Annotated in this window: 41 protein-coding genes and 1 pseudogene; 23 read left to right on the top strand and 19 right to left on the bottom strand. The window is 33.3% G+C overall.

Annotation, left to right across the window (positions count from 1 at the left end; all coding sequences use genetic code 11):
- Positions 1–296, bottom strand: a 296-nt coding sequence (locus BMX53_RS16605; RefSeq protein ID WP_449406554.1) for an ISAon1 family transposase N-terminal region protein, incomplete at its 3' end; no start/stop codon positions are given.
- A 144-nt stretch (positions 297–440) separates the two neighbouring features.
- On the opposite strand from BMX53_RS16605, the gene BMX53_RS16600 reads away from it, so the two are divergent.
- A complete protein-coding gene (locus BMX53_RS16600) occupies positions 441–1,223 on the top strand; it encodes an alpha/beta fold hydrolase (RefSeq protein WP_074747748.1) in 783 nt (260 codons plus the stop codon).
- A gap of 1 nt (position 1,224) precedes the next feature.
- Here the strand turns inward: BMX53_RS16600 and BMX53_RS16595 are convergent, their stop codons facing one another.
- From BMX53_RS16595 to BMX53_RS16585, 3 genes are all read right to left on the bottom strand, one after another.
- The gene (locus BMX53_RS16595; RefSeq protein WP_063176759.1) at positions 1,225–1,428 is read right to left on the bottom strand and encodes a hypothetical protein; all 204 of its coding nucleotides are present in this window, start codon (positions 1,426–1,428) and stop codon (positions 1,225–1,227) included.
- Positions 1,429–1,597: 169 nt separating this feature from the next.
- Entirely contained in the window at positions 1,598–2,497 is a 900-nt protein-coding gene (locus tag BMX53_RS16590) for a lytic transglycosylase domain-containing protein (protein ID WP_074747746.1), read from the bottom strand.
- A 9-nt stretch (positions 2,498–2,506) separates the two neighbouring features.
- The gene (locus BMX53_RS16585; protein WP_074747744.1) at positions 2,507–3,157 is read right to left on the bottom strand and encodes an alpha/beta hydrolase; all 651 of its coding nucleotides are present in this window, start codon (positions 3,155–3,157) and stop codon (positions 2,507–2,509) included.
- Between the two features lie 341 nt (positions 3,158–3,498).
- Here BMX53_RS16585 and BMX53_RS16580 point away from each other — a divergent pair, with 341 nt between their 5' ends.
- A complete protein-coding gene (locus BMX53_RS16580; RefSeq protein ID WP_038984643.1) occupies positions 3,499–3,780 on the top strand; it encodes a GNAT family N-acetyltransferase in 282 nt (93 codons plus the stop codon).
- 214 nt (positions 3,781–3,994) lie between these two features.
- Here the strand turns inward: BMX53_RS16580 and mtaB are convergent, their stop codons facing one another.
- Positions 3,995–5,311: a tRNA (N(6)-L-threonylcarbamoyladenosine(37)-C(2))-methylthiotransferase MtaB gene (mtaB, locus tag BMX53_RS16575; protein WP_038984644.1), complete on the bottom strand. Its 1,317-nt coding sequence runs from the start codon at positions 5,309–5,311 to the stop codon at positions 3,995–3,997.
- A gap of 89 nt (positions 5,312–5,400) precedes the next feature.
- On the opposite strand from mtaB, the gene BMX53_RS16570 reads away from it, so the two are divergent.
- The 7 genes from BMX53_RS16570 to trpB all read left to right on the top strand — a co-directional run bounded on the left by BMX53_RS16570 (position 5,401) and on the right by trpB (position 17,326).
- A complete protein-coding gene (locus BMX53_RS16570; protein WP_074747741.1) occupies positions 5,401–6,999 on the top strand; it encodes an ABC transporter substrate-binding protein in 1,599 nt (532 codons plus the stop codon).
- A gap of 1,169 nt (positions 7,000–8,168) precedes the next feature.
- Positions 8,169–8,894, top strand: a complete 726-nt coding sequence (locus BMX53_RS16565; protein ID WP_074747739.1) for a LytR/AlgR family response regulator transcription factor — start codon at positions 8,169–8,171, stop codon at positions 8,892–8,894.
- Complete coding sequence (locus BMX53_RS16560; RefSeq protein WP_074747736.1) at positions 8,891–11,848, top strand: sensor histidine kinase; 2,958 nt, start codon at positions 8,891–8,893, stop codon at positions 11,846–11,848. The genes BMX53_RS16565 and BMX53_RS16560 overlap by 4 nt, the downstream gene beginning before the upstream one ends.
- Positions 11,849–12,973, top strand: coding sequence for a metallophosphoesterase (locus BMX53_RS16555; RefSeq protein ID WP_074747733.1), 1,125 nt, complete (start codon positions 11,849–11,851; stop codon positions 12,971–12,973).
- 70 nt (positions 12,974–13,043) lie between these two features.
- A complete protein-coding gene (locus BMX53_RS16550) occupies positions 13,044–14,903 on the top strand; it encodes an ABC-F family ATP-binding cassette domain-containing protein (RefSeq protein ID WP_074747730.1) in 1,860 nt (619 codons plus the stop codon).
- Positions 14,904–15,143: 240 nt separating this feature from the next.
- Positions 15,144–15,851 carry a peptidoglycan-binding protein LysM gene (locus tag BMX53_RS16545; protein WP_244154530.1) on the top strand — a complete coding sequence of 236 codons (708 nt, stop codon included), beginning with the start codon at positions 15,144–15,146 and terminating at the stop codon, positions 15,849–15,851.
- Positions 15,852–16,144: 293 nt separating this feature from the next.
- On the top strand, positions 16,145–17,326 hold the full coding sequence (trpB, locus tag BMX53_RS16540; protein WP_074747727.1) for a tryptophan synthase subunit beta: 1,182 nt from the start codon (positions 16,145–16,147) through the stop codon (positions 17,324–17,326).
- Between the two features lie 121 nt (positions 17,327–17,447).
- On the opposite strand, the gene fumC is transcribed toward trpB, so the two are convergent.
- Positions 17,448–18,845 carry a class II fumarate hydratase gene (gene fumC, locus BMX53_RS16535; protein ID WP_074747725.1) on the bottom strand — a complete coding sequence of 466 codons (1,398 nt, stop codon included), beginning with the start codon at positions 18,843–18,845 and terminating at the stop codon, positions 17,448–17,450.
- 152 nt (positions 18,846–18,997) lie between these two features.
- Between fumC and BMX53_RS19150 the strand changes: the two genes are divergently transcribed.
- The gene (locus BMX53_RS19150) at positions 18,998–19,174 is read left to right on the top strand and encodes a hypothetical protein (protein ID WP_164071946.1); all 177 of its coding nucleotides are present in this window, start codon (positions 18,998–19,000) and stop codon (positions 19,172–19,174) included.
- A gap of 175 nt (positions 19,175–19,349) precedes the next feature.
- On the opposite strand, the gene BMX53_RS16530 is transcribed toward BMX53_RS19150, so the two are convergent.
- Together BMX53_RS16530 and arsC are read right to left on the bottom strand one after the other, a co-directional pair.
- Positions 19,350–21,833, bottom strand: a complete 2,484-nt coding sequence (locus tag BMX53_RS16530; RefSeq protein WP_038984653.1) for a TonB-dependent receptor — start codon at positions 21,831–21,833, stop codon at positions 19,350–19,352.
- A gap of 83 nt (positions 21,834–21,916) precedes the next feature.
- Positions 21,917–22,258, bottom strand: coding sequence for an arsenate reductase (glutaredoxin) (arsC, locus tag BMX53_RS16525; protein WP_063176770.1), 342 nt, complete (start codon positions 22,256–22,258; stop codon positions 21,917–21,919).
- 42 nt (positions 22,259–22,300) lie between these two features.
- Between arsC and BMX53_RS16520 the strand changes: the two genes are divergently transcribed.
- The 3 genes from BMX53_RS16520 to glsA are packed head-to-tail and all read left to right on the top strand — an operon-like array spanning position 22,301 to position 25,289.
- Complete coding sequence (locus tag BMX53_RS16520; RefSeq protein WP_074747722.1) at positions 22,301–23,206, top strand: CPBP family intramembrane glutamic endopeptidase; 906 nt, start codon at positions 22,301–22,303, stop codon at positions 23,204–23,206.
- A gap of 11 nt (positions 23,207–23,217) precedes the next feature.
- Positions 23,218–24,249, top strand: coding sequence for an AMP-binding protein (locus BMX53_RS16515; RefSeq protein WP_074747719.1), 1,032 nt, complete (start codon positions 23,218–23,220; stop codon positions 24,247–24,249).
- Between the two features lie 14 nt (positions 24,250–24,263).
- The gene (gene glsA / locus BMX53_RS16510; RefSeq protein WP_063176773.1) at positions 24,264–25,289 is read left to right on the top strand and encodes a glutaminase A; all 1,026 of its coding nucleotides are present in this window, start codon (positions 24,264–24,266) and stop codon (positions 25,287–25,289) included.
- 87 nt (positions 25,290–25,376) lie between these two features.
- On the opposite strand, the gene BMX53_RS16505 is transcribed toward glsA, so the two are convergent.
- The 7 genes from BMX53_RS16505 to BMX53_RS16475 form a co-directional block, all read right to left on the bottom strand.
- Positions 25,377–25,796 (bottom strand): nucleoside-diphosphate kinase, encoded by a 420-nt coding sequence (locus BMX53_RS16505; RefSeq protein WP_038984657.1) that lies wholly within the window; start codon positions 25,794–25,796, stop codon positions 25,377–25,379.
- An 88-nt stretch (positions 25,797–25,884) separates the two neighbouring features.
- Positions 25,885–27,081, bottom strand: a complete 1,197-nt coding sequence (gene pncB / locus BMX53_RS16500) for a nicotinate phosphoribosyltransferase (RefSeq protein WP_063176774.1) — start codon at positions 27,079–27,081, stop codon at positions 25,885–25,887.
- A gap of 7 nt (positions 27,082–27,088) precedes the next feature.
- Complete coding sequence (locus BMX53_RS16495; RefSeq protein WP_038984662.1) at positions 27,089–27,790, bottom strand: DUF2971 domain-containing protein; 702 nt, start codon at positions 27,788–27,790, stop codon at positions 27,089–27,091.
- Positions 27,791–29,620 carry an ABC transporter ATP-binding protein gene (locus BMX53_RS16490; protein WP_063176775.1) on the bottom strand — a complete coding sequence of 610 codons (1,830 nt, stop codon included), beginning with the start codon at positions 29,618–29,620 and terminating at the stop codon, positions 27,791–27,793.
- Positions 29,621–29,689: 69 nt separating this feature from the next.
- The gene (locus BMX53_RS16485) at positions 29,690–31,417 is read right to left on the bottom strand and encodes a phospho-sugar mutase (protein WP_063176776.1); all 1,728 of its coding nucleotides are present in this window, start codon (positions 31,415–31,417) and stop codon (positions 29,690–29,692) included.
- A 21-nt stretch (positions 31,418–31,438) separates the two neighbouring features.
- Positions 31,439–32,395, bottom strand: coding sequence for a glycosyltransferase family 2 protein (locus tag BMX53_RS16480; RefSeq protein WP_038984666.1), 957 nt, complete (start codon positions 32,393–32,395; stop codon positions 31,439–31,441).
- A 4-nt stretch (positions 32,396–32,399) separates the two neighbouring features.
- Complete coding sequence (locus BMX53_RS16475) at positions 32,400–32,984, bottom strand: DUF4199 domain-containing protein (protein WP_038984668.1); 585 nt, start codon at positions 32,982–32,984, stop codon at positions 32,400–32,402.
- Between the two features lie 716 nt (positions 32,985–33,700).
- Here BMX53_RS16475 and BMX53_RS18940 point away from each other — a divergent pair.
- Positions 33,701–34,150 carry a hypothetical protein gene (locus BMX53_RS18940; protein ID WP_133145908.1) on the top strand — a complete coding sequence of 150 codons (450 nt, stop codon included), beginning with the start codon at positions 33,701–33,703 and terminating at the stop codon, positions 34,148–34,150.
- A gap of 424 nt (positions 34,151–34,574) precedes the next feature.
- Here the strand turns inward: BMX53_RS18940 and BMX53_RS16465 are convergent, their stop codons facing one another.
- Positions 34,575–35,861, bottom strand: coding sequence for a S28 family serine protease (locus tag BMX53_RS16465; protein ID WP_063176780.1), 1,287 nt, complete (start codon positions 35,859–35,861; stop codon positions 34,575–34,577).
- A gap of 121 nt (positions 35,862–35,982) precedes the next feature.
- Here BMX53_RS16465 and BMX53_RS16460 point away from each other — a divergent pair, with 121 nt between their 5' ends.
- Together BMX53_RS16460 and BMX53_RS16455 are read left to right on the top strand one after the other, a co-directional pair.
- Positions 35,983–36,399, top strand: coding sequence for a DUF695 domain-containing protein (locus tag BMX53_RS16460; RefSeq protein ID WP_038986830.1), 417 nt, complete (start codon positions 35,983–35,985; stop codon positions 36,397–36,399).
- 201 nt (positions 36,400–36,600) lie between these two features.
- The gene (locus BMX53_RS16455; RefSeq protein WP_038986829.1) at positions 36,601–36,852 is read left to right on the top strand and encodes a type B 50S ribosomal protein L31; all 252 of its coding nucleotides are present in this window, start codon (positions 36,601–36,603) and stop codon (positions 36,850–36,852) included.
- A gap of 212 nt (positions 36,853–37,064) precedes the next feature.
- Here the strand turns inward: BMX53_RS16455 and BMX53_RS16450 are convergent, their stop codons facing one another.
- On the bottom strand, positions 37,065–37,448 hold the full coding sequence (locus tag BMX53_RS16450) for a hypothetical protein (protein WP_063176781.1): 384 nt from the start codon (positions 37,446–37,448) through the stop codon (positions 37,065–37,067).
- A 155-nt stretch (positions 37,449–37,603) separates the two neighbouring features.
- Between BMX53_RS16450 and BMX53_RS16445 the strand changes: the two genes are divergently transcribed.
- Entirely contained in the window at positions 37,604–38,797 is a 1,194-nt protein-coding gene (locus BMX53_RS16445) for a GlmU family protein (protein ID WP_063176782.1), read from the top strand.
- 111 nt (positions 38,798–38,908) lie between these two features.
- Here BMX53_RS16445 and BMX53_RS16440 read toward each other — a convergent pair whose 3' ends face one another.
- On the bottom strand, positions 38,909–40,786 hold the full coding sequence (locus BMX53_RS16440) for a BamA/TamA family outer membrane protein (RefSeq protein WP_063176783.1): 1,878 nt from the start codon (positions 40,784–40,786) through the stop codon (positions 38,909–38,911).
- A gap of 32 nt (positions 40,787–40,818) precedes the next feature.
- On the bottom strand, positions 40,819–41,262 hold the full coding sequence (locus BMX53_RS16435) for a DUF4268 domain-containing protein (protein WP_063176784.1): 444 nt from the start codon (positions 41,260–41,262) through the stop codon (positions 40,819–40,821).
- Positions 41,263–41,313: 51 nt separating this feature from the next.
- Here BMX53_RS16435 and BMX53_RS16430 point away from each other — a divergent pair, with 51 nt between their 5' ends.
- The 6 genes and pseudogenes from BMX53_RS16430 to BMX53_RS16405 form a co-directional block, all read left to right on the top strand.
- Positions 41,314–41,952, top strand: a complete 639-nt coding sequence (locus BMX53_RS16430; RefSeq protein ID WP_038986824.1) for an NUDIX hydrolase — start codon at positions 41,314–41,316, stop codon at positions 41,950–41,952.
- A gap of 163 nt (positions 41,953–42,115) precedes the next feature.
- On the top strand, positions 42,116–42,943 hold the full coding sequence (locus tag BMX53_RS16425; RefSeq protein ID WP_038986823.1) for a lysophospholipid acyltransferase family protein: 828 nt from the start codon (positions 42,116–42,118) through the stop codon (positions 42,941–42,943).
- A 95-nt stretch (positions 42,944–43,038) separates the two neighbouring features.
- A complete protein-coding gene (locus tag BMX53_RS16420; protein ID WP_063176785.1) occupies positions 43,039–45,414 on the top strand; it encodes a tetratricopeptide repeat protein in 2,376 nt (791 codons plus the stop codon).
- Positions 45,415–46,364: 950 nt separating this feature from the next.
- Positions 46,365–47,318 carry a helix-turn-helix domain-containing protein gene (locus BMX53_RS16415; RefSeq protein WP_038986821.1) on the top strand — a complete coding sequence of 318 codons (954 nt, stop codon included), beginning with the start codon at positions 46,365–46,367 and terminating at the stop codon, positions 47,316–47,318.
- A gap of 11 nt (positions 47,319–47,329) precedes the next feature.
- A complete protein-coding gene (locus tag BMX53_RS16410) occupies positions 47,330–48,469 on the top strand; it encodes a helix-turn-helix transcriptional regulator (RefSeq protein ID WP_074747716.1) in 1,140 nt (379 codons plus the stop codon).
- Positions 48,470–49,398: 929 nt separating this feature from the next.
- Positions 49,399–51,213: pseudogene (locus tag BMX53_RS16405) on the top strand (hypothetical protein); the annotation flags it as partial.

Below are 51,213 nucleotides of genomic sequence, written 5' to 3'. Positions count from 1 at the left end.
TTTGCTACTAGATTCCAATCACGTTGTACTAATTCACGAGTTGTTTTATCTAACCAACGACGACGTTTTACGTGTAAATAAACACTATTTCCTCGTAAAGGAAAGTCTTGTATTGTTATCTCATTATGGAAGCCATGAGCGATAAGGATACGGTCTTTTGCTTCGGAAGGAACTACATTTAGTTCCTCAAAATACAGATGCATAGTCTCTCCTTGTTTTACTGTTTTGATTAAATTAAAATGTTCTACCAAGAACTCTGGTAAGATCATCTTTACAAACTCAATATAGTTGTCCATCATTATTATTTATTATCAACAAAGATCTACTCTTTTTAATTCACACACAACTTTTAGGATTGATCCTTTATTTGCTACTATTTTATTGCTCATTCCCACTATCTTCTTTACTTTTGAAGCTAACGGCAATAAAACTTACCATAAATGATTACAGCGATTCAAGATTGTACCTTAGTCAACCAAAAGAATGTCTTTTATAAACTTTTCTCTTATCAAGGAAAGAGTAACTATACCTTAGTATTACTTCACGATTCATTGGGATGTGTTACCCTTTGGAGAGATTGGCCAGAATTATTAGCAGAACAGTTGCAGTGTGATGTTTTGGTTTATGACAGAGTTGGGTATGGACTGTCTGACAAGATGGATACGACTAAGAGAGGACAAGATTATCTAAAGCAAGAAGCTGTATTCTTAAAAGCGTTTCTAGAAGAATTAGAATTGGATAAAGTAGCCTTGTTTGGGCATAGTGATGGAGCATCCATAGCATTATTATTTGCAGCTATGTATCCTGAGCAGACTTTAGCGCTAGTAGCAGAGGCTGGTCATATATTCGTAGAGCAAGTTACTTTAGATGGAGTACAGGCAGCTAAGACAGCTTATGAGACTACAGACCTAGGAGAGCGTTTAGTCAAGTATCACGGTACTAAAGTAGATGACGTAGTTAGAGCTTGGGTTGATACATGGCTTTCACCAGAATTTAAAGATTGGACAGTAGAGGAGGAGATGAAAGGTATCGTGTCACCACTATTATTTATACAAGGTGATCAAGACGAATATGGCAGTCTAGATCAAGTAGAAAAAACAATAAGTAACGCACAGGGAATAGCAGAGAAAGTAATCTTCGCTAATATCGGACACACTCCTCATAAAGAGATAAAAGAACCAACGTTAGAAGCTATCGTTTCATTCTTTAAGGCACACATATAGTTTAGAGTGCCTTAAGAGCTTCTATTTTATCGTGAAATAGTTTTTCTATCCTTGGGTCAATACTATTTAAGTAGGCTGATTTAAGACTGTTTAAATACTTTTCTAAATCAGGTACTTTACTTCCAGGGTCAAGATTAAAAGGAGTAGCTAAGTTTTTAGCTCTTATGATTTCGAATGCAGAAGTAATGTATTGTTGTTTGTCCATAAGGTATATGTTTCTTGAGAATGTTTTCTTCTAAGGCAAATGTACATAGAAATGCATAGACATAAAAACAAAAGAGGTAGCACTTACTAGTACTACCTCTTTTGTATTCACTCAAATTACTTAATAGATCAATTCATAAGTATTGATCTAATGTGTTATCTAGAGTTAATTAGATTCCTTGAGTAGGTATTTCGATATCATATACTCTACCATTTACTTTTAAGCTAGTGTTTACTAACCAAGGATTATAAAGCTTTAATAATTTATAATTGATACCTTGCTCTTTAGCGAATAATGCTAGATCTGCAATATCGTAATCCACAGTTACTTTCTTAGTAGGAACTAATGGATATTTCTCTGCCTCAGGTACATCAAAACCATATTTTATAGGGTTAGACATAATCTCTTTTAACGCTATAATTCTAAATACATATCTAGAAGTCTCTTGGTTTAAGAATAAGTCATAATAATCATTTACATACTGACTATCCATAGCACGTGACATACCTGCCATTCCTCTGTTATAAGAAGCAGCTGCCATAGTCCAGTTTCCAAATCTATTTTTAGCATTATTGAAGTACTTACATGCAGCTTCTGTTACTTTCACTAGGTCATATCTCTCATCTACATATTCATCCTGATATAGGTTGAACTCTTTACCTGTTCCTTTCATGAATTGCCAGAATCCACTAGCTCCTGCAGATGATACAGCATTAGCTAATCCACTTTCTATTACGCATAGGTATTTAAAATCATCAGGAATACCATTTTTCTTTAAGATAGGCTCGATAATTGGGAAAAATCGATGTGCTCTTTTGATAGATGTTATTGTACTACTGTGTAGGTTAGTATTGATAATAAGTTCTCTGTCATATCGCTCTTTTACATCTATTTTGTGTAATGGAACTTCTTCACCAGCGAAGTTAGCTGATTTCGGAAGAGGATGTGAGTGTAATGCAGAAGCATCGCTATCTCCTATAGAGTTAGTCGCCGAAGTAGCAAAGATAAATGTCGATGCCACAGCTAGTATAGCAGTTAAAGCTATTACGGATCTAAGAGTCTTTTTCATTGTCGTTTTTTAAATAAGCGTTTCTAAATTGTTGTTAAACCATTTGTATTTGGTGATGATCATAGCGTGTGTTCCTCCTTCTATTGTTATAGCAGATTTGATATTTTTAAATGGAAATATCTCATCCCTAGTACCATGTATATGTACCACATTGTCCAGAGCGTAATCTTGTTTCCACTTTAGTACTTCTCTGATAGCCCAATCTAGATATTTTTTATCTCTAAGGGGTAAGTATCTATCGTATAGTTCTAATCTCTTTTTTCGCTTGGCAGAAGCAGTCTTTTTTATCCATCCAAAAATGGTATTGACCATCGATGTAGGAAGACATTTATACAAACCAGTTTTGCGGGCAAAGTGGAATAGTTTTGGGAACTCTTTATTAGAACGTACACTCGAAATAATAATTGTCTTTTTTACAGAAATTAATTTACTTATTTCTTGCGCTAGAATACCGCCAAAAGACACTCCTATCAACACTGGATTTTCGTGTTTGATTAACGGGAGGTATCTCTGTGTATATTGGTCTAAGTTCTCCTTTTTTTCTACAGGTAACCATTCTAAAAAGACTAACTCATACTTGGACTCATCAAAAAAAATGTGTTCAAATATCAAGCTAGTAGAGGACATACCAGGGAAGAAATAAAGAGGTATTTTGCTCATTATAAATATTTTAAAACAGTTTTGTAAGGTTATGTGGAAAAAAATGCCGAACTTTGCTAAATATAGAGATTATAGTAAATCTAAAAAAGAAATACTAAATAATTTATTTCTTACTCGTATTCGACGAGAGCCTAATCAACTAAGAGAGATTTTAAAGCAGGGCATATAACAGTGTAAATGACATTACATATAGGTCATATAAGCTGTTGTAGCAGTTTGTGTTTTACTATCTGATCATTTTATTCGACTACCGCTGTATGTGAGCTTTTCTTAAGAGAGAATTTTAATAGAAAGGAGTATTTACTATAATTTGTTTTGTAATCATAAAACTTGGAGATATAATGGAAATTAAAGACAATGAGTTACTGCGTCAGTTCGAGTATGAGACTGAATCAGGGTTACTTAGTGTAGAGTATTCACTACAAGAAAGAAAAATTTTTCTTACAAAACTAACAGGGTTAGAAGAAGTATTACCTACTCAGGCATCTGATTTCTTAAAAGGGATATTGGAGATGTTGAGAGAGAAAAGACTGAGAGTAGTACCTACACACCCAAAGATTGTTTCTTTCTTTAGAAAGAACCCTGTTTATAAAGAGATGCTACCTCCTGGTATCCGCATCTAATGGTTTAAGATTGCCGTAAAGACAACACCGTATCACGATAATCTAACCGTTATCGACTAGAGTATAACATATAGAGGTAAATAGCATATAAGAGAATATGCATGTAATAAACAATAGTACCTATAAGATTTACTAAGTTAATACGACCTATTATAAAAAAGCCTGTTTTGGAATATTCCGAAACAGGCTTTTTTGTATTATAGCGTTATCGCGATTATATAAATTCTAATCTTACGATACCGTCTTCATCTATTTTAGTTAATTTCACTGGGTGTAAAGTGTTTACTAACGCTGGATCCCAAGGAGTTTTTACTTTAACGTAGTTCTCAGTAAATCCGTGGATATATCCCTCTTTATTCTCACTTTCGAATAGAACAGTCTTTTCTTTACCTAATTGTGATTCGTAGAATGCACGACGTTTCTTTACAGAAAGCCCTCTTAGCATTTTACTTCTCTTATTACGCACATTCATAGGTACTACTTCATCCATATCTACAGCTTCAGTATTATCACGCTCAGAGTATGTAAATACGTGTAAGTAAGAAATGTCTAACTCGTTTAAGAAATTATAAGTATCTAAGAACTTCTCATCAGACTCACCAGGGAATCCTACGATCACGTCTACACCTATACAGCAGTCAGGCATTACCTCTCTAATCTTCTCTACACGTTCTACATATAGTTCGCGTAGGTAACGACGTTTCATTTTTTTCAGAATGTCGTTACATCCAGACTGTAGTGGAATGTGGAAGTGAGGAACGAAAGTTCTACTCTTAGAAACGAAATCAATAGTTTCATTCTTTAATAAGTTAGGCTCTATAGACGAGATACGAAGTCTCTCTATTCCCTCTACTTTATCTAACTCTTGTACTAATTCTAAGAAAGTGTGTTCGTGTTTTTTATTCCCAAACTCTCCTTTACCGTAGTCACCAATGTTAACCCCAGTTAGTACAATCTCTTTAATATCTTGAGCAGAGATTTCAGCTGCATTCTTTAATACATTATCCATTGTATCACTACGAGAAATACCACGAGCTAATGGAATAGTACAGTATGTACACTTATAGTCACATCCGTCTTGTACTTTTAAGAATGCACGAGTACGGTCACCTATAGAGTAACTACCTACATAAAAATCTGCTTCTGATATCTCACACGAGTGCACTTGTCCCATATCATTCTTAGACAAGTCATTGATATAATCTGTTATTTTAAACTTCTCAGTAGCACCTAATACTAAATCTACACCATCTACAGACGCTAGTTCTTCTGGTTTTAATTGAGCATAACAACCTACTGCTGCTACGAAAGCTTTATCGTTTTTCTTTTGAGCCTTTTTTACTATTTGTTTAAACTGTTTGTCTGCATTTTCAGTTACAGAACACGTATTGATAACATAGATATCAGCTACCTCTTCGAAATCCACTCTATCGAATCCTTCTTCAGCAAAATTTCTAGCGATAGTGGAAGTTTCTGAGAAGTTAAGCTTACATCCTAATGTATAAAAAGCTACTTTTTTTCTATTTTCCATAATGATTACTTACTAAGTAGTAACTTTGAATTATATTTACTTTTTCAATATTGAAAAGGTTTGCAAATTTACGTACAAAAATCGGTTTGATGAAATCAATAATTCATTACGTTTCAATATTTTGTGTCTGTGCACTGACGTTTTCTTGTCAGAAAAAAACAGCTAATCAAGATAAAGATTTAGTTTTTAGATATAACGAGAATGCTAATATTCAAACATTAGACCCAGCTTTCGCAAGAAATATGGCTATTATCTGGCCGTGTAATCAACTTTTTAACGGGTTAGTACAGCTAGATGACAGCTTACATATACAACCTGATATCGCTAAGCAATGGACCATCAGTCAAGATGGATTACAATACGACTTTACACTTAGACCTAATGTCTATTTTCACAAGCATACTAACTTTGGAGCTGACAGTACCAGAGCTGTGGTAGCGAGTGATTTTGAGTACAGCTTTAATAGGATATTAGACACAGATGTAGTCTCTCCTGGTGCGTGGATATTTCAGAAAGTAAAACAATTTAAAGCTGTTAATGACAGTGTATTTCGCATTGAGTTAAAAGAAGCTTTCCCAGCATTTTTAGGATTATTATCGATGAGGTATGCCTCAGTAGTACCTAGAGAAATAGTAGAAGATAAGACTATAGACTTTCGTTCGCACCCTATCGGTACAGGGCCATTCTACTTCAAGTTTTGGGAAGAGAACGTAAAGTTAGTTCTTCGCAAAAATCCTTCTTACTTTGAGAAAGATGAAAACGGAAAAGCCTTACCTTACTTAGAGGCAGTATCTATTACCTTCTTACCAGATAAGCAGAGTGGTTTCTTACAGTTTTTACAAGGTAACTTAGATTTTGTTTCTGGATTAGATCCATCTTATAAGGATGATATCATCACAGAGAATGGACAGCTAAACCCGAAGTATAGCGATAAGTTACAGATGGAGACAGGTCCTTATCTGAATACAGAATACTTAGGATTTAACCTACAATCTCCTGGAGCAGTTCAAGATGTCCGTGTCAGAAGAGCTTTAAATATGGGGTTTGATCGCAATAAGATGTTGTTATATCTACGCAGCGGTTTAGGTGATGGTAATGTAGGCGGTATTATACCGACAGGTCTAGGCGGTCACTTTAGTACAGATAAGTTATATGATCCTATAAAAGCAAAGGCTTTTATAGATGAGTATAAGACAGAGAAGAAAACAAATAAGGTAGAAGTAGTCTTATCAACTAATGCTAACTACTTAGATATAGCAGAGTATTTACAGCGTGAGTGGAAGAAGATAGGGATAGAGGTAATCGTAGATGTGACACCACCCGCTTCACTACGTCAAGGTATGGCTTCTGGTAAAGTAGCATTCTTTAGAGGAAGTTGGATAGCCGATTATCCTGATGCAGAGAATTACTTGTCTTTATTCTACTCAAAAAATAAAGCTCCTAATGGGCCTAATTATACCCGATTTGAGAACAAACAGTTTGATCGTTTATATGAACAGGCTTTTAAAGAAGTATCAGTAGAGAAACGAAATGAGTTATACCAGCAGATGGATCAGCTTATAGCAAGTGAAGTGCCTGCAATAATCTTGTTCTATGATAGAGCAGCGAGGTTCTCTCATCAAAATGTAAAAGGATTAGGAATTAACCCTATGAATAATCTATTCTTAAAGAGAGTATATAAAGAGTAACAAATATCTATACTAAGATATCCTATTAATCAGGAAACAAAACAGCCAGCTAATACAACCAGGTATTAGCTGGCTGTTTTTGTTTGGTATAGAGATAGAATGTTTTGATACACTTTAATTATTACTTGAGACATAAAGGGAATGGAAAGGATTAAATTTTATAAGAAACCAATTGTCATGTGAAGAGCGTTCTAAACCTAGAGGATTGGAGAATAAGTAGAGAATAGTTGGAGCATTCTTGGACAAATGGCCTCTTTTGCCCACTATTCTCTTGTTATTGTCCATGAATTGTCCAAGGAGTATGATTGAGGGCTTGTATTTACTGGCCTTATAGGGGATACTTAATAAAAGGTATTTATATATTTTTTATTTAAGTTGTTGTATATTAATTGTTTGACTTTTTTGTGAATAAAAAAAGTTACTGTAAGTTTTTTTATTTTTAGGTGAATTACCTCAGTTTTAGTCTCAAAAAGAAAAAAATACTTAAAAATGTGACTTATTTATGTCCTAAAAGTCTATATAGTAGGCGAAAAACAAAAAAGTGATATCAGTTTTTTGAGAAGTAGTGATGAAGAGGTGGAGTATAATGTAGAGACGGATTATTATCCGTGTCACCCAAAGTATAATGTGTTTAAACTGTTTCTATGTATTGTGGGGGCGAATAGTAATTCGCCCGTACTATTGTGGTTACACTGTGTGTGATTGTTTAATTGCTACGAAGTCAGGAGACTTCGCAGAGCAGGAGTAATAATGAAGAGGTGGAGTATAATGTAGAGACGGATTATTATCTGTGTCACTCAAAGTATAATGTGTATAGACTGTTTCTATGTATTGTGGGGGCGAATAGTAATTCGCCCGTACTATTGTGGTTACACTGTGTGTGATTGTTTAATTGCTACGAAGTTAGGAGACTTCGCAGAGCAGGAGTAATAATGAAGAGGTGGAGTATAAAGTAGAGACGGATTATTATCTGTGTCACTCAAAGTATAATTTAAGGTAATAAATGTGATTACATATATGCTCATTAAACATTGATTATACTTAAAAAAAGCACAGGAATTACAAGGAGAATAATATTGTCTATTTATATCAGTGAAGTGTTAAAAATAGGGATGTATTGTTTATTTTTGCGTTAACCACCATACTGTAGATTTAAATACCTTATTAACATGTTAAATGAATTAGTAGTCTTAGTAGTAGATGATGAGCCAAAAGTGGCTGAAGTATTAAAAACTATTATTGAGAAAAAAGTTAATTATCAAGATCGTATTATCGTTCATACTGCGGCTTCTGTACAAGAGGCTGTTAAGCAGGTACAAGCATTTCTTCCAGACATTGTGTTTTTAGATATACACATGCCAGAAGAGGATGGTTTTGAGCTGTTTAATTATGTGGATAAGAATACCTTTGAGGTAGTATTTACTACTGCGTATGATCAGTATGCTATAGAAGCTATTAATAAATATGACTGTTTGAAGTATCTGCTTAAACCGATAGGGATACAGGATGTACAAAATGTATTTGACAAGTATAAGGAATTAGAAGGGTATCAATACTTCTATAAAGTAATTAAGAATAATCAGAAGAGATATATGGTGCGCGTAGATGATATTGTGTACTGTAAGGCTGCTGATAACTACTGTGAGATCTACTTAAAAGATCAAAAATACTTAATATCTAAGACGCTTAAGAATGTAGAAGATAAGATTAAGCACAAGAACTTTATACGTGTTAATCGCTCTTATTTAGTCAACGTAGATTATATTGATTATATCGATAAGGAGACGAATATAATCCATTTTAAAGAGATCATCACGGTGAACAATGAAGAAACTGATAATGTTATAACAGTTGCTGCGTCTGTGATGAAAGACCTCAATAATCTTAATCTATGAGGTATTTACTAACTGTATTTTTATGGCTGTGTGTTTCTGTAGTATTTGGACAAGGAGTTGTCACTAAACAATATACTATAGAGAACGGGCTAATGGCTAATGATGTGCGCGCATTATGTGTAGACTCTAAAGGGGTGTTATGGATAGGGTCTCGCTCTGGGTTAGCTCAAAAAATACAAGGTGTAGTAAAACCTAATGAAGATGCTGCTAGATATAGATATACCAATATCACTGATATTATCGAGGATGATCAAAAGACAATCTGGGTAGGTAGTTATGGTCAGGGGATTTTGTATAGAGCGAAGGGAGAGGTGCGTGTTATCAGTACACAGCAAGGTTTAATCTCTAATAGAATACGAAGACTATTCGATCATGAGGGAGCTATCTATGTAGCGACTTCAGATGGGGTGTCTATTATCTCTAAAAAAGATTTATCTGTCAAGAACCCTACGTTTAAGTCAAGTAAAAATAACCCTTTTGAAGTTAGTGATTTCTTTGAGTATAAAGGAGAGGTGTATGTAGCTACTATTAATGATGGTATCTTTAAGATAGTAGGGGATAAACTAGAGTTTATAGAAAAGGTAGGACGTGTATTTGCGGCTATTAATTTAGATGGCTTAGTATTTTATGGCTGTCAAGACGGATTGATTATAAAGGATATTGCTACAAATAAAGTTGTAAAGCATTATAATATACCTGCAGTTAAGGATATTAAGAGGGCTAATAATCAACTGTATGTAGTAAGTGGTAGTGTAGATGAGAATAATGGGCATATCTATAGATGGGATGGAGTTTCGTTAAACAATATCACAGAGTATTTAGGAACTAAAAAGACAGATTACTATTCGATTAGTTACGATGAGAGAAATGACTTTTTATATTTAGGAACTAAGTCAGAAGGAGTGTTTCAGGTAGACTTATTTTCTCCTTTGAGTTTTGATTCTTCGTATGGGAGTGTTTCTGTGGTTAAGGGGCTAAATGATAGAATATTCGTATTTAGCAGTAAAGGGTTGTCTATTCAGGATAAAGATAAAGAGCTATTAACGATGCCTCTTCAAAGGTTTAAATACTTTCAGGAGCAACAGTATAAAAAATATGCTGATTATACGACTAAAGCTAACCACTTCTATGAAATAGATTATACGACACCTGCGAATAGAATTGTGTTTTATTCTGCTGTTCCTTATGGGAATTCAATGTGGGTGAGTAGTAATGTTGGAGTGTTTCAGATAGCCTATAATGGTTATTTATTGTCATATCATTCTATACATACTTATCGATTTGGGTTTTATAAAAATCGCTTTATAGAGACTAATCCTTATGGAGGAGTACGTATTTATAACGATTTGGCTAATATGGATTATCGCTACTATTTTAGAGTAGATAGTGAAGATATTCCCAGGGATGTTGTAGATATTACTTACGTTGATGATAAGATGTATTTCGCTGGAGCTTTGGATGGTCTATATGTATTAGACAACAAAGAGTTTACTTCTCTTGCTGCTAAGAATCTTTTTGCAGAGCATAGGATAAAGAAGATTACTAATGGTGATAAGAATACATTATATGTATCCACTGACTTTAATGATATCTATTTGTTAGAGGTTAAAAGTGGTAAGTATACAGTGAAAGACTTTATCTCTAATAAAGATATTGAAGGTACTAATATTACACTACTGAAGTATGTAGATGGCAAATTGTTTATCGGTACGAGCAAAGGACTTACTGTTATAGATAAGAATAATAAGTTTTATTTTAATAAAGAGCAGGGGTTCGGTAGAGGAGAGATCTTGTCTAGTACTGTAAAGGATAATTTGATGTATATCGGTACTTCAGAGGGACTTCATATTTTAGATATTACTTATTTTAAACAAAGAGTAGTACAATACCAGGTCAATATCTCTCAAATAGAGGTTAATGGACAGGAGTTAGATAAAAAAGGAGAGATATATCACAATATTAGAGAACTACACTTAAAGAGCAAGGAGAATAACTTACAAATTGGCTTTGAGGTATTAGGTACCAAATTTCCAGATAAACTAAACTTTCAATATCGCCTTAAGCTCGGTGAGACGTGGATGAATGTGAAGGAGAATAAACTGGAACTTCACTACTTAGAGCCAGGTGTATATCCAATAGATATTAAGATTATGGATTATGACAGTGGTAATGAATTAATATATCCACTGCTGTTCTTAGAGATAGAGAAACCATTTTATGCCAAGACATGGTTTATCGTATTATGTATAGGGTTATTAGCTGCTAGCTTTTATATTATCTATGTTATACGTGTTAGACAACTTAGAAAGTTGCAGCGTATGGAGAATAAGAAGTTAGAATATGAGAAGCGCTTGGCTGAAGTGCAGTTACAGTTTGTACGTAGTCAGATGAACTCTCACTTTATCTTTAATGTACTTAGTTCTATACAATATTATATTATTAAGGAGGAAGTAGATGATGCTTTATTCTATCTAGAGCGTTTCGCTAAACTTATTAGAACTACGCTAGAGATGTCTACTAAAGAACGCATCACGTTAAAAGAAGAATGTGAGTATCTTAAGATTTATGTAGATATAGAAAATATGCGTCTAGATGGACGTGTGACTTTTAAAATAGAGAAGGGTAATGTAGATTTGGCAGCTGTTAATATACCTCCATTACTTCTACAACCTTTCGTAGAGAATGCTTTAGTACATGCTTTTCCTAGTTCTATAGAGCACCCATTATTAGTCATTGCTACAGAACGACTGTCAGATAATAGTCTAGTGATCGAAATAACCGATAATGGAATTGGTGAAATGTCTATTAGAGAGAAAAAACATGAGTCAAAAGGGCTCTCAATAGTGAAAGAAAGAATGTCTCTGTTACAGCAATATTTAGATGAAGATTTAATAATAGATCATCATACTAAAGGGACAACAGTGCGATTAATATTAAGAAATGTGTTTAAGTAAATGAAGAGATATCTATTTTTAGGAATCTTTATTCTGTATATGTTAGCTAATGCCTATGTGTTTTATAACTATAGTGCTTTAGTCAGAGACAGTGATTATAGTGTGAAGGTGTTTTTCGGAGGGATGATGACGTTAATGTCTTTAAGTGTGATTATATTTTATGGTGTAGGTAAGCGATTGCCAGTATATATTGCCTCGTATTTATATAAGATTGGTACAGGATGGTTAATGCTGAGTATATATGCTTTTATGTTATGCTTATTATTTGATATAGGATGGTTGATTAATACATTGACTGTAAAGTCGGACTTATTTATCTATAATCACCATTCTTCTGCTAGAGGGTCTCTGTTAATACTGATCACTTTAGCTATCGCGTTTATAGGTCATTTTACCTATTTAAAGAAGAAGAGAAGAGAGATCGTAATTAAGGTGGATAAGAAATTGCCAAAAGAGCTTCGTTTTGTTTTACTTACCGATATGCATTTGGGGTATGCTATAGAGCATAAAGAATTGAATAGATGGGTCAAGTGTGTTAATGATGAACAGGCAGATGCTGTATTAATAGCAGGTGATGTGATAGATGTAAGCCTTATACCATTACAATATTATAAATTAGATGAGGTACTAAAACAGTTTAATAGTAAATATGGTACCTATGCATGCTTAGGTAATCACGAGTATTTAGCTGGGACAGAAGGAAGTATGAAGTTCTTAAAAGAGTCAGGCATTAAGGTGTTGAGAGATGAGGTAATGTCTATAGATGAGCTGAATATTAATATTATCGGTAGAGATGATAAGACTAATAGACACCGAAAAGAGTTATCAGAGTTGATGATGCCTTTGGATGATAATAAGGTTAGTATTTTATTAGATCACCAACCTTATGCTTTAGAACAGGCTGTGAATAATAAGATAGACTTACAGTGTTCTGGGCATACGCATAGAGGTCAGATGTGGCCTATATCGTGGATTACGGATAGACTATTTGAGAATTCGCATGGATATTTAAAGAAAGAGAATACTCATATCTATGTTAGTTCAGGTGTAGGTATATGGGGTGGTAGATATCGCATAGGGACAGTGTCAGAATATATCGTCATTAGAGTACAAGGAGTACAATAAAATAAAGTGTAATTAATAGCCTTTTTTCTTATCAAGAATAAAAGGCTATTTTTGTAAAAAATTAGAGATTGTGAACTATTTATCGGTTGAAAATATATCAAAGTCCTTTGGAGCAAGAACCTTGTTCGAGGACTTGTCATTTGGGATTAATAAAGATCAGAAGATTGCCTTCGTAGCAAAGAACGGAACAGGTAAGACTACTATACTTCGTATCTTAACAGGTGAGGACTTCCCAGATAGTGGGCAAGTAGTAATGCGCAAGGGGATTCGTATGGCTTTCTTATCTCAAGAGCCAGCGTTGCAAGATGAGTTGACTGTAGAGGAGAGTATCTTCGCTTCTGATAATGACACACTAAAAATTATAGAAGAATACGAAAAGGCTTTAGAGAATCCAGAAGATGTAGAGGCATATCAAAAAGCATTTGAAAAAATGGATGCTCATAATGCTTGGGATTTTGAGACGCAGTATAAACAGATTTTGTTTAAACTGAAATTAGAAGACTTAAAGCTGAAAGTAAAGACTTTATCAGGAGGACAGAAAAAAAGGTTAGCGCTAGCTATTATCTTGATTAATAGACCTGATTTATTGATTTTAGATGAGCCTACTAACCACTTAGATCTAGAAATGATCGAATGGTTAGAGAATTACTTTGCTAAAGAGAATATTACGTTATTTATGGTAACGCACGACCGTTTCTTCTTAGAACGTGTGTGTAATGAGATTATAGAACTAGATAATGGTAAGATTTATCAGTATAAAGGAAACTATTCTTACTACTTAGAAAAGAAAGAAGAGCGTATAGCAATAGAGAATGCTAGTATAGATAAGGCTCAGAACTTATTTGTTAAGGAGTTGTCATGGATGAGAAGACAACCTAAAGCCCGTACGACTAAGTCTAAGTCGCGTATCGATGATTTCTATGTTATTAAAGAGAAAGCGCATAGTAGAAGACGTGAGCATCAAGTAGAGTTAGAGATTAATATGGAGCGCATGGGAAGTAAGATAGTAGAACTTCACAAGCTACATAAGAAGTTTAAAGATAAAACGATCTTAAATGACTTTAGCTATAATTTTAATAAGGGGGAACGTATCGGTATTATCGGTAAGAATGGTAGTGGTAAGTCTACATTCCTAAACATACTAACTCAAGGACTACAACCTGATGCAGGAAAAGTAGTAGTAGGAGAGACTATTAAAATAGGATATTATACTCAGGGAGGTATTCATATTAAACCAGAACAGAAGGTAATTGATGTTATTAAGGAGTTCGGTGAATACATTCCGTTAGCTAAAGGTAGATCTATATCTGCAGGGCAGCTTTTAGAGCGCTTCTTATTCGATAGAAAGAAACAACATGATTATGTAGAGAAACTAAGTGGAGGAGAGCTTAAACGTCTTTATTTATGTACTGTACTTATACAGAACCCTAATTTCTTGATTCTGGATGAGCCTACGAATGATTTAGATATTGTTACTCTTAATGTATTAGAGAGTTTCTTATTAGATTATCCTGGTTGTTTAGTAGTAGTATCTCACGATAGATACTTTATGGATAAAATCGTAGATCACTTATTCGTCTTTAGAGGAGAGGGAGAAATAGAGGATTTCCCAGGGAACTATTCTGACTTTAGAACATATGAAGATAGTATCGAACCTGTGAAGGATGATGCTCCTAAAGAAAAGGTGAATTGGAAAGAGAACCAAGTGAAAAAAGGTTTAACATTTCAAGAGCAAAAAGAGTTTCAAAAAGTAGAAAGAGAAATCGCAAATCTTGAACAAAAAAAAATAGAGATAGAAGCATTGTTTTCTGAAGGAAAAGTCGGAGATGACAAGATAGAAACAAAAGCAAATGAGCTTCAAAAAATACTTCAAGAATTAGAAGAAAAAGAGGAGAAATGGTTTGAACTTTCTTCCAAAATGGAGGAATAAAAAATGCCATTTTAACAGAAATGAAAAGAGGTGTAATATTAGGCAATATTACACCTCTTTTTTCGTTCATAAGCGATATTTACTGATGTGGGCTCCTTTAATTTATGATTTTTTTATGTTTTAAGCAAGTTTATTTTTGTTAATCTGAATATTTTTAATAAACTGACTTTTAAATAGTTGCATGTGTTTTTGCTGTTAAAGTTTGAAAAGTGACATTAAAAAAATAGGAGTTTTTGAAAAATGAAGTATCTTTGTCAACAGAAATTTCAAGTGGTGACAGGGCTTGAGAAATTAGTTTTAATGAGAAAAAAATGTTCTTTTTTTATTGGTGTTGTCCTATTAACAGGAGGGGTAGTTTCAGGTTTTAAACAGTATGAAACTATGCTTTTAGAGGAGTATAAAATAGTCCCTGAAGGACCCTTATCTTATGAGTTTCCAAACAGCGATATCGCTATGGAAGAGTCAGGAGAGTTATTAGCAATACCATTTATCGGAAAGACTTATGTCGGTTTTAAACAGGCATTGGCAGTTCGCGAATCGTATGGATTATACAGAATAGTTAACTCATACGGTTATATGGGCAAATACCAGTTTGGTAAAGTAGCACTACGTTCAATAGGTGTAACAGACACGAGTAGTTTCTTACATGATCCTTTAATGCAAGAGAAAGCTTTCGATGCTTTAGTTGCAAAGAATAAATGGATCTTGAGAAAAGAGATTGAAAAATTTGATGGTAAACGTATCGGAGGTATCCAAATTACTGAATCAGGAATTTTAGCTGCAGCTCACTTAGGTGGAGCAGGATCAGTAAAGAAATTCTTAAACAGTAATGGTGCAAACGGATTCCAAGATGGATATGGAACTTCGATTCGTACATATTTAAAAAGTTTTAGCGGATACGATGTATCTGATATTACAGCAGAAAAAGATGCAGTAGTAGTACTATAACTCTTTAAGAAAGAAAAGCTTAAAGGATATCGTTTTTAAAATGATATCCTTTTTTTATTGTTTATTGAAAATAAGTTTCTACATTTGCAATTCAATAAGTAGAAAAACGAAATGAATTTAATTCTTACAAATACTTGGTGGTGGACTAAACTTACGTCGAATGTCGTGAGCAGTCCTTGCTATGTATATATGAATTAAGAGAAATAATATATAATACCTAGAAGAGGCTTGTCATACGACAAGCCTCTTTTTTTTGTGCCTAATCGAAAGTAAAAATTAAAACAAATTATACAATGAAATATCAAGTAAATCAAGACGGTTATTACGGGAATTATGGTGGAGCATTTATTCCTGAAGCATTAGCTCCAATTATTGGGCAGTTACAAAGGGAGTATATCTCTATTATAGAACAAGAGGACTTTCAGAAAGAGATGGCTCAGTTATTAGAAGATTACGTGGGGCGTCCAACTCCTTTATACTTTGCTAAAGGATTGTCTGAGAAGTATAATACTAAAGTATATTTAAAAAGAGAGGATCTATGTCATACTGGAGCGCATAAGATTAATAATACTATTGGACAGATATTATTAGCTAAGCGATTAGGAAAGAATAAAATAGTAGCTGAGACAGGGGCAGGACAACATGGTGTAGCTACTGCTACTGTGTGTGCACTTATGGGAATGGAGTGTATCGTATATATGGGGGCTTTAGACATCGAAAGACAAGCGCCAAATGTGGCTCGTATGAAAATGTTAGGAGCTGAGGTGAGACCTGCTGAATCTGGAGCTAAGACTCTGAAAGAGGCTGTAGATGAAGCTTTACTATATTGGATAGAAAATCCAGATGATACATTTTATCTAATAGGTTCGGCAGTAGGTCCACACCCTTATCCTGATATGGTAAGTAGATTTCAATCTATTATTTCTAAAGAAATCAGAAAACAGTTATTGGCAAAAGAAGGACGTGAAGAACCTGACTATGTAGTAGCTTGTGTAGGTGGAGGAAGTAATGCAGTAGGAGCATTCTATCATTTCTTAGAAGATGAACAAGTTAAACTTATTGTAGCAGAAGGTGGAGGAGAAGGAGCTGATAGTCCTAAGACAGCTGCTACATCATTTGTAGGTAAAGAAGGAGTATTACACGGTAGTAAGACTTTATTTATGCAAGATGAACAAGGTGAGCCTTTAGAAGCTTATTCTGTATCAGCAGGATTAGACTATCCAGGTTTTGGACCTTTATATGCGCATATGAAAGAGTTAGGTAGAGCTGAGTTCTTTGCGATTAAAGATGATGAAGCTATGAATGCAGGGTTAGCATTGTGTAAAGTAGAAGGTATTATCCCTGCTATTGAAAGTTCACATGCATTAGCTGTGTTAGATCAGCGCAAGTTTAAACCTAAGGATGTTGTGGTAATAAATCTGTCAGGAAGAGGAGATAAAGACCTTGATAATTACCGTAGTTACTTTAACTTCTAATTTCTAGAGTATGTATCACAGATCTATAAAGTGAAGAGGGACTTCTATAAAGTAAAAAGCCAATACATCAGATTGTTGTATTGGCTTTTTTAGTTATAAAGTAGGATGAAAAAGTTCTAATTTATTCTAGGTTTCCGATCATCAATTTAGGATCTACCCATTTGTCGAAATCTTCAGGTGTAACATACCCTAAACGCACAGCTTCTTCTTTTAGAGTTGTGCCATTAGCGTGAGCTGTTTGAGCAATCTCAGCTGATTTGTAATACCCTATTTTTGTATTTAAGGCTGTAACAAGCATTAGTGAATTATCTAATAATTCTTTTATGCGCTTATCATTAGCTTCTATTCCTTGAGCACAATGTTCGTCAAATGAAATACATGCTTCACCTAGTAATCTCGCTGACTGTAAGAAGTTAGCAGCCATAACTGGTTTAAATACGTTTAATTCAAAGTGACCTTGTGTTCCTGCAAATGAGATTGTAGTATCATTCCCAATAACTTGAGCAACTACCATTGTTAGTGCTTCACACTGTGTAGGGTTAACTTTACCTGGCATAATAGAAGAACCAGGTTCATTAGCAGGTATAATTAATTCACCTATTCCTGAACGTGGTCCGGATGCTAGTAAGCGAATATCATTGGCAATTTTATATAAAGAAACAGCTAGTTGCTTTAAAGCTCCATGAGTTTCGACAATAGCATCATGTGCAGCAAGAGCTTCGAATTTATTAGGTGCAGTTACAAATGGAAGGTTTGTGAACTTAGCAATGTATTCTGCTACTTTCACATCATATCCTTTAGGTGTATTTAATCCTGTACCTACCGCGGTACCACCTAGTGCTAATTCTGAAAGATGAGGTAAAGTATGGTTTAATGCTTTTAGTCCATAATCAAGTTGTGCTACATACCCAGATATTTCTTGTCCAAGTGTAAGAGGAGTAGCATCCATAAGGTGTGTACGTCCAATCTTAACTACGTCTTTTAGATCTTTTGCCTTTTTGTCCAAAGTGTTTCTCAATTGAGTAACACCAGGGATTGTATATTCAACAATAGCTTTATAAGCAGCTATATGCATAGCTGTAGGATAAGTATCGTTAGAAGATTGTGATTTATTTACATCATCATTTGCTTTTAAGACAGGCTCTCCTTCTCCGATTTGAAGCCCTGCTAATACCTGAGCACGATTAGCGATAACTTCATTTACATTCATATTAGATTGAGTTCCCGAACCAGTTTGCCAAATAACTAATGGAAAGTGTTCATTAAGTTTTCCTGCTAGTATTTCGTCGCATACTTGTGAGATATAATCTCTTTTCTCTGTAGATAAGACATTTAGGTCTGCATTGGTAAAAGCAGCAGCTTTTTTTAGATAAGCAAAAGCTTCTATGATTTCGTGAGGCATAGATGCCTCAGGACCTATTTTAAAGTTGTTTTTAGAGCGTTCAGTTTGTGCTCCCCAGTATTTGTCTTGTGCAACTTTTATCTCTCCTATGGTGTCTTTTTCTATTCTATAGTCCATTGTTGTTTTATTTAGAATGATTATACTATAAAGATAAGGTAAATTATTTAGTTTGATTCTAAAGAAAGATTAAAAATTATTATCAGTTAGGTAGAAACGAGAAAAGTGAGTATATTTACGGCGTATATACAAAATATTAATCCGGAGAAAATATGTTTGAATTTCAACAGTATTTAGGTTTCATTGTTGCCATGACTGTAATTACCATGGCATTTTGGCTTTTAATATTCTTAGTTGGTTTTGCATCTTACTGGGCAGTAGGTGGAGCTAGAGAATTATTAAAAGAAAAGAAAGCTAATAGACAGCAATTAGAAGACAATCAGATCTAGTATTTGGTTTAAGAAATAAAGAGTCATAATAATTATTATGACTCTTTTTTTATGCCCTTTTGTGAGGGTAGTATAGTATCGAAGGATTAGTTAAATAAAAAAGGGATGATCATTCGATCACCCCTTTCAACAAATAAATAATTTATAATAGTTTAGTAAAAGTTGCAGTTTTAAATTACATCATTTCCATTTCTCCACCACCTTGTTCACCATCACCATTTCCTGGTTTTTGTTGTTTTTGTCTATTCATTTTAGACTGGTTAAAACGGTAAGTAAATGACAAATTGATTTGTCTTCCTCTCCATTGCATTTCACTGTGTGAAATAGATTGAGGAAGGTAAGTGTCAGATTCTCTTTTTCTAGAGTTAAATATATCACTTACGTTGAATGTAATAGTAGCTTTGTCTTTTAAGATATCTTTACTCAACGATGTGTTCGCTGATAAGTTTCCTTTTGCTCTTCCTTGAGATGTATCATAAGGAGCTCTATACATTCCATTTACTTGCCAATCAATTTTGTATGGCAATGTTATTTTAGAAGTAATTCTAGTGAACCAAGCATAAGTATTTTGATCAAAGTTTTCTTTTTCAACTGTTCCATCAAAATTAGTGAATGTGTAATCTCCATTTATTTCAGATCTATAGAAGTTGAAGTTACCATTAAGTTTCCACCATTTGAATGGAGTATAGTTTAATGTAAAGTCAAATCCATATCTGTATTCAGTAGCTAAGTTGATAGGTGAACTAACTGTAATAGGTGTTCCACTAGCATTAGTACCGGCAATTCTCTTTACGAATTGGAATGTATCATCTGTTTTGTTTAAGTAAGCCGAAGCACTTAACGTAAAGCCACTCCATCTTTTTAAGTATCCTAAATCGAAAGCATTTGTTTTAGCTGGATCAAGATTTGGGTTACCTTGGAAGAAGTTAATATCACTTGTATAGTTAGAGAACGGGTTTAAGAAATGTCCTCTAGGACGCATGATACGTTTACTATAACTAACGCTTAAGCTACTAGAATCATCTAACTCATAGTTTAAGAATAAACTAGGGAAGAAATCATCATATTTTTTATTATTAAAGTCTTTGCTTACTAATTGGTTTACATCAATATTACTTTTTTCCCAACGAAGTCCAACCATAAAGTTTAACTTATCAGTAATCTTATCTCCATATTGAGCATAGAAAGCATTTACTTGTTCTTTGTACTCTAAAATATTAGATACTTTAGTATTAGTTACCCATTGGTTACCTGTTAGGTTAGCAAGACTGAAGTTATTTGTTGTAGTTTTAAAAGTACCTAAATAACCAGCTTCAAAGTTTCCGTTTTTACCAATAGGTAAAGTATAATCTACCTTAACTAATCCGTTTTTATACTTGTCATTGTTGCTATTTCTTTCATAAGACATTTTGTTTAAGTGATCATTAATGTCTGAAATATTAGCCATATCATTACTTCTATCTTGAGAGATAGTTGCTTCAACAGTAAGTTTGTGATCTTCTTTTTTGAATTTCTTTTCAAAAGAAGTACTGTATTCAACACTGTTATAGTCTGACTTACGGTTTTCTATTCTATCTCTATTGTATTGTAGAACATAAGAAGGGTCATAGTATTGGTAATCAACTGTGTTATATGCTGATCCATTAGTTCTTCTAACAGTTACATTATTAGACCATGTTAATGAAGGTGTAAGGTAATAGTCTAATCCAAAAGTACCATCGTAGCTTTCTCTGTCTCTGTTATTGTCTTTGTATTCATTAATGAATTGAGTAGTATTACCTTTAGCGTCTAAGTATTGGTTGTTATTTCTTCCATACCCTTTTACTTTACCATCTCTATAAGATAAAGTAGTATAGAAGTTATATTTTTCTCCTCTGATATTTACGTTACCGCTTAAACCATAGTTACGAGGATCACCCACAGTAGCTGTTACGTTACCATTAATACCTTGAGCTTTACCTTTTTTAAGAACGATATTGATAATACCTGCTCCACCTTCTGCCTCATAACGAGCAGATGGATTAGTGATAACTTCTACTTTATCAATTGATTCAGCAGAAAGAATACGCATAGCTTCTTGAATATTATTAGCAAGACCAGTAGGCTTACCATCAATAAGTACTTTTACGTTCTCATTACCACGTAAACTAACGGCACCTTCGCTATCAACTGTAACAGATGGAACATTGTCTAGGACATCCCCAGCAGTACCACCTTTTACGATCATATCTTGTCCTACATTGTACACTTTTTTATCTAGTTTGATATCTACAGTTGATTTTTCTGCGATAACTAATACTTCATCAAGCATTTGGTTATCATCAGCAACTTTTTTAACACCTAGATTAGTGTCTCCATTTACTGCTACTTTGTGTAGTTCGATAGTTTTGTAACCAAGGAATTCTATTTTGATATAGTATGAACCATTAGGAACCTCAAAAGAGTAATGTCCTTTTGAGTCAGTCATACCACCTGAAACAATATTAGCATTGTTTTCATTTTGTGCGAATATACTAGCATATTCTAAAGGAAGATTTGTAGCAGTTTCTACTACAGTACCAGATACGATACTTTTTTTAGAGTTCTGCGCTAATGCTGTTATCCCAAACATTAAGGTTAACAGCATTAGGAGAACTTTTGTAGTTTTTAATCTTTTCATTATAGTCGTTAGTTTTATACCAATTAGACTATAATTTGTGGTGAAGGTTTAAAAAACAATAGTTAATAAATTGTTAATTTAATCTACAAGATTTCGTGTATTTTTTCTGTAGGTCTTGCAATAACAGCTTTAGGGCCATTAACTACAATAGGTCTTTCAATTAGCTTAGGGTTTAGTACCATTGCCTGAATAATCTCCTCGTCACTTAATGTATTACTCTCGAAAGTTTCTTTCCAGAAAGCATCTTTCGTACGAACTAAATCAATTGGATTGTAATTCAGTTTGCTAAGAATAGTTTTAACATCAGTTTCAGTAAGGTCAGCATCCAAATATTTTATAATTTTGTAAGCTACACCTTGTTCCTCCATGAAAGCTATGCTTTCACGAGATTTGCTACAACGCGGATTGTGATAAATTGTGATCATAAATAAGGAATTTTATACCAAATATAGTACATTTTTTGAAATATGGGAATTATTGAACAGTTATTGAGAATAAACAAAAATCAGAAACTTTGGTATTATTTACCTTTTTCGTTGTTTTTTTTAGGAATTATGTTCCTGAATTGGATTTATTTAAGATATTCAGCCGTATCTACTAATGAAATCATAAAAATGAATATCACAAAATATGGTAAAAATGTTAACTTCTTGATAACTATAGGACCACTTGTTTTTATGTTGATATTCCTAATTGGTTGGGTATTATTTGTTCACAAGCAAAGCTTACTAAGTCTTACTACCTCTAGGTCTACGGTTGATTGGAAGCGTTTTTTATTTTCTTTCGGACTGTGGAGTTTCGTTATTATAGGCTTTTTTATTTACGGATATCTAAAAGATCCACAAGACTACGTTTTGTCATTTAAACTAGGACCTTTTATCGTTTTCTTCATTTTTGCAGTCATATTAATTCCTTTACAGACTAGTTTTGAAGAGTATTTTATGCGCGGCTATTTAATGCAAGGAATAGGATTGGCTACTAGAAGTAGGGCAGTAGCTTTACTAAGTACTTCTATTATTTTCGGGTTAATGCATTTAGCCAACCCAGAAGTAGAGAAAGTAGGAGCAACTATTATGATATACTATATAGGTACTGGTTTATTCTTGGGGATTATTACGTTAATGGACGATGGTTTAGAATTAGCATTAGGATTTCATGCAGCTAATAATTTAGTAGGAGTACTATTAGTTACTTCGGACTGGACTGCTTTTCAAACTAATTCAATATTTACCAATATAAACTCAGATAGTGGTATTTCTCCTTGGGAATATATTGTACAAGTAGGGATTGTATTACCATTAATCATATTTGTATTTGCTAAGAAGTATGGTTGGAAGAACTGGAAACATCAACTATTAGGTAGAGTTAAATAATTATAGAGAAGATGGAATTGAATTATATACATCCTAGTTTTGAGCTTAACGGAGTTTCTTATTCAGTAGAAGAATTAGTGGCTGTAGCTCACGATTGGAGCACAGGTAAAGAGGAATATTTAGTTGATTTAGGGACTCTTATTTTACAGTGGTTTAATACTAATGATTATGTTAGTTTGACTACATCAGGTACTACAGGGCCTCCTAAGATTATTCAATTAAAGAAAGAAACTATGCTTTACTCTGCTAAAGCTACTGGAGCTTTCTTTGATGTACAGACAGGAAGTAATGCTCTACTGTGTATGTCTACTAAATTTGTTGGAGGTAAGCTAATGTTTATTCGCGCATTAATACTTGGATGGAAGCTTGATGTAATGGCTCCTACTGCCAGACCACTTGCAGATAATAGTAAAGTATATGACTTTGTAGCTATGGTACCAATGCAAGTAGAAAACTCCTTGGTTGAATTAGTGAATGTGAAGAAACTAATTATCGGCGGGGCTAAAGTGAATAAGAGTTTAGTAGAGAAGCTTCAGCTATTAGATACATTGGTATATGAAACTTATGGAATGACCGAGACGATTACACATATAGCTGCTAAATTAGTAGGTACAGATATATTTTCTGTACTACCACATGCGAATGTTAGTCAAGATGACAGAGGATGTTTAGTTATATCAGCACCAACAGTAAACCCAGACTTAGTAGTGACTAATGATTTAGTGGAAGTGATTAGTGATAAGGAGTTTAAGTGGTTAGGCAGAGTAGATAATGTTGTGAACAGTGGAGGTGTCAAACTTTTTCCTGAGCAAATAGAAGAAAAGTTGTCAAAGAGGATTCCTTATCGTTTCTTTGTATCGAGCAAAGAGGATGAGTATCTAGGAAATAAGTTAGTCTTAGTTATCGAGAACACACCTTATCAGTTACCTGAAGACTTGTTTGAAGACTTGGGAAAATACGAGAAACCTAAAGAGGTACAGTTCGTACAGAAGTTTGTAGAGACAGAGACAGGTAAGATCATTAGAAGAAAGAATATTCAGTAAAGTAGATTAATAACATGAAGAAGAATAGTGTAAGTAACATTATCCTTAGTTGGGTTGTAGCATGTCTAGTTTCTTTTGGAGGAACTGCTTATGCTAAGAAGATAATTAGAAGTGGAGATAGTTCTAATCTAATTACAAATGAGATGTTAGAGCGTATTTTAGAGAAAAATAGAATACACATAGGTGAAGGTAAAGTCGCTGATTACATCCCAGAGCTTAGTAAGGCTAATGCTAATGCAGTAGCGTTTTCTGTAGTAAAGCAGAATGGAGAAGTTGTTAATGTAGGTGATGTATCACAGAAATTTACAATTCAAAGTATTTCTAAAGTAATCGCATTGATGGTTGCAGTAGAAGAGTTAGGAGAGAAAGAAGTGTTCTCTAAAGCAGGTTATTATGGTACAGATAAGCCATTTAATCACTATGCTAATTTAGAGACAAAAGGAAAGCCATTAAACCCATTAATGAATGCAGGAGCGATACTTACTACTGCTTTATTAGGAGGAGAGAATGATGAGGCTTTTCAGAAGATATTAGGTATGGTTCGTTATATTACTAATAACGAAGCTATCGGATACAGTCATTCTGTATATATGTCTGAGAGAGAAACAGGACATAGAAACAGAGGTATATTTCACCTATTAAAGAACAATGGTTTAATCGAAGGAGAAGAGAATAGATTAGACAATTACTTTAAGCAATGTTCTATTGAAATTACAGCAGAAGATTTAGCTAAGATAGGTTATTTCTTTGCTAATCAATGTACACGTTTTGACGGGGATACTAAGTATAAGAATTCAGAAATGTCTAAGTTAGTACAGTCTCAGATGTTGATAGCAGGTATGTATGAGTTCAGTGGAGAGTATGCACGTACTGTAGGTCTACCTAGTAAGTCTGGTGTAGGAGGAGGTATCGTAGTATCTGTACCTAATAAGATAGGTATCGGAACATTTAGCCCAGGGTTAGATGCACAAGGTAACTCAGTAGTAGGATATCACATGATATTAGACTTAGTGAACGAACTTAACTTAAGCTTGTTTTAGTCTGTGAATAGAACAAGTGATATAGAGATAAAGAAAAAGCCAACTTATAAAGTTGGCTTTTTTTATGAATTATCTATTCGCTAATTCTTAGAATTGCTCTCTTCCTGAGAAGTGGAAAGCAGACTCGATAGCAGCGTTCTCGTCGCTGTCAGATCCGTGTACTGCGTTTTCACCGATAGATTTAGCATATCTTTTACGGATAGTACCTTCAGCAGCATCAGCTGGGTTAGTAGCTCCGATTAATTTTCTAAAATCTTCTACAGCGTTATCTTTTTCTAAGATAGCTGCTACGATTGGACCTCTAGACATGAATTCAACTAATTCTCCGTAGAAAGGTCTCTCACTGTGTACTTCGTAGAATTTTTGAGCGTCTCTTACAGTTAATTGAGTTAACTTCATTGAAACGATTTTAAATCCACCTTCAGTAATCATGTTGATGATTCCACCGATGTTACCTGCCTCTACAGCATCAGGTTTGATCATTGTAAAAGTTCTGTTCGTTGCCATTATTCTTGAATTTAATTTATTGCAAAAATAGTCTTTTAAGTCTTACAAAAGTGATAATATTTATAAAATAATATAGATTAAATCACTTTTATTTAGAAACAGGAATATCAAGTAATCTCTGAGCTAGTTCTATCATTTCTGGAGTACCCGTATGTTTTTTAGGCTCATCCGAAAGTTTAACAACATCAGTCCAGTATCCTCCTTCAGGAAGCGCCTGTGACATCTTGATTACAATATTCATGGCATCTAGACCTACATCATTTGTAAAGTCAGTACCAATGCCAAATGACATACCTATACGTCCTTTACAGTGCTTAGCGATACGTTCTACTTTCTCAGGGTTTAGTCCATCAGAGAATATAATAGTCTTCTGAGTAGGGTCGATATTTAATGATTTGTAATGAGCGATAACTTGATCAGCGAAGTCTAGTGGATCACCACTGTCATGTCTTACACCATCAAATAACTTAGCAAATTTCTTGTCAAATTGTTCAAAGAAAACTTTACTTGTATATGTATCTGTCAACGCTATTCCTAGATCACCTCTGTATGTATCTACCCAATGCTCTAATCCCATAGAGTTAGCCATCTTGAAGCCATACTTAGCAGCGTGGAACATAAACCATTCGTGAGCATGTGTACCAATAGGTTTAGTGTTATACTTCATCGCTAAGTGTACATTACTAGTACCGATGAAGCTACCATCACCATATTTTTTTAGTGTATCTACTACTAACTGATGCACTGCATAAGAATGTCTTCTACGCGTACCGAACTCCGCTATGGTGATACCTAATTCTTTATATTTCTCAATTTTCTTACGTGTATTCGCTATTACTTCATCAGAAGAATCTCTCTCTGAGTTCGTCATTCTGTAGTAAAGCTCACAGATTAATGACATCAATGGTACTTCCCATAAGATAGTTCTATACCAGTATCCTTTGATGTGCACTTCTAAGTCATGACCATCTTGAGAAATCTCTATTTCAGAAGGATCATAATGATATCCTTGAAGGAAATCTAAGTAAGTGGGATCTAAGTAAGGACAAGTCTTTTCTAAGAATATTTTCTCGGCTTTAGTTAGTTTTAGCTTAGCCATTTCGTCTACAGCAGCACGTAGTGCCTCTGCAAAACCAGGAGGGTATTTATGCTTACCTCTATTGATAAAGATGTAAGAAGCCTTAGCATAAGGGAATTGTTTAATAGCAGCGTACTGCATCGTAAACTTATAGAAATCGTTGTCTAATATAGACACGATCACTTGGTTAGTATTCGCTGTTTCCATAGTTTTTTTAGATTAAAATATCACTTTCTAAGTCAGACTTTTCTACGTCAAATTTGAAGTTGAGCTTTTGCATAAGTTCTAGTACTAGATTTTTATACCAATTCTCTGACTTAGGGTGAATATATATTTTTTCTATTAATTGTTCGACATCCACATGAATCTTAATGCCTTCGTTAACTTCTATATTTAACGGAGTAACATCTGTAATTATGCGAATCTCTTTTTCATATTGAAAACTTTTTCTTTTGAACAAGAAAGGGAAGAACTGATCTTCAAAGGGAATAAACTCCTTTTTATAATCGATATAGTTTACCTCACCGATGTATTGATCTACTCTCTGCTCCACATGTAGTGCTTTTTGTAATCGATCTACAGTAGATTGTATCGCTATACCCTCATTGTTCTTAGTGAATATCTGCCACATAGCGAATGACTCATACTCATTGATATGCCAACTGCTGATGACGATATTCTTTCTTTTTTGTTTATAGTAATGTAAGAAATCAGGATTGTTTTTACTTATCTTTTTGATTTCTTCAAAAGTAGGCTCACTAAACGTACCTTCATATTGATCTTCGAACTTGTCAGATCGAGACATAAATAGTTTGTTAGACAGTAATAAGTCTAAGAATTTAGACAAATCTAAGTACTTCCATACGATAGTTTCTGGATCAGTAGGTAGCGTGATATTTTTACTGTCTTGATACATCTATTCTAACGATTGTAATGTAACTAATTTAGAGTATGTACCATTTAATTGGATTAACTCCTCATGTGTTCCTTGTTCTACGATAACACCTTTTTGCATTACTACGATTAAGTCTGCTTTTTGGATAGTAGATAGACGGTGAGCGATGACTATAGATGTTCTGTTTTTCATCATATTGTCTAGAGCTACCTGTACTAATTTTTCGCTTTCTGTATCTAGTGCAGATGTAGCCTCATCTAATATCATAATAGGAGGATTCTTTAGTACTGCACGAGCGATAGATAGACGTTGCTTTTGACCACCAGATAGTTTATTACCAGCATCCCCGATATTCGTATCTATACCATTAGGTAAGTCTTTAACGAACTCATAAGCATTTGCTATTTTTAGAGCATTGATGATTTGTTCATCAGTAGCATCTTGATTACCTAATTTAAGGTTGTTTTTAATCGTGTCGTTAAACAGGATACTATCTTGAGTCACTAGTCCGATTAAACCTCTTAGATCATCTAGCTTTACGTCTCTGATATCTTGATTATCTATTTTGATCACACCTTCGTTGATATCCCAGAATCTAGTCAATAGATTAGCGATAGTACTCTTACCACTACCAGATTGTCCTACTAAGGCTACAGTTTTTCCTTTAGGTACAGTAAGGTTGAAGTCTTTTAGTACATATTCATCTTCGTATTTAAATGAAATATTCTCTACAACTATTTCTTTTTCGAAGTCCGCTTTAGCGATAGCATTTTCTTTACTTACGATAGGGTTTTCTTCTTCTAATACCTGTAGTACACGTTCAGCAGCAGCATTACCACGTTTAAGAGAGTAAGAAGCTTTAGACATCGCCTTAGCAGGCGTAAGGATATTATAAGCCATACCGATGTATGCTATAAACGAAGCACTAGTTAAAGTTCCTTCTCCTAGTACTAGGTGACCACCATATACTAATAACACAGCAATAGTCACAATACCTAAAAACTCACTTAGTGGAGAAGAAAGGTTCTGACGGTTAAGAATTTTATTGTTTAAGTCGTAGAATGACATTGTAGAATCTTGAAACTTATCATTAAATGTCTTCTCAGAGTTAAAACTCTTGATCACCTTTAATCCTGATAAAGACTCTTCTATGATAGATAAGAAATATCCTTGCTCTTCAGAAGCTTTCTGAGAACTTTTCTTTAATGATTTACCAACTTTAGAAATGATAATCCCTGATATAGGAACGAATATAAATACGAATATCGTCAATTCAGTACTGATTCCAAACATAACTACAATAGTAAACACGATAGTTAACGGCTCTCTAACTAGTACCTCTAAGATAGATAAGAATGAGTGTTGTATCTCTAATACATCAGAAGTAATTCTAGAGATAATATCTCCTTTTCTTTTTTCAGAGAAGAATGATAGAGGTAATTCTAAAGACTTTTTGAACATTGCATTACGAATGTCTTTAAGTACCCCGTTACGCAAGAATGTAATGAAGTACATCGCCCAATAGTTAAACAAGTTCTTAAGTAAGAACAATGAGATAATAAGTGCAGCCATTACCATCAACGTATTCTGAGCACCGTGCTCATCTGAATACATCGTGATGAAGTAAGACATATATTGTTCTAAATAATCTTTGGCAGATGTTATTCCTTGATAAACTGGCTTTTCAGTTATTTTTTCACCAGTGTGAAAAAGTACTGTAAGCATTGGAATCAATGCTACAAATGACAATGCACTAAACAGGGCATATAGGATATTAAAAAAAATGTTTAGATACGCATAAGACTTGTATGGCTTAGCGAAGTATATTATTTTCTTGAAATATTCGTTCATATTTTATTAAATGTAAAAAGCAAAAATAAAGAAAAAAGACTGGTATTACTACCAGTCTTTCTTTATTGTTTAATTCAATTTCATTTCGTCAATGATTGCTTGAATTTTTTGATCTAAAACTTTCTCTGTATTCTTTACTTCAGATAAGTCATGTAGCGGTTCGTTTACGCTAAAGTAAAACTTAATCTTTGGCTCAGTACCACTTGGACGAGCAGCTATCTTAGTACCATCTTCTAGGTAGTAGATAAGTACGTTAGACTTAGGTACATTTATAGGTTCTACCTCATTAGTGATAAGATTTTTAGCCTCACTAGATTGGTAATCTTCTACACATACTACTCTCTGACCGATAATCTCTGTAAGAGGGTTTTGTCTTAAGTCTATCATCATTTGCTTAATTTCTTCAGCACCCGAGATACCTTTTTTCACTAGAGAGATAAGGTGTTCTTTATAGAATCTATTATCGATGTATAAGTTCATTAATTCTGTAAAGAATGAACTACCAGCTGCTTTAGCGATAGCTGCTATCTCACATACTAATAAAGCAGAAGCTACAGCATCCTTATCACGTACAGCATCACCTACCATGTATCCGAAACTCTCTTCACCACCACCGATGAACTTTTGGTCTGGACATTCTTTGATAAACTTAGCAATCCATTTAAATCCTGTCAATCCCACTTTACACTCTACACCATAACTCTCTGCTAAGTCTAGCATCATAGGAGTAGATACGATAGTCGAACCGATAAATTCGTTTCCTTTAAATCCTCTATTTCGTTTGTATTGTTCTAATAAGAATCCAGTCATCATCACCATAGTCTGGTTACCATTAAGTAATCTCATGTTACCATCTAGATCACGTACAGCGATACCGATACGGTCAGAGTCAGGGTCAGTACCGATTACGATATCTGCACCAGTCTCATCAGCTAACTTAAGAGCCATCGTTAATGCTTCTGGTTCTTCTGGGTTAGGTGATTTTACAGTAGGGAAGTCCCCATCTGGTTCGGCTTGCTCTTTTACGATAAATACATTCTTATATCCTGCCTCTTCTAAAGTTCTAGGAATAAGTTTGATAGAAGTACCGTGTAGAGAAGTATAAGCGATTTTTAATTGGTCTTTTACACTTTGAGGAGTGTCAAAGCTCGCATTTTCTAAAGTAGACTTAATGAATGCAGCATCTAATTCTTCACCTACATAAGTGATAAGGCTGTCATTTCCTTTAAAGTTAACTTCGTTATATGTTAATTTGTTTATTTCGTCGATTACAGCACCATCCTGAGGAGGTACGATTTGCCCACCATCATTCCAGTATACTTTATATCCGTTGTATTCAGGAGGGTTGTGAGAAGCAGTTAATACAATACCTGCATTACATCCATAGTGTCTCACCGCAAAAGATAACTCTGGAGTAGGACGCATCTCACCGAATAAGTATACTTTAATACCATTAGCAGTGAATACATCAGCTACTACTTTAGCTAACTCTTGACTATTATGACGACAGTCAAAGTTGATAGCTACTTTCCACTCTTGATTAGGGAAAGATTGTTTAATATAGTTAGATAATCCTTGTGTGTTTTTTCCTAACGTGTATTTGTTGATACGGTTAGTACCTATTCCCATTATACCGCGCATACCGCCCGTACCGAACTCTAGATTTTTATAAAAACTATCTTTTAGAGTTGCTGGATCAGTATCCAACATTTTTTGAACAGAAGCCTGTGTCTCAGCGTCGAAAGGTTCTTTTAACCACAACTCTGCTTTTGCTACAATTTCTTTTTCTACTTGCATAATATTGAAATTTAGTGTGGATTATAAACCGCGATTTTCCGCGATTTTATATCTACTAATGTTTGTCTTTGTTTTTAAAATAAGCTCGCCTAAAAAGCCAGCCAAAAATAATTGTGTTCCTATTACCATTGTTGCTAATGATATGTAGAACCAAGGATCTTGTGTTACTCTTATTGCTTGTAATCCGTGGTATAACTTATACAGCTTACTCGCTCCGATGAAGAAAGCAGCACAGAAGCCTATACCGAAGGTAATCACTCCTAAACTACCGAATAAGTGCATTGGTCTTTTGCCAAATTTAGATAAGAACCATATTGTGATCAGGTCTAAAAAGCCATAGATAAATCTACTCATACCGAACTTAGTAGTTCCGTATTTACGAGCTTGATGTTGCACTACTTTTTCACCTATCTTATCATAGCCCTCATTCTTAGCTAGCACAGGTATATATCTGTGCATTTCGCCAGATACTTCTATGTTCTTAACTACTTCGTTTTTATAAGCTTTAAGCCCACAGTTAAAGTCGTTTAGGTGTACACCAGAAGTCTTTCTAGCCGCCCAGTTAAACAGTTTAGAAGGAAGGTTCTTAGAGATGACAGAGTCATATCGTTTTTTCTTCCATCCAGAGACCATGTCATAGCCTTCTTTTATAATCATATTATACAGACCTGGTATTTCGTCAGGGCTGTCCTGTAAATCAGCATCCATCGTGATAACTACATCACCAGCCGCCTGAGCAAATCCTGCGTGTAACGCTTGAGATTTACCGAAGTTGCGTTGAAAGCGGATACCTTTTACATTTGTATTCTCTATACTTAAATCAGAAATAATCTTCCACGAATCATCTTTACTACCGTCATCTATAAATAGAATCTCATACGTAAAGTTATTCTCCTGCATCACTTTAGTGATCCAGGCGTGTAATTCTGGCAAAGACTCTGCTTCATTCAGTAGAGGTATTACTATAGATAGATTCATCTGTTTATTTGTGATCTTTATTAAAGTCTGTATCTACATCGTGATTTACCTCAGGATGTGGTTGTGCGAATTCAGACTTATTTTTAAATATTGCAGCTAATAATAATCCTAAGATAGAGTATCTCAAGATGCTACCTGCCCATAAAAATAACTGTGATTGTAGTGCAAAAGGATTAGATTCTTTAGCTTTCTTTAGCTGTTCTGCTATTTGTTCAGGAGCTAACCCTGATCCATCTAATGTTTTGACTAGCATTTCGTATAATTGTTTACCTAAAACTTCTTTTGCAGAAGGATCTACTACGTTAAATAGGATGTTATACAAGACGTAATTAACCGTCAAACCGATTACAATAGCGATAAAGTAAGGTGTGAAAGCTTCTCTAAACGTAACATATCCACCTGCCTTCTTACGAGCGTTATAGATAGTAATTACTCCAAAAATGATAATGATAGCTATATTGAAAAAACCAGCGAAGGTATTAGCTAATAATGTTTTATCTGTAAAGAACAATACACAATTAAAGAGTGTGAAGTATATAGCTAATACTATTCCAAAAGTAACCCCTACTTTATTTACTGCGTTTTTCATGTGTAATCTTTAAATATTAAATACAAATATAATAAAATAACCCTTTCTGAATGGTATATAAAGGGACTTTGTTAACATATTATATTTGAATTACTAAATTATTTTTTGGCTGTAGTTATTGATAATCTCTAATGTTAATTAGAGGAGGTACACAGGTCACTCAGAATAGAGATTGGTTTAGGATGCTCCCATGGTTCTTTTATAGTTCCTTTACAAAAAGGCTTCTGTGTAGAGTAAAATGGGAGAATCTTAGGAGAACTGTGAAAGGAATTATCACGAGTGCCCTATTTTAGGGGCTTTATGGTGCGTTTTAAATTATTCTCAATTCGAGTTTTATTTTTGTAATGTATTGTATTTTAATTATTTACTTGTTTTTTTGTAGCATTTTTGGAGAAAAAAAGTGAGTGACTTTTTTAGTTTTTTAAGGTCAAAATTGATAGATATGCATAAAAAAGAGATGATTTATAGGTAAAAGAGCTCAAGTTAGAGGCGCTTTTTGATGTGAAAATGAAAAAAGGAGAGGTTTTATGGGCAGATTTTGTAGTTCTGTGGTTTTGTTAAAATGCTGTATATTTATAAGGAGCTAATTATGTGTTGTTTAATAGAAAGGAACTATCGAAGTATCACTATTATTAAGGATACAATGGAAGTGATATTTTCTCTAATATTTTAATTAATTCAGTTGATGAGAGTAATCGTAAATAAGTATTGGTAATATGAGATGTATAGTATTAATTCTATTTGTATTAATGTCTTATGTGTCTTGGTCACAGAAGTCATTTTTTGAGTATGTTCCAAAGAATTGGAAGATAGTAAGCACCGCTAAAGGTGATTTGAATAAAGACGGAATAGAAGATCTGGTATTGATAGTTAAAGATAACGATGCATCTAATAGAATTAAAAATGAGTCATTAGGACCAGGAATATTAGATGTTAACTCGAGAAATCTATTGATTTTGTTTAAGGATAAATCTGGCAACTATACTTTAGCAGATAGCAATTCTAATGGGTTTATACCTAGTGAAAATTTAGCAGAGGATCCGTGTTTAGAAGACCCTTTTAATGGAGTGAGTATTGTCAAGAATATTTTGATATTAGATTTTAATTATTGGTATAGTTGTGGAAGCTCTTCTAGTTCTAGTATTACTTATAAATTTAGGTATTAGAATAATAATTTTGAATTAATAGGGGCAGATTATTCGTCATATAGTAGATTTACAGGGGATCAATGGAATACAAGTATTAATTTCTCCATAAAGAAAAAAGAGGTAACAACAGGATTGAATGAGTTTCATGAAAGTAATCCTGTTACAACTAAGTCGTCTATTGAGATATCTGAATTATTTAAATTAAAGGACTGTTATTTTGATACATATTCAGAAGTGCTTTCTTTCTAGAATGGATGTTTTAAGAAAAATGTATAAATACGTTTTGTGATGCTAGGATTAGTAATCGTAAGTTGTAATCAAGGAAAATGGGTATAATATTCTATATTACTAGAGCACCATTAGAGGTAATACGATAATATAAGATATAAAAAAAGACACTTTTCTTATTTATCAGAAAAGTGTCTTTTTTATAGGTGTAGAGTTATTTCACAGGTTTTAGTCCAGTCATTTTCTCTAGAGTTGAGAAGAACTCACTTCTCATTTCTGGAGTCATGTTCTTTACTCTTGCTTGTCCGTGGTCTTTCTTAGGTAAGACATAAGACTTAGAGTTTACTTTAGGACTAGGAACTACCATAGAAGCACTCCAAGTGTCTGTCTCTCCATAAACATAGATGATGTTGTTCGCATCGTTCTCTAACCATGTTTTTACCTTTTGGATAAGTGCATCGTTAAAGCTATTATATGATGTACCAGGAGGCATAAAAGTCGCTAGAGGATTAGATGTAAAGCTCACGTATTTCTTAAACGGTGCAATGTCATAGCCATAGTATCCTAGTTGTGTTCCAGATTGGTAGTAGTGAGACTCATAGCGTTTGATCGTTTGATCACTAAAGAAGTCGATATTACTCACGCTTAGGAAGTGATCTGTTAGTGCATCAATATCCTTAACGTTAGGGAAGGTAGCACATGAGTGTCCGCTTTGCCAAAATCCGAAACTGTATTCTAATACTGCATATTCAAAAGCTTTGTCTAAAGAACCTAAATATTCAAAAGTAAGTCTAGCTCCTTTAGCATACCACTTTAGTTTCTCGATAATTTGAGCTTTATTTTCAAATAACTTTACTTGTATATCGTGTATTTTAGTTCTACAAGATTTGTCTCCTACATTGGCTAAGAAAGGATATATACGAGGCTCTTCTAATGCTTGATTAAACGGAGCAACGTAAGGAATAGCTACATCAACATCATTAGGGTAGAAGTACTTATAGTAGATACTTGTTTGTCCTCCCTTACTGATACCTGTACTAATCCATTTTTGTGTATAGATTTCTTTAAACAGTTGGTTGATCTCATGTAAGTCAGCTGTTACCTGTTCCATAGTAAGATACTGCCATGGTTTGCCTTCAGGGATAGACTCTCCGAAGAATCTGTGTTCTATATTTAAGTAGTTACTCTGTAGATAGTTTACCATTTCACTAGCTCTAACGTATAGGTCATAACCGTTAGTCTCCATAATCATAGGATGATTAAAATCCTTGTGATAGAAGTGTACTTTTTGATAAAAATAGCCTTTAGAAGGATCTGTGTGATCTACTTGTTGTCTCACTCTAAGTTCATACAATAGATAAGAGTCATCTTTAGACTCTAGTTGTTTGAATGTTACATTCTTTAAGTTGTACAGAGCCTGTTCTACTTTTTTCTGATCAGGGTGTGCGATTGCCAACACTGTAATCAATAAGAATACGAGTGTGATTAATTTTTTAAACATAATGTTTTAGTCTTAAATATGGTTAGTGTTCTCAAAGATAGGATTGTTAAAGCTTAGCTAAAATATAAAAGTGTTAAAATGCGAAATATTTTGTATATTTAGTTTCAAAATTAAAAGAGTTATGAGCGATCAAAGTATGAGTATTCGTGTTTTAGAGGTAGGCGGCTTTAAAGCTACTGGAGTGATTAATATGTCTTATGCTAACTTTAGTGATAAGGATAAATATCCTTATGCATTTGTTATAGAATTATCACTTGTAGAAACAGAGCGTGAGTACCCTACATGGGAAGAAAACGAACGATTAGAAGAGATAGAGAATAATATCATAGATATCTTAAGAAGAACTCAGTCAGATATACATTATGTAGGTAAAATGACTCGTAGAGGTGTAAGAGATATCTTTTGTTATCTAGCGAGTGATGATATAGATGGAGAGGCTATAGGAGCGTATTGTGATACTATAGAAGATACTATAGATATACATATAGAGATAGAAGAGGATAAGGATTGGGAGATAGTATCTAAGCTTATTAGTTGATAATTAATAGGATATTATAAGGGAATGATAAAATCAGTAAATAAAGTAAAATAGTTATTTGATTTTTAAAATTATATTGTACATTTGCAATCTGAAATAAAATACATAAGTATAACAAAAGTTATCGGAAGTTTACACCTTTCTTGGAATATAGGAAGCTTCGAAATGGACGGTAATTCACAATTTTAAATAGAATTTATCATGAAAAAAGGTATTCACCCAGAGAATTACAGATTAGTAGCATTCAAAGATATGTCAAATGAAGACGTATTCATCACAAAATCAACAGTAGAAACTAAAGAAACTATCGAAGTTGATGGAGTAGAATACCCAGTGTACAAAATGGAGATCTCTCGTACATCTCACCCATTCTACACAGGTAAATCTAAACTTATCGATACTGCAGGACGTATTGACAAATTCAAAAACAAATACGCTAAATTTGGTAAATAATTTTAGCTTATCATATACAAAAGCCTCTCAAGTAATTGAGAGGCTTTTTTTATGTTTAACCCATATTCCGCATTAGCCAAATACTACGAACTAATTCTACTTTATATCTCTTTCAGTTCTTCTAAAACTATACTATAGCATGCTTTTTTCATAAGTTTAGGGCTATTTTGTATAATTCACTCTCGTTAATTTGTCTCTCGCGGAATCTGGGTTTAAAATTTATTGATATCATCAGGAGTGATAAATTCATCTCTACTTAGTGTAAAGATAATTTGATCATGGGCAGACATTATGTATCCTATATTCTCATTCTTGGGGATAGGGAAGTGTACCTTTAGTTCTCGACCATCTTTACTCAATCTAATGCCATAAGTCACTACAGAGTTATGAGATTTATATGAATGCTGTGTGTATTCGTATGTCTCTGTGTTGCCTTGAGCATCAGTTACGATAAAGTTATCTCTGTCAAAAGCAATAAAGAATTCCTCCTTGTTATTATTTGTTGCTTTCCATTCGCCTTGGTATGCGTCAGAACCACTGCAACTAACAACAAGGAAGGATAAAAGAAGTCCGATAAATAAGAATAGTTTTTTCATAGTTTTTATTTTAAAGGTAATATCTTTATTTCTAATATAATAGCGGATTTAAGTAAAGAGATCTGAAATTATTGAATATTATTTAATTGATAGATATTATTATTTTTTACTGTAGATTCGTTAACTTTAAACCTTTAATTTAGAATTCACAAACTATGAACTATATCTTATTTGATGGTGATGTAAGAACAGCTTTATTGCCGTTTACATTTACTCGACCTGTGGCAGATATCCGTGTGGGTATATTAACTATTCGCGAGAAATGGGAAGATTACTTGCGCTATACAACTACTACATTAACTGAAGAGTACTTAGCTGCTAAATATCCTATGGTAGAGGTAGAGAACAATGTTATGATTAATGCTGCCTATTTACCTAATCAAGAGGTAGTAGATTTGATTAAAGAGCTACAACCAATGCAAGCAGTAGTGTATAACGAAGATATTGTAGCATTTTATACACAAGATAGTCAGGATGAGGTAGACTTTGATGAATATGAGTTAATCAACTGTACTAGTGAGTTAATTAAGATAGAACATAAGTGGGATATATTTCAAAAGAATGATGTTGCTATACGCGCTGATTTCGCTCGTATTACAGAAGATAGAATTTCTGAGGCTATCCCAAAGAGCGTTAATGTTATCGCAGCTGAAAATGTGTTTATAGAGGAAGGAGCTAAATTAGAGTTTGTAACTTTAAATGCTTCAACAGGCCCTATCTATATCGGTAAGAATGCTGAGATTATGGAAGGATCTGTTATTCGTGGGCCTTTTGCGTTATGTGAGGAAGCTCAAGTAAAACTAGCTACTAAGATTTATGGCGCTACTACAGTAGGACCACACTGTAGAGTAGGTGGAGAGGTGAGTAACTCTGTAATGTTTGGATATACTAATAAGGGACATGATGGTTTCTTAGGTAATTCTGTGTTAGGAGAGTGGTGTAATCTAGGTGCTGATACCAATAACTCTAACCTTAAGAATAACTATAGTTCAGTTAAGTTATGGAGTTATGAGACGCAGTCTAATGAAGATACTGGATTACAGTTCTGTGGATTAATGATGGGAGATCACAGTAAGAGCGGTATTAATACTATGTTTAATACTGGTACAGTAGTAGGTGTAGCATGTAGTATATTCGGAGGGGGATTCCCTAAGACATTCTTACCTAGTTTTACATGGGGTGGAGCAGGATCTAGTGAGACATATAAAGTAGATAAAGCTTTAGAGACAATGAAAATAGTAATGGCTAGACGTCATGTAGAATTAACTCCTATAGATGAGGAAATTATGCATAATGTGGCAGCTGAAACGGAGATTTATAGATTTCAACAACAATTAAAGAAGTATTAATCTTCTGTAAAAATAAACTAGGATAGTACATTAGATCTCTTTAAGAAGATATCTTGTTGGTTCTAGATAAAAAAAGGTGCTATGAGTAGCACCTTTTTTTATACATATATTTTAAAAGTAAGATACTGGACGTGGTCTGTCGTAGTTAAAGTCTGGCAGTGCCATATTGTACTGTCTAGAATTAGCACGTATAACACTCTGCCCTGTATCTGGCATGACAGGATAGAAGACTAAAGAAATAGCGAGTTTACTAAATACTAAATAGTCGTTATTAGCTACTATACCAATACTGAATTTAGAATACATTCTAGAGTCAAATAGTTTACTATCTTCATTAGAGATAAATGCTCCTTCAAAATTAAAGTATGGATTAAAACGGAACCCTTTCCATTCATAAGGTGCGTAAGACTGCCAGTGATAAGCAATAGCAAAGCGCTTAGATCCTGTGACTTTTTGAGCTCGTATTCCTTGGATTACGTTATCTAGTCTTAGTTCGTCTCCGATGTAATCAAATCTTTTATAACCATATATTAATTGTGGAGTGATAAAGTGTCTGAATCTCCAGTTGCCAAGCATAAACAGTTTGGTAAAGTATGTCCCTTCTATTCTCAAAGCTCCTTGTTCTGCTTTATCTTTATAAAAGTAGCTACCCCATTCTATATTTCCTGAGAAGTACCCTAATCTAGTGTATCCTCCCATCGCAAACTTAGCTCCGAAGTATGGTCTTTGTTTATCATATCTGTCTTGCATTCCACCTGTTAGAGCAAGTACTTTACCTACCTGTACGTCTTCTATTATGTTGTAATTAAAAATGTATTGATCTTGTACATAATTAATAGAACTTAAACTAATAGAACCTAGATAACTACGTTGATCTTTATAGTATCCATGCGGATCATATTGATCTTGAGGACGCTCTGTATAGGTCTGTCTGATGTATCTGAAAGAAGTACGTAAATTGGTTATTACAGGTTTGTTTTTATAGCTTTTAAACAGTGGAACAGAATAACCTGCCCATGAATCAAAAGTGTTGTATTTTAATGATTCGTAGCTGTATTTTTCATTTAGGTCTGGTAGAGAGTCTCTTCTGAAACGTTGTGATAAGCTGGCTCCTCCTGCCCATTTAGTATATGGTGAATAGAATGGCCTGTCTAGAGCAACTCCTTTAACATAGTTACCCCATACTTCTTGATTGTATACAACGTTAGCTCTTACGAAAGTATTTTGGATGTTGTTTACTGTATAATTAAAGTAAACTCCTTGCTTATTCTCTTTATATCGGCTAGTGTACTGAAGAGTTAAGTCATGTCCTAATCCAGCGAAGTTTCTATCTCTTAATTTGATACGATAAGATGAGGTAGATGCCGAACCAGTAGGATAGATACTCCAAGAGTCTAATTCGCGTATTAATACATCAACTGTATCAGGGTGAGCAGTAGGTATAGGATACATGGTGACTCTCCTAATAAAGTTTTGTGTACGCAAAAGACGTTCACTCTCTTTAACTTTAAGTGAATCAAATCGATCTCCTTCTTTAAAAATCAAGAAGTTCTTAATTGTAAACTTCTTGGTTTTTAAATGTAGTTTATTTCCTATTTTTTCGAGGTGTGTATTCGGAGCTCTTAATGAGTCAGAATCAGAGTAACCAAAAGGATCTAGAGTAACTATACGTATATTGCGTATTACTTTTCCTTCTCCTAGTTCGAAGTGTTGTGTGTTTTTAATCTCTGGCGCATTCGCCACTAATCGTTTATTGTTTTTATAAACCATCTTATTGAAGAAGCGGCCTAACTTTGATTTCTTGTTATTTTCTTCAAAGTTTTGGAATATACGCGTAGTGTCTCTTACGGCAATAGAAGGTACTTCTTCTTTGCTATAGTTTATTTTAATCTGTGAGATAGAGTCTCTCTTTTGAGGTAGCTTCTCTTGTGCATTAACTTGCGAAATGCATAGTAGAGATAACAGTATAAGTAAAGAGAGGTAGCGCATTAGTATTATATTAAAAACTTACAACGTTAAAATTACGTGTTTATTTCTAAATCTCTGATATAATCTTCGTACTCATAGAAAAACAATTCAAACAAATTCATCTTTTCATTAAAGAAATCATAGATTTCATTCCATGTTTTTCTATTATTGATACAAACATTAGGTTGTTCTATCCAAATACGACTGATTAATTTACCATTCTCTAAATAGAAGTTTCTTTCGAAAATAGCATCAGGTAGGTAATCTTCTAAAAGTATTGTCTTTAGAGATTCTATTTTTTCGAAGTATATTTTTCTTTTCTCTTCATCTTTGTGTTCAATGTCAAGAAGTACTTGTGCTTTTTTATTGTCAGCGTAGAATTTAAAGGCGAAATCCTTTATTTTAGTATTGTGTAATAGCCATTTGCGTGGATATTCATCCGCAAAAGTAATCCAGAATTCTTTTTTAATTCGTTGTGCCTCTTCTTTGCTAAACATAGATAATAAAGTTGTATTTTTAATAGTTGAAAATTATACTTGTGCAAAAATATGACTTTTGATTCTCTTTTACATAAAATACCTGAAATTAAAAGTGTTAATCTATTAGGTATAGAGGCTCAGGCACTAATGGTGCCAAAGGAAAGAAGGCCTTATTTAAAGGTTGATGACTTTATAAGCAATAACCCAAGGTATTCTGCTGTAATGATGTTGTTATATCCTAAAGAACAAGAAACGTCATTGTTGTTAATAGAAAGGAGTAATGGCGGAGGTGTTCACTCTGGGCAAGTAGGGTTTCCAGGAGGAAAGTATGAGGTAGAGGACCAGACTTTAGAAGTAACAGCCTTAAGAGAGACAGATGAAGAAGTTGGGATTAAAGCAAATCAAATAGAAATACTTAAAGCTTTTACAAGAGTGTATATTCCTCCTAGTAATTTTATTGTACAACCTTATTTGGGAATAATGGATACTACTCCTCATGTAGAATTAAGTGTAGATGAGGTGGCTAATATTATAGAGATGCCACTTAGCACTTTATTGGACGATACAATTATTAAAGAGGTTGGGTTACAGACTAGTTATGCCGAATTAATCGATGTACCTGCATATATATATAATGATTATACTATCTGGGGAGCTACGGCTATGATGTTAAGTGAGTTAAAAGAAACTCTAAAACAAGTGCTTTAGGCATAATAGTTCTTGCTTATTGTCTGATATCGCTCTTAAATATTGAGGATTACTACTTGATTTAGTGTTTTTTAGTAGATAAGATTAATAATTATGTAATTTATTTAACAAAGTTCCATGTCAAAAGTTGTAATTTTGTAGTTCGTATTAATGTGTGTGAATTATGGGATTATTTAAAAGAAATCCATTTGGACATATTCTTTTTTTAAAGAAGTGGATAATAAGAGTGTTCGGTTTTGCAACGCACCAACGCTTTCGTGGATTTAATAGTCTACAGATAGAGGGGTCAGAAGTGTTGAGAAATCTTCCGGATAAACACGTGTTGTTTATCTCGAATCATCAGACTTACTTTGCTGATGTGGTAGCAATGTACCATGTGTTTAATGCAAGCTTAAAAGGGCGTGAAGATTCTATTAAGAATATCTTTTATATCTGGAAACCGAAGTTAAATCTTTATTATGTCGCTGCAGCAGAAACGATGAAAGCAGGATGGCTACCTCGTATATTAGCTTATGTAGGAGCCGTGACAGTGGATAGAACGTGGAGAAGCCAAGGGAAAGAATTAGAGGAAAAAAGAGAGGTAAACCAGGATCAGGTAGAAAATATCAAGGTAGCGTTAGATGACGGTTGGGTAATTACGTTTCCTCAAGGAACAACAAAATCATTTAAACCTATTAGAAAAGGAACAGCTCATATCATTAAGAATTACAAGCCTATTGTAGTTCCTATTGTTATAGACGGTTTTAGACGTTCTTTTGATAAAAAGGGATTACACCTTAAGAAGAAAGGAATTCTTCAATCTATGGTCATAAAAGAGCCATTAGATATAGATTATGAGAATGATACAATAGAACAAATTGTAGAGAAAGTAGAAATGGCGATAGAACAGCATCCTTCTTTCTTAAAGGTTATTCCAGAGGAGTTTATAGAAGAACAAAAAGAATTAGATCACAAAAGAACTTATTCATATTACAAAAAAGACGAACGATAGTTCGTCTTTTTTTATGTAGTAAAGCGAGGTGAGCTTTTTATCCGATATGGAATTGTAGTATCTTTATCGTTTATATACAAAAGGATTGAAACTTTATGGTTTTAAAAGATAAAAGGATTGACGAGATAAAAGAGTTGTATGATCAACTTGTAATGGGAGATGAGTTAAACAATGCAGATGAAGAGAAAAAGATAGAACTGTATAATAAGAATCAAGATTTATCAGAGCAAATATTGTCTATTATAGAAGAGGTGTTAAGAGAGGATGCAACTAATAAGGATGCTTTATTCTGGAAAATACGTATTTATAATGGACCTTACTATGATGATGTATCTGTGATGATGTCTACAGCTCAAGAGGTAATAGATAAGTTACAAGAAGATAAAAAAGCAGTATTTAGTGCTTTTGATTGGTTGTCATGGATATATGAGAATAAATTAGAATTAAAAGAAAAGGCAATAGAGATACTACACGATAAATTGATTGAAGTATCGTTGCTTAAAGAAGATTTTAGCTTAAAAGATAAGGAGTTTGGAGAAACGTATTATATGATAGCTTATCTATATAGAGAGTTAGAAGATTATAGTACTGCTGTATCTTTTTATAAGTTAGCTTATGAGCACTCCCCAGATCATTATTATGCGACTTATCAAGGAGGAAATCTATGCCTTGAGAGAGGAGAGTATGAGGATGCTTATTTGCTATTAAACTCTTACTATGTTTTTCATGGAAATGAGTATAGTGCAAGTTTTGCTAAGGAGATAGATAAGTTATATAAAGCGGGTAAGATTGAGGGGAATTGGGATTTAATATCACTTATGTATCACGTGGGTATAGATTATCCAGAGGAGTTTGGGGCAAAGAATACGCGTGAGTATGGAATGAGATTTGTCAATGTGATAGAGGAGGAACTAAATACTAACCCTGATAACAAGGTGGTATTGCGTATGAAAATACGTTACTATCTAGTGGTAGAGAAAAATTCTAAAAAAGCATTCGAAACTTTACAGAAGTACTATGCCTTAAATAAAGAAGTAAATAGCTCAATGTACTTTACTTACTTTGAATTGGCAGAGAAGTATGGGGTAGAGTTAGAAGAGTATCCTGTGGTCTGTGATGGATTTTATGGATATAATTTAATGACTAGATTCTTAGAAAAAGGAGGAGAATTAAGAGGAGATGATGATGAGCGTTCATTAAAGTATTATGAATTTTCTAAAAAGGTAGGTTTATTAGTGTTGCCCCAGATTGAAGAATACTTTGATAAAGGGCTGGGTTCTAAAGTAAATAATAATGCTCATGGTTATGCGATGTTATGCAATAATCTTGGTATTGCTATCCGCAATGTAGTTTACCTTACTGATAAAGACTACGACAAAGAAATTTGTAAAGAAGCTCTATCTCTACATAAAAAAGGATATGAATATTCTCCATTTATTGAGAATTTAGAGAATGGGTTACAGCTAGCTGAGTTGTTAAATGCTTTTGAAGAGAAGAGTTATTTTGCTAATGAGTTACTTACTTATCACGATGAATTTAGTAGTGAGTGGATGTCTGTGCAAGGTAGGATACTAAAGAGCTTTATAGTTGCGGATAAGTACGATGATGCGAAAGACTATTATTACAAGATTAAGGAGAGTTTTGAAGCTAAAGAAATAGAAGACGAAGATATTGTGTCAGAAATGATTTATTTAGCATCAGATTTCTTTACATATTTGAGATATGGTAAAAACGATTTTGAAAAGACTATAGCCTTTACAGAAGAGTTTTTTAGTAATCCTATGTATTTTGATTTAGTAGAAGATGTAGCTAAAGTTAATTATTGGTTTAGTTTATCATGGGCTTACTACGGATTAAATAATAGAATAGAAGCGAATAAGTATTTTGATTTATTGATTAAGACTTACGATGGGAATTCTCGTTATCAAAGTACAGTAGATGAAATTCCTAAAGAGTTTAGATTGCCAGTAGAAGAACAAGAAGCTACTAATCGCTTATGGGAGATGTCTAAGATGGAATTAAAGCATATAGATACGTATGCTTTAATGGATAGACCCGAGAATGTTGATTATCTAAATGATATTGTTGATTATATCTTACAAGGAGGGCAGTTCGATGTGGAAGGATGGATTACTGATGACTGCCATTTAAAGGTATGTTATAGAGCGCTAAGAGAGAATGCTAGTACAGAGATATATGATACTTCATTAGACTTTTATTTTAAGAATGGAAATTTCACAATTCGTTTTAATATAGATGAGAGAGAAGAGAAAATAAAGAAGTTTATGGGACTTTTATCAAAGACGATTTGGGCAAAAGAGATGTATACTTATTATTACTTTTATAGTGAAGATGAAGAGGTGTCAAGTACTTATGATGTATATGGAAGTGGTAAGTATCCAGAATATGATGTATTAGCAGAGACACTTTGGAATACTTGGGTGAGTAAAATAAAGAGTTTGACAAAGTAGCTTTAATGTAGAGCAGTTTATTAATATATAGATTAAGCGAGAATGACTTAGGTTGTTCTCGCTTTTTTATTTGTATTACTAGTGATCTTGAAGTTCTTTTAAGAGCCTACGCCAGGTTATATACTGGTCTAATGCTATAACTAATTATGCTTTATATCTCTATGAGTATTTCAAAGTAGATACTATTGTATGCTTTTAGAAGGAGGTCAAGTCTATTTCGAATAATTCACTATTATCAATCGGTCTATCACATTTTGGATTGAAATTAAACTTTATGATTATTGTGAAATGTTTTGTTGTTTTTATTTATTGTTGTTTTTTATTTGTTTAATTAGGTTAATTGTGTTTTTTAATGATTGTTTTTAAAGATGTTTTATAACTGTAAACTCTTGTAATATGCGAATAATTAGAATTTTGAGTAATACATGATGTGACTTTTTAGTGGTGTTGTTGTCTTATTTACAGATAGTGTCACGAATGAGTACGATAGATTTAGTTATTAAGAGAATACGTACTTTAAAATGAATAGAAAATGATATTTATCATGTAGTAATATTTGACGTTCGAATTGCTTAAAATTCGAATTTTGCGATAATGTTTTTCGTATTTATTACAAAATAAGGGTAAATTGGTTTGTTATTTAGTTCGTTTAATGCTATTTATTAAATTAAGTTTAATTATATATGGTGTAATATTTGATTTTTGTTAGACATTTTAAGTTTATCTGTATGTTTTTCATAAATCTGATGTTGCCTTGTTAAAAAGTCTTTTTAAGTAAGAAATAAATAATAAATTTGCACTGCTTTAGAGAATAATAGGAATATGCGAGTATTTCTGTTTTAGTCCCCACTAATCTAGGCATTGCTACACATTAAGTGCATTAATGTGTGGTGTCTTGTCTTGTGCGTTGAGGGCTGCTTTCTAAGCAATGCTTTAACACCACCTAACGCATGAGAAATTTGAGTAATCCTTATAACGAAAAGAACGATAGAGCTATCTTTGAAAAAGTAGTTCTTCTAGCGATAATTCTAGTTATTTCACAATTAGTATTATCTCTTTTTGATATCAACATAACATTTGGATATTTTATTCTTCCAATTATGTATGTTATGATCAAGTTTGACCGTACTCAGGTTGATATTTTTGAAAAGATTATCCCACATTTTTTGTTTACAACAACAGTTGTTTTATTTGGCTTAAGTAGTTACCAAGTTTTCTATGAAGTTATCAATCTAATTTTCTTAGTTGGATACACTAGTGCTATTTACTTAAATAGACATGGTAAGATGTTTAAGCAGCTAAACTTTGAAACATTTAACTTCATTGGATTTTATAGCTTTTATATAGTAGCAGGAACAGCAGTATGTTTATTTTATTTTGTAATGAGTTTATTAGAAATAAAATGTAATGTACAGAGTAATTTCGTGTTTGCTAGTTTAGATTTCTTCGCTGTTCTTTTTTCTATGGTAACATTGAGTATTAGCCGTAGTAAAAGCCGTGATATGGTTATGGAACCAGTTGTAGAGTATAAAGCAATTAAAGAAGAAAAGACAGAGAAAGAATTAGTAGTATCTAATGCTACAGCTAAAAATATAGTTCAATACTTCGAAGAATCTGAAAACTATTTAGAGACAAGTTTTTCATTAGATCAATTAGCTGATGATTTAAACTTAAATAAACAAGTAGTTTCAGAAGTTATTAATCAAGATATGAATAGCAGCTTTTATCAATTAGTAGCAATGTATAGAATTAATCATGCTAAAAGACTAATCGGTAAAAATACAAACTTAACAATCGAAGCAATCGTTGACGAATGTGGATTTAGTAGTAAGTCTACATTTAATAAGTATTTTAAAATTTTTGTTGGACAAACACCTTCTGTATATAGAAACGCAGTAGCTTAAAAGTATAGTGGATGGGAGGATATTTATATATTTTAATATTGTCTGCTGCTATAGTTTTTAGTTGTATTTCTTATTTTATTAACGTTAGGTTAGTAAGTCCACGGAAATCACAAAGGATTCTTGCTAAGTTTTTACTTTTTATAGCAGTAAACTGTATAGCAGTTATTACGATCAGATTTTTCTTTGAAGAGTATGTATTTACTTATTTAGGTTTGCCATTTGGATTCTTTTATGCTCCTTATTTGTATTGTTGTTTTACAGCATTTATACAAGAGCACAAAGACAAAATAGGTCAAAATAGTAATAAGAGTGTTGGATTGCGCAATGCTTATATACATTTTATTCCTGGTATTGTATATTCTATAGGTTATGCAATTGCCTTGTTTAATATGTATGTATTAGATGTTGAGTTTTTAGTAAACTATTATCTAATATGTTATGTTTCATTGGGAGTGCAACTTATTTTATATGCTAGCTTCGGATATTTTACTATAAGTAAGTTGAATGTCTCGAAGCATATAAGACTTGTAGTTTTACGTATTATATGGATTATGATTTTTATTGGGATTGTTTCAATAGGATTAATCCTTTATAATGCAATTCCTAATAATGATGGAAATATTCTTTATCTAGGAATACTGGGTATTTCTATGACTTTATTTTTCTATTACGCAGAAAGACTTAAACACGATAAAGTATTAATTAGTCAAGGTGGAGTAGTAGTTCAACAAGTGGTTGAAGAAAGTGAACCAGAGGTTGTAAAATATGAGAAGTCAAAATTTACAGAAGAGTTTGCTAATGAATACAAAGAAAAAATAGAGAAAGTTATACTAAAAGATCAGTTGTATTTAAAGCCTACTTGTTCGCTAGAAGCAGTAGAAAAGTTGGCTAAAATACAAAAGCATCATTTATCTCAGTTTTTCTCGAGTGAGTATGGAAAGCATTTTAATGCTTATATCAACGAACTTAGAGTAGAATATGCTAAAAAACTACTAATAGAACGCAATTACGAGGTTTCTGTTAGTGAATTAGGAGAAGAGTGCGGATTTAATTCAAGAACTTCTTTTTTTAGAGCATTTAAAAAGTATGTTGGAGTTTCTCCTTCAGAATATATTTTGAATCAACAAGGTCAGAACGACAAACAACAATAATTGATTTCTGATTTTACATAGCCAGTGTAAAGTCACTAAAGTATTAAGTCACAGCATTTCGCCAATGTTTGTGACTTTTTTTTTGTGCCTAATTTAACCAGTGTATTATATGTAATCGTGATTTTCTTCTAGATACAGTGATAGACAGCAGTTATAAGTGCTAATTACAAAAAATAACTGAAGTATTGAGTAAAGTGTATTGTAGCATAGTTGTGAATTGAAAAAAGCGTGATAGTATGGGAGTGGCAGACAATACTTAACTATTTTAGTTTCTTAGTTTGATTAAAGTAGTGAAGCAATTGTGAGTATTAAAGTGATCTGTGCTATTTATCTAGTGAAGATAATGTTTAGAGAGTATGCTTCTAAAATGCTATTTTGTTCTCTTAATGTGATGCTTAAAACCTTTAAATATTCACAAAGTGATAGCTCTTTAACTCTTACTTTTCTATTTTATTCTACTTATTGTGATAGTAAGTTTCTTGTTTTTTCGCATTGCTTTCTCAGAGTAGTGTAAATTATTTATATGCTTTTTAGATAGAATTTCATCTTCTGAAAATTTGATAAAAAGCAGTCTGAATCTGCTTTTTTGATGTTTCAAAAAGACTGTTTTACACCTTTATATCATTTCTTTTCTTTCGACTACCTTAAGAGGTAGTAATACTTTTGTGTTATTATTGTAATTTATTGATTTAGTGAATGTTGTGTTCTTGGTGTTCCATGTTTCAATTCGTTGGATTGTATACCGTGCTAATGTTTTGCAACATATAACAGATGCTTTTGAGTGACATTTGTTGAAGAAAATAACACCTAATATACGCGTTGTGTGATTTGACTCACAAGACGTTTAAACAACAAAACAACAATCCCTTAGACGGAATTTATAATCATAGTTTCTCTAAGTCGTAATTAAAATATTAAGAATTATTGTTATGAAAAAAAGATTACTTCCTGTAGCGCTTTTATTTGGAACTTTAGCAGCTAATGCTCAAGTTGGTATTGGTACAGCTACTCCAAACAAATCAGCAGAGTTATTAATCGAATCAAGTAATAGAGGTTTATTAATTCCTAATGTTGCATTGACTAGTACAACTGATAGGAATACCATTACAAATGGTAATGTTCAGAGTTTAATGGTTTATGCTACAAAAACGCAAGGTGATATCACACCAGGTTATTACTACTGGGATATTAATAAATGGGTTCGTTTAACTGCGGATAAGGATATTCCTGGTATTGTAATCAATAAATTTGGAGATATTCTAAAAGGTGGTGATGTAACAAACTTAATTAAGAATATCGTTAAGACTACTGAAGGTAATGTTATTTATGAAGGTAACAAATTATACCATGTTACTAAAGAAGGTGACAAAGTTGAAATTAGTTTTGATGGAGTAGTTAAAGCTCATGAAACATTAACTGTTTTGGCTTTTGATAAAGCTACAGGGGTATTAACGTATTCTGATGAAAAAAATAAAGTAACAACAATAGATATTAAAGCAGCTGTTAAATCATTTGAGACAGTTACTAATATCGTAAATAATACTGATGCAGGAACGCTTACATTTAAAGATGAGGCTGGAAAAGAGACTGTGATTAGTATTAAAGACTTAGTTAAGAAACATGAAACTGTTACAACTTTAGTACGTGAGAAAGCTGGTAAGTATGTTTATACTAACGAAGCTGGTACACCTGCTAATATTACGGTTATCGGTGATATTACTGAAGTAATCAAAAACAAAACAGATCAAGATTTATACAATGTATTAAAGCAATTAGTAAGCGTTGAACAAACGTTAACGAAGTTAGTTTATAATACTACAAATAGACAATTAGCTTATACTGACGAGCAAAATACTACTCATAATATAGATGTAGATGCTTTAGTAAAAGAGAATCAAACAGTAACGACTTTAAATGGTGGAACTAATATTAAAGTAACAGAGGTAAAAGGTGCTAACTCTATCTCTTATACTTTAGATGTACCAACAGCATCTAAGGAAGTAGCCGGTGTTGTAAAACCAGGTAGTGGACTAGATATTGATGCAGCTGGTAATCTAACAGTTAATTTAGAAACAGCCTTAAACGGAAAAGACTTAACTGGTAACGACAAGATAGTTGTAACTGATGGTAAAGGAGCTGTATTAAAAACTACTAAGTTAGATATTAATGAGAAAGCTATTAAGTTAGAGAACTTAGGTGGTACACTTAATTTAACGCAACTTCAAAAAGGAAATGCTGGTGATGTATTAGTAGTAGATGCTACAGGTAATGTAGTATGGTCTGCTAAAGGTGCTATTACTACGAATAGTTTAGTATTGAATGGTACTGACTTAACTTCTACAGTTAATGGAGTGTCTTCTACACAAACATTAAAAGATAAATTAACTACTGAAATGCTTCAGAATGGATCAGTTACAGCTGAGAAGTTAGTAGCAGAAGGTAAAGATGCTGGAAAGGTAGCTACAGTAAATGCAGATGGAACAGTAACATATCAAACAATATCAGCTGGTTCATTAGTAGATTCTAAGAAAGTAACAACAGATGGTATTATCACTGTTAATGGAGGTAATGAATTACTAGAGTCAGTATTAGCGGATGCTTCATTAGCAATTGCAGATGAGTCAATCACTTCAGAAAAGATAAAAGATGGAGAAGTTAAGACTTCAGATTTAGCAGATAAGAATGTAACAGCTGAGAAGTTAGTAGCAGAAGGTAAAGATGCTGGAAAGGTAGCTACAGTAAAT

The sequence above is a fragment of the Myroides marinus genome, assembly GCF_900109075.1.
Taxonomy (GTDB): Bacteria; Bacteroidota; Bacteroidia; order Flavobacteriales; family Flavobacteriaceae; genus Flavobacterium; species Flavobacterium marinum_A.
This window is presented reverse-complemented; position numbering and strand designations above follow the sequence as displayed.

Excerpts from the sequence above, each read along its gene's own strand:
- BMX53_RS16600 (WP_074747748.1), top strand. The coding sequence starts at position 441 with ATGATTACAGCGATTCAAGATTGTACCTTAGTCAACCAAAAGAATGTC.
- BMX53_RS16595 (WP_063176759.1), bottom strand. The coding sequence starts at position 1,428 with ATGGACAAACAACAATACATTACTTCTGCATTCGAAATCATAAGAGCT.
- BMX53_RS16590 (WP_074747746.1), bottom strand. The coding sequence starts at position 2,497 with ATGAAAAAGACTCTTAGATCCGTAATAGCTTTAACTGCTATACTAGCT.
- BMX53_RS16585 (WP_074747744.1), bottom strand. The coding sequence starts at position 3,157 with ATGAGCAAAATACCTCTTTATTTCTTCCCTGGTATGTCCTCTACTAGC.
- BMX53_RS16580 (WP_038984643.1), top strand. The coding sequence starts at position 3,499 with ATGGAAATTAAAGACAATGAGTTACTGCGTCAGTTCGAGTATGAGACT.
- mtaB (WP_038984644.1), bottom strand. The coding sequence starts at position 5,311 with ATGGAAAATAGAAAAAAAGTAGCTTTTTATACATTAGGATGTAAGCTT.
- BMX53_RS16570 (WP_074747741.1), top strand. The coding sequence starts at position 5,401 with ATGAAATCAATAATTCATTACGTTTCAATATTTTGTGTCTGTGCACTG.
- BMX53_RS16565 (WP_074747739.1), top strand. The coding sequence starts at position 8,169 with ATGTTAAATGAATTAGTAGTCTTAGTAGTAGATGATGAGCCAAAAGTG.
- BMX53_RS16560 (WP_074747736.1), top strand. The coding sequence starts at position 8,891 with ATGAGGTATTTACTAACTGTATTTTTATGGCTGTGTGTTTCTGTAGTA.
- BMX53_RS16555 (WP_074747733.1), top strand. The coding sequence starts at position 11,849 with ATGAAGAGATATCTATTTTTAGGAATCTTTATTCTGTATATGTTAGCT.
- BMX53_RS16545 (WP_244154530.1), top strand. The coding sequence starts at position 15,144 with ATGAAGTATCTTTGTCAACAGAAATTTCAAGTGGTGACAGGGCTTGAG.
- trpB (WP_074747727.1), top strand. The coding sequence starts at position 16,145 with ATGAAATATCAAGTAAATCAAGACGGTTATTACGGGAATTATGGTGGA.
- fumC (WP_074747725.1), bottom strand. The coding sequence starts at position 18,845 with ATGGACTATAGAATAGAAAAAGACACCATAGGAGAGATAAAAGTTGCA.
- BMX53_RS19150 (WP_164071946.1), top strand. The coding sequence starts at position 18,998 with ATGTTTGAATTTCAACAGTATTTAGGTTTCATTGTTGCCATGACTGTA.
- BMX53_RS16530 (WP_038984653.1), bottom strand. The coding sequence starts at position 21,833 with ATGAAAAGATTAAAAACTACAAAAGTTCTCCTAATGCTGTTAACCTTA.
- arsC (WP_063176770.1), bottom strand. The coding sequence starts at position 22,258 with ATGATCACAATTTATCACAATCCGCGTTGTAGCAAATCTCGTGAAAGC.
- BMX53_RS16520 (WP_074747722.1), top strand. The coding sequence starts at position 22,301 with ATGGGAATTATTGAACAGTTATTGAGAATAAACAAAAATCAGAAACTT.
- BMX53_RS16515 (WP_074747719.1), top strand. The coding sequence starts at position 23,218 with ATGGAATTGAATTATATACATCCTAGTTTTGAGCTTAACGGAGTTTCT.
- glsA (WP_063176773.1), top strand. The coding sequence starts at position 24,264 with ATGAAGAAGAATAGTGTAAGTAACATTATCCTTAGTTGGGTTGTAGCA.
- BMX53_RS16505 (WP_038984657.1), bottom strand. The coding sequence starts at position 25,796 with ATGGCAACGAACAGAACTTTTACAATGATCAAACCTGATGCTGTAGAG.
- pncB (WP_063176774.1), bottom strand. The coding sequence starts at position 27,081 with ATGGAAACAGCGAATACTAACCAAGTGATCGTGTCTATATTAGACAAC.
- BMX53_RS16495 (WP_038984662.1), bottom strand. The coding sequence starts at position 27,790 with ATGTATCAAGACAGTAAAAATATCACGCTACCTACTGATCCAGAAACT.
- BMX53_RS16490 (WP_063176775.1), bottom strand. The coding sequence starts at position 29,620 with ATGAACGAATATTTCAAGAAAATAATATACTTCGCTAAGCCATACAAG.
- BMX53_RS16485 (WP_063176776.1), bottom strand. The coding sequence starts at position 31,417 with ATGCAAGTAGAAAAAGAAATTGTAGCAAAAGCAGAGTTGTGGTTAAAA.
- BMX53_RS16480 (WP_038984666.1), bottom strand. The coding sequence starts at position 32,395 with ATGAATCTATCTATAGTAATACCTCTACTGAATGAAGCAGAGTCTTTG.
- BMX53_RS16475 (WP_038984668.1), bottom strand. The coding sequence starts at position 32,984 with ATGAAAAACGCAGTAAATAAAGTAGGGGTTACTTTTGGAATAGTATTA.
- BMX53_RS18940 (WP_133145908.1), top strand. The coding sequence starts at position 33,701 with ATGAGATGTATAGTATTAATTCTATTTGTATTAATGTCTTATGTGTCT.
- BMX53_RS16465 (WP_063176780.1), bottom strand. The coding sequence starts at position 35,861 with ATGTTTAAAAAATTAATCACACTCGTATTCTTATTGATTACAGTGTTG.
- BMX53_RS16460 (WP_038986830.1), top strand. The coding sequence starts at position 35,983 with ATGAGCGATCAAAGTATGAGTATTCGTGTTTTAGAGGTAGGCGGCTTT.
- BMX53_RS16455 (WP_038986829.1), top strand. The coding sequence starts at position 36,601 with ATGAAAAAAGGTATTCACCCAGAGAATTACAGATTAGTAGCATTCAAA.
- BMX53_RS16450 (WP_063176781.1), bottom strand. The coding sequence starts at position 37,448 with ATGAAAAAACTATTCTTATTTATCGGACTTCTTTTATCCTTCCTTGTT.
- BMX53_RS16445 (WP_063176782.1), top strand. The coding sequence starts at position 37,604 with ATGAACTATATCTTATTTGATGGTGATGTAAGAACAGCTTTATTGCCG.
- BMX53_RS16440 (WP_063176783.1), bottom strand. The coding sequence starts at position 40,786 with ATGCGCTACCTCTCTTTACTTATACTGTTATCTCTACTATGCATTTCG.
- BMX53_RS16435 (WP_063176784.1), bottom strand. The coding sequence starts at position 41,262 with ATGTTTAGCAAAGAAGAGGCACAACGAATTAAAAAAGAATTCTGGATT.
- BMX53_RS16430 (WP_038986824.1), top strand. The coding sequence starts at position 41,314 with ATGACTTTTGATTCTCTTTTACATAAAATACCTGAAATTAAAAGTGTT.
- BMX53_RS16425 (WP_038986823.1), top strand. The coding sequence starts at position 42,116 with ATGGGATTATTTAAAAGAAATCCATTTGGACATATTCTTTTTTTAAAG.
- BMX53_RS16420 (WP_063176785.1), top strand. The coding sequence starts at position 43,039 with ATGGTTTTAAAAGATAAAAGGATTGACGAGATAAAAGAGTTGTATGAT.
- BMX53_RS16415 (WP_038986821.1), top strand. The coding sequence starts at position 46,365 with ATGAGAAATTTGAGTAATCCTTATAACGAAAAGAACGATAGAGCTATC.
- BMX53_RS16410 (WP_074747716.1), top strand. The coding sequence starts at position 47,330 with ATGGGAGGATATTTATATATTTTAATATTGTCTGCTGCTATAGTTTTT.